This window comes from Micromonospora sp. NPDC047465, from assembly GCF_040643125.1.
In the GTDB taxonomy this organism is placed as follows: Bacteria; Actinomycetota; Actinomycetes; order Mycobacteriales; family Micromonosporaceae; genus Micromonospora.
In genome coordinates, this window is the sequence record NZ_JBEYTP010000006.1 from 168,770 (window position 1) to 221,320 (window position 52,551).

The 52,551-nt window shown below is 75.6% G+C and carries 42 protein-coding genes, 3 pseudogenes and 1 riboswitch (1 of these 46 running past the window's edge); of the genes and pseudogenes, 15 read left to right on the forward strand and 30 right to left on the reverse strand.

Translation table 11 applies throughout. From position 1 onward, the window contains the following. From ABZ793_RS08970 to ABZ793_RS08980, 3 genes are all read right to left on the reverse strand, one after another. On the reverse strand, window positions 1-236 hold the start of the coding sequence (locus ABZ793_RS08970) for a Na(+)/H(+) antiporter subunit C (RefSeq protein WP_350705066.1). 244 nt of this gene lie to the left of the window's left edge; the window shows 236 of its 480 coding nt (coding positions 1-236); it begins with the start codon at window positions 234-236; the stop codon falls past the left edge of the window. Then, window positions 233-3,067, reverse strand: a complete 2,835-nt coding sequence (locus tag ABZ793_RS08975; RefSeq protein WP_357454151.1) for a Na+/H+ antiporter subunit A — start codon at window positions 3,065-3,067, stop codon at window positions 233-235. Before ABZ793_RS08975 ends, ABZ793_RS08970 begins: the two co-directional genes overlap by 4 nt. 176 nt (window positions 3,068-3,243) lie before the next feature. Then, window positions 3,244-3,630, reverse strand: coding sequence for a hypothetical protein (locus ABZ793_RS08980; protein WP_357454154.1), 387 nt, complete (start codon window positions 3,628-3,630; stop codon window positions 3,244-3,246). A 150-nt stretch (window positions 3,631-3,780) separates the two neighbouring features. Here ABZ793_RS08980 and ABZ793_RS08985 point away from each other — a divergent pair, with 150 nt between their 5' ends. Beyond that, complete coding sequence (locus ABZ793_RS08985; RefSeq protein ID WP_357454280.1) at window positions 3,781-8,562, forward strand: DEAD/DEAH box helicase; 4,782 nt, start codon at window positions 3,781-3,783, stop codon at window positions 8,560-8,562. Between the two features lie 307 nt (window positions 8,563-8,869). Here the strand turns inward: ABZ793_RS08985 and ABZ793_RS08990 are convergent, their stop codons facing one another. Next, complete coding sequence (locus ABZ793_RS08990; RefSeq protein WP_357454156.1) at window positions 8,870-9,454, reverse strand: hypothetical protein; 585 nt, start codon at window positions 9,452-9,454, stop codon at window positions 8,870-8,872. Between the two features lie 156 nt (window positions 9,455-9,610). Here ABZ793_RS08990 and ABZ793_RS08995 point away from each other — a divergent pair, with 156 nt between their 5' ends. The 4 genes from ABZ793_RS08995 to ABZ793_RS09010 all read left to right on the forward strand — a co-directional run bounded on the left by ABZ793_RS08995 (window position 9,611) and on the right by ABZ793_RS09010 (window position 15,743). Further along, window positions 9,611-10,108, forward strand: coding sequence for a GNAT family N-acetyltransferase (locus ABZ793_RS08995; RefSeq protein WP_357454159.1), 498 nt, complete (start codon window positions 9,611-9,613; stop codon window positions 10,106-10,108). Window positions 10,109-10,118: 10 nt separating this feature from the next. Then, window positions 10,119-10,925, forward strand: coding sequence for an SAM-dependent chlorinase/fluorinase (locus ABZ793_RS09000; RefSeq protein WP_357454162.1), 807 nt, complete (start codon window positions 10,119-10,121; stop codon window positions 10,923-10,925). Between the two features lie 40 nt (window positions 10,926-10,965). Next, a complete protein-coding gene (locus ABZ793_RS09005; protein ID WP_357454165.1) occupies window positions 10,966-11,847 on the forward strand; it encodes a zinc finger domain-containing protein in 882 nt (293 codons plus the stop codon). A 251-nt stretch (window positions 11,848-12,098) separates the two neighbouring features. Next, window positions 12,099-15,743 (forward strand): hypothetical protein, encoded by a 3,645-nt coding sequence (locus tag ABZ793_RS09010; RefSeq protein WP_357454168.1) that lies wholly within the window; start codon window positions 12,099-12,101, stop codon window positions 15,741-15,743. Here the strand turns inward: ABZ793_RS09010 and ABZ793_RS09015 are convergent, their stop codons facing one another. From ABZ793_RS09015 to ABZ793_RS09045, 7 genes are all read right to left on the reverse strand, one after another. Continuing rightward, entirely contained in the window at window positions 15,744-16,523 is a 780-nt protein-coding gene (locus tag ABZ793_RS09015) for a hypothetical protein (RefSeq protein ID WP_357454171.1), read from the reverse strand. A 28-nt stretch (window positions 16,524-16,551) separates the two neighbouring features. Continuing rightward, a complete protein-coding gene (locus ABZ793_RS09020) occupies window positions 16,552-17,424 on the reverse strand; it encodes a PspA/IM30 family protein (RefSeq protein WP_357454173.1) in 873 nt (290 codons plus the stop codon). A gap of 216 nt (window positions 17,425-17,640) precedes the next feature. After that, window positions 17,641-18,084, reverse strand: coding sequence for a helix-turn-helix transcriptional regulator (locus ABZ793_RS09025; RefSeq protein ID WP_357454176.1), 444 nt, complete (start codon window positions 18,082-18,084; stop codon window positions 17,641-17,643). A gap of 238 nt (window positions 18,085-18,322) precedes the next feature. Next, window positions 18,323-18,880, reverse strand: a complete 558-nt coding sequence (locus tag ABZ793_RS09030) for a CinA family protein (RefSeq protein WP_357454179.1) — start codon at window positions 18,878-18,880, stop codon at window positions 18,323-18,325. A gap of 104 nt (window positions 18,881-18,984) precedes the next feature. Next, window positions 18,985-19,578 carry a CDP-diacylglycerol--glycerol-3-phosphate 3-phosphatidyltransferase gene (pgsA, locus tag ABZ793_RS09035; protein ID WP_357454182.1) on the reverse strand — a complete coding sequence of 198 codons (594 nt, stop codon included), beginning with the start codon at window positions 19,576-19,578 and terminating at the stop codon, window positions 18,985-18,987. Between the two features lie 77 nt (window positions 19,579-19,655). After that, window positions 19,656-21,158 (reverse strand): 30S ribosomal protein S12 methylthiotransferase RimO, encoded by a 1,503-nt coding sequence (rimO, locus tag ABZ793_RS09040; RefSeq protein ID WP_357454185.1) that lies wholly within the window; start codon window positions 21,156-21,158, stop codon window positions 19,656-19,658. Between the two features lie 132 nt (window positions 21,159-21,290). Beyond that, window positions 21,291-22,214, reverse strand: coding sequence for an ornithine cyclodeaminase family protein (locus tag ABZ793_RS09045; RefSeq protein WP_357454188.1), 924 nt, complete (start codon window positions 22,212-22,214; stop codon window positions 21,291-21,293). A 97-nt stretch (window positions 22,215-22,311) separates the two neighbouring features. After that, a riboswitch (guanidine-III (ykkC-III) riboswitch) is annotated at window positions 22,312-22,376 on the forward strand. 62 nt (window positions 22,377-22,438) lie between these two features. Between ABZ793_RS09045 and ABZ793_RS09050 the strand changes: the two genes are divergently transcribed. Together ABZ793_RS09050 and ABZ793_RS09055 are read left to right on the forward strand one after the other, a co-directional pair. Beyond that, window positions 22,439-22,753, forward strand: a complete 315-nt coding sequence (locus ABZ793_RS09050; protein ID WP_357454191.1) for a multidrug efflux SMR transporter — start codon at window positions 22,439-22,441, stop codon at window positions 22,751-22,753. A 140-nt stretch (window positions 22,754-22,893) separates the two neighbouring features. Further along, entirely contained in the window at window positions 22,894-23,139 is a 246-nt protein-coding gene (locus ABZ793_RS09055; RefSeq protein ID WP_357454194.1) for a hypothetical protein, read from the forward strand. A gap of 112 nt (window positions 23,140-23,251) precedes the next feature. Here the strand turns inward: ABZ793_RS09055 and ABZ793_RS09060 are convergent, their stop codons facing one another. Then, entirely contained in the window at window positions 23,252-25,708 is a 2,457-nt protein-coding gene (locus ABZ793_RS09060) for a DNA translocase FtsK 4TM domain-containing protein (RefSeq protein WP_357454198.1), read from the reverse strand. A 113-nt stretch (window positions 25,709-25,821) separates the two neighbouring features. Between ABZ793_RS09060 and ABZ793_RS09065 the strand changes: the two genes are divergently transcribed. From ABZ793_RS09065 to ABZ793_RS09080, 4 genes and pseudogenes are all read left to right on the forward strand, one after another. Beyond that, window positions 25,822-26,301 (forward strand): YbjN domain-containing protein, encoded by a 480-nt coding sequence (locus ABZ793_RS09065; RefSeq protein ID WP_350705031.1) that lies wholly within the window; start codon window positions 25,822-25,824, stop codon window positions 26,299-26,301. Window positions 26,302-26,402: 101 nt separating this feature from the next. After that, window positions 26,403-28,127 (forward strand): annotated as a pseudogene (locus ABZ793_RS09070) (YbjN domain-containing protein); the annotation flags it as partial. A gap of 73 nt (window positions 28,128-28,200) precedes the next feature. After that, complete coding sequence (locus ABZ793_RS09075; protein WP_357454201.1) at window positions 28,201-29,031, forward strand: isocitrate lyase/phosphoenolpyruvate mutase family protein; 831 nt, start codon at window positions 28,201-28,203, stop codon at window positions 29,029-29,031. Between the two features lie 181 nt (window positions 29,032-29,212). Beyond that, window positions 29,213-30,244, forward strand: a complete 1,032-nt coding sequence (locus tag ABZ793_RS09080; protein WP_357454205.1) for an LPXTG cell wall anchor domain-containing protein — start codon at window positions 29,213-29,215, stop codon at window positions 30,242-30,244. A gap of 310 nt (window positions 30,245-30,554) precedes the next feature. Here ABZ793_RS09080 and ABZ793_RS09085 read toward each other — a convergent pair whose 3' ends face one another. The 5 genes from ABZ793_RS09085 to ABZ793_RS09105 all read right to left on the reverse strand — a co-directional run bounded on the left by ABZ793_RS09085 (window position 30,555) and on the right by ABZ793_RS09105 (window position 36,279). Then, a complete protein-coding gene (locus ABZ793_RS09085; protein ID WP_357454209.1) occupies window positions 30,555-32,243 on the reverse strand; it encodes a ribonuclease J in 1,689 nt (562 codons plus the stop codon). Between the two features lie 52 nt (window positions 32,244-32,295). Further along, entirely contained in the window at window positions 32,296-33,222 is a 927-nt protein-coding gene (gene dapA, locus ABZ793_RS09090; protein ID WP_357454212.1) for a 4-hydroxy-tetrahydrodipicolinate synthase, read from the reverse strand. Window positions 33,223-33,268: 46 nt separating this feature from the next. Then, window positions 33,269-34,012 (reverse strand): FAD-dependent thymidylate synthase, encoded by a 744-nt coding sequence (gene thyX / locus ABZ793_RS09095; RefSeq protein WP_357454283.1) that lies wholly within the window; start codon window positions 34,010-34,012, stop codon window positions 33,269-33,271. A 387-nt stretch (window positions 34,013-34,399) separates the two neighbouring features. Next, complete coding sequence (locus tag ABZ793_RS09100) at window positions 34,400-35,053, reverse strand: DUF2752 domain-containing protein (protein WP_357454215.1); 654 nt, start codon at window positions 35,051-35,053, stop codon at window positions 34,400-34,402. Continuing rightward, window positions 35,050-36,279: a crosslink repair DNA glycosylase YcaQ family protein gene (locus tag ABZ793_RS09105; RefSeq protein WP_357454218.1), complete on the reverse strand. Its 1,230-nt coding sequence runs from the start codon at window positions 36,277-36,279 to the stop codon at window positions 35,050-35,052. Before ABZ793_RS09105 ends, ABZ793_RS09100 begins: the two co-directional genes overlap by 4 nt. A 78-nt stretch (window positions 36,280-36,357) precedes the next feature. Here ABZ793_RS09105 and ABZ793_RS09110 point away from each other — a divergent pair, with 78 nt between their 5' ends. Further along, window positions 36,358-36,909, forward strand: a complete 552-nt coding sequence (locus ABZ793_RS09110) for a GNAT family N-acetyltransferase (protein WP_357454221.1) — start codon at window positions 36,358-36,360, stop codon at window positions 36,907-36,909. On the opposite strand, the gene ABZ793_RS09115 is transcribed toward ABZ793_RS09110, so the two are convergent. Further along, on the reverse strand, window positions 36,808-38,115 hold the full coding sequence (locus tag ABZ793_RS09115; protein ID WP_357454224.1) for a glycosyltransferase family 87 protein: 1,308 nt from the start codon (window positions 38,113-38,115) through the stop codon (window positions 36,808-36,810). The two genes, ABZ793_RS09110 and ABZ793_RS09115, sit on opposite strands and share 102 nt — an antisense overlap. Before the next feature lie 35 nt (window positions 38,116-38,150). Between ABZ793_RS09115 and ABZ793_RS09120 the strand changes: the two are divergent. Beyond that, window positions 38,151-38,714: pseudogene (locus tag ABZ793_RS09120) on the forward strand (GNAT family N-acetyltransferase); the annotation flags it as partial. Window positions 38,715-38,871: 157 nt separating this feature from the next. Continuing rightward, window positions 38,872-39,903 carry a sigma-70 family RNA polymerase sigma factor gene (locus tag ABZ793_RS09125; protein ID WP_357454227.1) on the forward strand — a complete coding sequence of 344 codons (1,032 nt, stop codon included), beginning with the start codon at window positions 38,872-38,874 and terminating at the stop codon, window positions 39,901-39,903. Window positions 39,904-40,121: 218 nt separating this feature from the next. On the opposite strand, the gene ABZ793_RS09130 is transcribed toward ABZ793_RS09125, so the two are convergent. From ABZ793_RS09130 to truB, 7 genes are all read right to left on the reverse strand, one after another. Then, window positions 40,122-40,604, reverse strand: coding sequence for a GNAT family N-acetyltransferase (locus ABZ793_RS09130; RefSeq protein WP_357454230.1), 483 nt, complete (start codon window positions 40,602-40,604; stop codon window positions 40,122-40,124). A 108-nt stretch (window positions 40,605-40,712) separates the two neighbouring features. After that, window positions 40,713-41,486, reverse strand: a complete 774-nt coding sequence (gene dapB, locus ABZ793_RS09135) for a 4-hydroxy-tetrahydrodipicolinate reductase (protein ID WP_350705012.1) — start codon at window positions 41,484-41,486, stop codon at window positions 40,713-40,715. A gap of 102 nt (window positions 41,487-41,588) precedes the next feature. Further along, a complete protein-coding gene (locus ABZ793_RS09140) occupies window positions 41,589-43,013 on the reverse strand; it encodes a pitrilysin family protein (RefSeq protein WP_357454233.1) in 1,425 nt (474 codons plus the stop codon). 52 nt (window positions 43,014-43,065) lie between these two features. Then, the gene (locus tag ABZ793_RS09145) at window positions 43,066-45,450 is read right to left on the reverse strand and encodes a polyribonucleotide nucleotidyltransferase (protein ID WP_357454236.1); all 2,385 of its coding nucleotides are present in this window, start codon (window positions 45,448-45,450) and stop codon (window positions 43,066-43,068) included. Window positions 45,451-45,676: 226 nt separating this feature from the next. After that, window positions 45,677-45,946: a 30S ribosomal protein S15 gene (rpsO, locus tag ABZ793_RS09150; protein WP_043962418.1), complete on the reverse strand. Its 270-nt coding sequence runs from the start codon at window positions 45,944-45,946 to the stop codon at window positions 45,677-45,679. Window positions 45,947-46,127: 181 nt separating this feature from the next. Further along, window positions 46,128-47,057, reverse strand: coding sequence for a bifunctional riboflavin kinase/FAD synthetase (locus ABZ793_RS09155; protein ID WP_357454239.1), 930 nt, complete (start codon window positions 47,055-47,057; stop codon window positions 46,128-46,130). 58 nt (window positions 47,058-47,115) lie between these two features. Then, entirely contained in the window at window positions 47,116-48,000 is an 885-nt protein-coding gene (truB, locus tag ABZ793_RS09160; protein ID WP_357454242.1) for a tRNA pseudouridine(55) synthase TruB, read from the reverse strand. Window positions 48,001-48,184: 184 nt separating this feature from the next. On the opposite strand from truB, the gene ABZ793_RS09165 reads away from it, so the two are divergent. Beyond that, window positions 48,185-49,210: a hypothetical protein gene (locus ABZ793_RS09165; protein WP_357454245.1), complete on the forward strand. Its 1,026-nt coding sequence runs from the start codon at window positions 48,185-48,187 to the stop codon at window positions 49,208-49,210. Between the two features lie 27 nt (window positions 49,211-49,237). Here the strand turns inward: ABZ793_RS09165 and ABZ793_RS09170 are convergent, their stop codons facing one another. From ABZ793_RS09170 to ABZ793_RS09190, 5 genes and pseudogenes are all read right to left on the reverse strand, one after another. Next, on the reverse strand, window positions 49,238-50,563 hold the full coding sequence (locus tag ABZ793_RS09170; RefSeq protein ID WP_357454248.1) for an MATE family efflux transporter: 1,326 nt from the start codon (window positions 50,561-50,563) through the stop codon (window positions 49,238-49,240). A gap of 47 nt (window positions 50,564-50,610) precedes the next feature. Next, window positions 50,611-50,823, reverse strand: coding sequence for an EamA family transporter (locus ABZ793_RS09175; RefSeq protein ID WP_357454251.1), 213 nt, complete (start codon window positions 50,821-50,823; stop codon window positions 50,611-50,613). Window positions 50,824-50,918: 95 nt separating this feature from the next. Then, window positions 50,919-50,975 (reverse strand): annotated as a pseudogene (locus tag ABZ793_RS09180) (hypothetical protein); the annotation flags it as partial. Next, window positions 50,972-51,508, reverse strand: coding sequence for an EamA family transporter (locus tag ABZ793_RS09185; protein ID WP_357454254.1), 537 nt, complete (start codon window positions 51,506-51,508; stop codon window positions 50,972-50,974). The pseudogene ABZ793_RS09180 and the gene ABZ793_RS09185, both read right to left, overlap by 4 nt. Window positions 51,509-51,815: 307 nt before the next feature. After that, window positions 51,816-52,379, reverse strand: a complete 564-nt coding sequence (locus ABZ793_RS09190; RefSeq protein ID WP_357454257.1) for an adenylate kinase — start codon at window positions 52,377-52,379, stop codon at window positions 51,816-51,818. Window positions 52,380-52,551 lie beyond the last annotated feature (172 nt).

Consider the following 52,551-nt stretch of genomic DNA (forward strand, 5'->3'; position numbering starts at 1 on the left):
ATCATGGCCTGCGGCAGCGCGTCACTCAGCCGGCCGGCGGGCGCGGCGCCGACCACCGGGGCGGCACCGGCCCGCCCACCCATCAGGATGAGCGCGTTGACCCCGTTGCTGAGCAGGATGACGCCGAGCAGGATCCGGGTCAGGCTGCGCTCCAGCAGCAGGGTGACCCCGCAACCGACCAGCACGCCGACGGCGACGACCAGTACCAGGGTCGGCCCCTCCACCCCCGGCCTCACGTCCGCTCCCCGCCCCGGTCGACGCGCAGCCCGCCGCCGGAACCGCTGGCCGCCTCGATGTGCCGGTCCACCTCGGCGCCGAGACTGCGCAGGATGTCCAGCACCAGCCCGACCACGACGAGGTAGACCCCGACGTCGAAGAAGAGGGACGTGACCAGGTAGAAGTCGCCGATCAGCGGCAGCCACAGGTCGATCCGGGCGCTCTCGAGCACCGATCCGCCCGCGAGCAGCGCGATCACCCCGGTGCCGATCGAGACGAGGAGGCCGGCGCCGAGCACCGTGCCGGCGCCGACCGGCGCGGCCTCGGCCAGTTCGTCGCGGCCGCCGGCCAGGTAGCGCACGGCCAGCGCCAGGCTCGCCACCAGGCCGCCGGCGAACCCGCCGCCCGGGGCGTTGTGGCCGGAGAAGAGCAGGAACAGGGAGAAGACCACCACGGTGTGGAAGATCAGCCGGGTGACCACCTCCAGCACGATGGAGCGCTGCCGCTCGTGCAGGGTCGCGCCGCCGCGCAGCCAGACCGGGCGGCCCGGCCGGCGCGCCGGCCCGGACGGCTCGGGGCGGCGGGGACGCGGCCCCGTCCGGGACCGCTGGAAGATCAGGCTGGCCACGCCGGTCGCGGCCACCACCAGCACCGCCAGCTCCCCCATCGTGTCCCAGGCCCGGATGTCGACGAGGGTCACGTTGACCACGTTGCGGCCGTACCCCTGGCTGACGGCGAGGTCGGGGAAGGCGTCGGAGATGGTGGGCGCGTTCCGGGCCGCCGCGGCGGTCAGCGCCAGGCCGGCCGCCACCACGCCGGCCGCCAGGCCGATCGTCCGGCGCGCCCAGCGGCGCCGGCGCGGGCGGGCCGAGAACCGCTCGGGCAGCCGGCGCAGCACCAGCACGAACACCGCGATGGTCGCGGTCTCGACGAGGAACTGCGTCAGCGCCAGGTCCGGCGCGCCGTATAGCACGAAGAGCATCGCGCTGCCGTAGCCCGTCATCCCCACCAGCAGCATCGCCGTCAGCCGCCGCCGGGCGCCCACCCCGAGCACCGCCGCCACGGTCACCACGGCCACCACCACGACCTGCAACGGGCTGTCCCAGAGGTCGATCCGGTCCCGCCACGGCCGGGTGGCCAGCATCGCCCCACCGGGCAGCACCGTGAGGGCGAGCAGGATGATCCCGAGGTACTGCGGCAGCGAACCCCGCTGGGTGACGCTGGTGACCTCGATGGCCAGCCGGTCGAATCGGCCGATGACCCACTCGTACCCCTGGTTGCCGCTGACCGGGACGTGCAGCCGGGCCAGCGCCGGGGCGAGGGGGCCGCGCAGCGCGTGCAGCGCCGCGCCGCCGGCCACGGCGAGGGCGGAGAAGCCGAGCGCGGGGCTGAGGCCGTGCCACAGCGCCAGGTGCCCGCCGACCGTGCCGAAGAGTTCGGCGTACGGGGCGAGCAGGCCGTCGAGGATCCCGGCGGCCGGGCCGGCGACCAGCCCGAGGACGGCCAGCAGGGCCGGCGGGGCGAGCATCGGCACGGCGATCCGCCCCGGGTCGGAGGGCTCCACGCCGGGCCGGGTGGCGAACGCGCCCCAGACGAACCGGGCGCTGTAGGCGACGGTGAGCGCGGTGCCGGCCACCAGCACGGCGAGCACCACCGGCCGGTCGGTGAAGGCGGCCAGCACGGCCTCCTTGGCGACGAAGCCGACCAGCGGCGGCAGGCCGGCCATCGACGCGGCGGCGAGCACCGCGACGGTGGCCAGCAGCGGCGCCCGCCGGCCCAGGCCGGACAGTTCCCGCAGGTCGCGGGTGCCGGCGCCGTGGTCGACGATGCCGACGACGAGGAACAGCGCCGCCTTGAACAGGGCGTGGGCCAGCAGCATGGCCACGCCGGCCAGCGCGGCGTCCGGGGTGCCCGCCCCGACGACCACGGCGAGCAGGCCGAGCTGGCTGACCGTGCCGTACGCCAGCAGCAGCTTCAGGTCGGTCTGCCGCAGCGCCGCCCAGCCGCCCGCCAGCATGGTCGCCAGGCCGGCGACCACCACGACCGGCCGCCACGGGCCGACGCCCGCCAGCACCGGGGCGAGCAGCCCGATCAGGTAGACGCCGGCCTTCACCATCGCGGCGGCGTGCAGGTACGCGCTGACCGGCGTGGGGGCCGCCATCGCCACCGGCAGCCAGGAGCTGAACGGCAGCACCGCCGACTTGGCCAGCGCGCCGGCCAGGATCAGCAGCACCGCCGTGACCAGGTACGTCCCGCCGGGCAGCGGACCGGTGGCGATCTCGGACCACCGGTAGCTGCCGGCGTGCTGGCCGAGCATGATGAACCCGACCAGCATGGCCAGCCCGCCGAGGGTGGTCACGGTCAGCGCCTGAGCGGCCGCCCAGCGGCTGGCACGCCGCTCCGTGCTGTGCCCGATCAGCAGGTACGAGAAGATCGTGGTCAGCTCCCAGCAGACGTAGAGCAGCAGCAGGTCGTCGGCGAGGACGAGCCCGAGCATCGCCCCGGCGAAGGCCACCAGCACGGCCGCGAACCGGGCCATCCCGACCGACCCGGGGCCGAAGTAGCGGGCGCTGTAGACGAGGACCAGCGCGCCGACGCCGCCGACGAGCAGGGTCATCAGCCAGGACAGGGTGGTCAGCCGCAGCGCCAGGTCGAGCCCGAGCTGCCGGATCCACGGGTACGTCTCCACCACCGCCCCGCCGTCGCGGACGGCCGGCGTGCGGGCCAGCGCCCAGCCGAAGGCGGCGGCCGGCGCCAGCGCCAGCGCGTAGCAGGCACGCGGACCCCACCGCCGGACCAGCAGCGGCGCCAGGAGGGCCGCCACGAGGTGGAGGATCAGCAGTACGAGCACCCGCACTCCCGGTCGAGGTGGCAGCGGCGCGCGCCGGAGGTGGGCCGGCACCTAGGTGCGATCAGACGCCAGATGACCGCCCGCCGGGCCGTTTTGCGGGAATTCGTCCCTTGGCTGACCTTGCCGTCTTCCCGTGGATTGCCCGGCCCAGGGCCGATGGGCGTGGTGCGGCGAGGTCAGCCGACGGTGATGTCGGCGGCGGGGACGGCGGGCTCCCGGGCGGGGCGCTCCCGGCGGGTCTCCACCAGCAGGTCGGGGCGGTCGAGCTGGAGCACCACCTTGTTGACCACCCGCTGAGCGGCGGCGAGCGACCGCACCGACAGCAGCCGGCCCCGGCTCTCCCGGCGCAGCACGAAGTAGTGCACCGCGGCGCGCACCTGGCCCCGGTCGGCGGCGCTGGCCTGGGCGGTGGAGACGACCAGCTCCCGCAGCGCCGCGGCCAGCCGCTCGGCCAACTCCAACTCCGGGCCGGCGAGACCGGCGCGGACGGCGGCGAGGTGACTGTCGACCTTGCGGATGAGCACGTCGGTGCCGGGCTCGAAGCTCCGCTGCTCGACGGTCATCCGATCCCCTCCACCCCCGGCCGGCTCCGAGTGAAGTTACTTTATGTTGCGCGCCGCAAGCAAGCAGTTAAGTAAGACTTAACGCGTTCAACGGCACAACCATCGCGTATGAGCCGGACCAGGACACAACCCGCGCCCGCCCGGGACCGGATGTCAGACGGCCGGGGCAGGATGGATGGCGTGACGGATGCGATGGCGGGTTTCGGCGCGGCCACCCGGGAATGGTTCACCGCCGCCTTCGCCGCGCCCACCGCCGCCCAGGCGGGCGCCTGGAGTTCCGTCGCCGCCGGCCGCAACGCGCTGGTGGTGGCGCCCACCGGCTCCGGCAAGACGCTCGCCGCGTTCCTCTGGTCGCTCGACCGGCTGGCCCGCGAGCCGGCCCCGGCCGACCGCCGACACCGGTGCCGGGTGCTCTACGTCAGCCCGCTCAAGGCGCTCGCGGTCGACGTCGAGCGCAACCTGCGCACGCCGCTGGCCGGGATCCGACAGGCCGCCACCCGGCTGGGCGTCGCCCCGCCGGAGATCACCGTGGGGATGCGCACCGGCGACACCCCGGCCGACGAGCGGCGCGCGTTCGCCCGCACCCCGCCGGACATCCTCATCACCACGCCGGAGTCGCTGTTCCTGCTGCTGACCTCCGCCGCCCGCGACTCCCTGCGCGGCGTCGAGACGGTCATCGTCGACGAGGTGCACGCGGTGGCCGGCACCAAGCGCGGGGCGCACCTCGCGCTCTCCCTGGAGCGCCTCGACGAGTTGCTGCCCGCGCCGGCGCAGCGGATCGGCCTGTCCGCCACGGTCCGGCCGGTCGACGCGTGCGCCCGCTTCCTCGGCGGCGCCCGGCCCGTCGACGTCGTCGCCCCGCCCACCGCCAAAACGATCGAGGTCAGCGTCCAGGTCCCGGTGGAGGACATGACCCGCCTCGACGAGCAGGAGCCGCCGGAGGACGACCTCGGCGGGCCCGGGCCGCGCCGGGCGTCGATCTGGCCGGCGGTCGAGGAGCGCGTCTTCTCCCTGATCCGGGCACACCGCTCGACCATCGTCTTCACCAACTCGCGGCGCTCCGCCGAGCGCCTCTGCGCGCGGCTCAACGAGCTGGCCGCCGACGAGTTGGCCGGCCCGCCCGCCGGGCCCGACGGGCGGGCCGACCGGGCCGTGCCGGCCCGCGAGGCCGACGCGTGGGACGGCCCCGCCGACCCGGACCGGGGCGCCGGCACGTGGGACGGCCCCGCCGACCCGGTCCGGGGCACCGGCACGTGGGACGGCCCGATCGGCACGGGCGCACGGGGCGGGCCCGCCGGCGCGGACCGGGGCACCGGCGCGCGGGGCGGCCCCATCGGCCCGGTTCGCCGCACTCCGGCCGAGATGATGGCCCAGGCCGGTGGGGCGGCCGGCGCGCCGACCGTGATCGCCCGCGCCCACCACGGCAGCGTCTCCCGGGAGGAGCGCAAGCACATCGAGGAGGCGCTCAAGTCCGGCCAGCTGCCCGCCGTGGTGGCCACCTCCAGCCTGGAGCTGGGCATCGACATGGGCGCGGTCGACCTGGTGGTGCAGATCGAGGCGCCGCCCAGCGTCGCCGCCGGCCTGCAGCGGGTGGGCCGGGCCGGGCACCAGGTCGGCGCGGTCTCCCGGGGCGTGGTCTTCCCCAAGCACCGGGGCGACCTGCTGTCCTGCACCGTGGTGGCCGAGCGGATGGGCGGCGGCGCCATCGAGGAGCTGCACTACCCGCGCAACCCGCTCGACGTGCTGGCCCAGCAGATCGTCGCCATGGTCGCGCTGGAGCCGTGGCACGTCGGTGACCTGGCCGTCCTGGTCCGCCGGGCGGCGCCCTTCGCCGAGCTGCCCGACTCGGCCCTGCACGCCGTGCTCGACATGCTCTCCGGCCGCTACCCGTCCACCGCGTTCGCCGAACTGCGGCCCCGGCTGGTCTGGGACCGCGCCACCGACACGCTCACCGGCCGGCCCGGCGCGCAGCGGCTCGCGGTGACCAGCGGCGGCACCATCCCCGACCGGGGGCTCTTCGGCGTCTTCCTGGCCGGCGCCGAACGGGCCGCCCGGGTCGGCGAGCTGGACGAGGAGATGGTCTACGAGTCGCGGGTCGGCGACGTGTTCCTGCTCGGCTCCTCGTCCTGGCGGATCGAGGAGATCACGCCCGACCGGGTGCTGGTCTCCCCAGCCCCCGGGCAGGCGGCGAAGATGCCCTTCTGGAAGGGCGACCAGCTCGGCCGGCCCGTCGAGCTGGGCCGCGCCATCGGCGCCCGGGTGCGCGCCCTGCTGCGGCAGGACGACAAGACCGCCGTCGCCGCGCTGCGGGCCGGCGGGCTCGACGACTGGGCCGCCGGCAACCTGATGGCCTACCTGCGCGAGCAGAAGGAGGCCACCCGGTCCCTGCCCGACGACCGCACGGTGGTGGTCGAGCGGTTCCGCGACGAGCTGGGCGACTGGCGGCTGGCCGTCCACAGCGTGCTCGGCGCCCGGGTCAACGGGCCGTGGGCGCTGGCGATCGGCCGCCGGCTCACCGAGCGCTACGGGGTGGACGCCCAGGTGATGCCGTCCGACGACGGCATCGTCGTCCGCCTGCCGGACACGGCCGACGAGCCGCCGGGCGCGGACGTGGTGGTCTTCGAGCCGGAGGAGATCGCACAGCTCGTCGAGGAGTCCGTCGGCACCTCCGCGCTCTTCGCGTCCCGGTTCCGGGAGTGCGCCGCCCGGTCGCTGCTGCTGCCCCGTCGCGACCCGCGCCGCCGCCAGCCGCTGTGGCAGCAGCGTCAGCGCGCCGCCCAACTGCTCGACGTCGCCCGCGAGTACGCCGACTTCCCCGTGACCCTCGAAGCCGCCCGGGAGTGCCTCCAGGACGTCTTCGACCAGCCCGCGCTGGCGGAGCTGATGCGCGACCTGGCAGCCCGCAAGGTGCGCCTGGTCGAGGTGGAGACCGCCCAGCCGTCGCCGTTCGCCCGGTCGCTGCTGTTCGGCTACGTCGGGGCCTTCCTCTACGAGGGCGACGCGCCCCTCGCGGAACGCCGGGCCGCCGCGCTGGCGCTCGACTCGGCCCTGCTCGGCGAGCTGCTCGGCCGCGTCGACCTGCGGGAGCTGCTCGACCCGGTGGTGCTGGCCGAGACCGAGCGGCAGCTGCGCTGGCTGACCGAGCAGCGCCGCCCGCGCGACGCGGAGGACGTGGTCGAGCTGCTCCGGGTGGTCGGCGACCTGTCCGAGGCCGAGCTGGCCGAGCGGGGCGCGCCCGTGGAATGGCTGACCGGGCTGGCGGCCGCCCGTCGGGTGCTGCGGGTGCGCATCGCCGGCGAGGAGCGCTGGGTGGGCGTCGAGGACGCCGCCCGGCTGCGCGACGCCCTCGGCGTGGCCCTGCCGGTCGGGGTCGCCGAGGCGTACCTCGCCCCGGTGGCCGACCCGCTGGGCGACCTGGTCGCCCGCTACGCGCGTACGCACGGCCCGTTCGCGGCCGCCACCTGCGCCGCCCGGTTCGGGCTCGGGGTGGCCGTGGTGGAGCAGGCGCTACGCCGGCTCGCCGCCACGGGGCGGGTCGTCTCCGGCGAGTTCACCCCGGACACGGCCGGCGCCCAGTGGTGCGACGCGGAGGTGCTGCGCCTGCTGCGCCGCCGGTCCCTCGCCGCGCTGCGCCGGGAGATCGAGCCGGTGCCGCCCCGCGCGCTGGCCGCGTTCCTGCCCCGGTGGCAGCAGGTCGGCTCGTCGGCGCGCGGCGTGGAGGCGCTGGCCGCGGCGGTCGAGCAGCTCCAGGGGGCGGCGGTGCCGGCGTCGGCCCTGGAACGCCTGGTGCTGCCCGGCCGGGTCGCCGACTACTCCCCCGCCCAGCTGGACGAGCTGTGCGCCAGCGGCGAGGTGCTCTGGGCCGGCTCGGGGGCGATCTCCGGCGGGGACGGCTGGGTCACCCTCGCGTACGCGGACGCCGCCCCGCTGCTGCTGCCCCCGCCCGACGAGGCGCTCACCCGCACCCCGCTGCACGACGCGGTGCTGGAGGCGCTCGGCGACGGGCAGGCGTTGTTCTTCCGGTCGCTGTCCGACCGGGTGGGCTCGACGGACGACGCCGCGTTGACCGCGGTCGTCTGGGATCTGGTCTGGGCCGGTCATCTCACCAACGACACCCTGGCCCCGCTGCGGGCGGTGCTCGGCGGCGGCGGGGCGCACCGGTCCCGCCCGACCGCGCCGCGCACCCGCTACCGCCGCCCCGGGCGGGTGGCCCTGCCGACCCGAGGCGGCCCGCCGACCGTCGCCGGGCGCTGGTCGCGCCTGCCGGAGCGCGACACCGACCCCACCCGCCGCGCCGCCGCCCTGGCCGACGTGCTGCTCGAACGGCACGGCGTGGTGACCCGGGGGGCGGTCGTGGCCGAGCAGGTGGCCGGCGGGTTCGCCGCGGTCTATCCGGTGCTCTCCGCCTTGGAGGAGCGCGGCGCGGCCCGGCGGGGCTACTTCGTGGAGGGGCTGGGTGCGGCACAGTTCGCGGTGCCGGGCGCGGTGGACCGGATCCGGGCGCTGGCGGAGCCGGCCGACGGCGGGCGGGGGCGCGGCGGGCCCACGCTGGTGCTCGCCGCGACGGACCCGGCCAACCCGTACGGGGCGGCGCTGCCCTGGCCGGAACGGGTGGTCGACTCGGGCGACGGAGCCGCCCCGGCGACCGGGCACCGGGCGGGGCGCAAGGCCGGTGCCCTGGTGGTGCTGGTCGCCGGCGACCTGGTGCTGTACGTCGAGCGCGGCGGGCGGACCATCCTCTCCTTCACCGACGACGCCGACACGCTGGCGGCGGCCGGCAAGGCGCTCGCCGACGCGGTCCACTCCGGCGCGCTGGGGGCGATGTCGGTCGAGCGGGCCGACGGTGAGGCGGTGCGCTCCTCGCCGCTGCGCGACGCGCTCACCGCCGCCGGCTTCCGGGCCACCCCGCGCGGCCTGCGCCTGCGCGGCTGAACCGCTCGCACCCCACCGCCGGCCCGGACACGGGCCGAGCGCGCGCACCACCGCCGGTGTCCGGGCCACCTCACGCGGCCCGCGCCTGCGGGGCCGAACCACGCGCCCCACCACTGGCCACCGCCGAGCCGAGCCGAGGCAGGCTCGGTGCGGGCGGTATCACAGAGGGGGCAGTTCGACAGGGCCACGGAAGGAACCCCGCCGGCACGCGTACCGCGCCAAGTCGGCCGACCCTGCACCAGGCAGGCACCCGACCCGAACGGCGGCCGGGGGGCCTGGCAGCCCGCAGGCGGGGTGGCCGGGTGGGTCAGCGCAGGCCGGTGAGGACCTTCTCGTACCTGGCGCGGTCGGCCGCGGGCGTCCTCGCCTCCAGGTAGTTGAGCACCACCGTGCCCCGCCGGAAGGACTGGCCGCCCCAGGTCTCGGCGAGGTCGCTGGCGCTCGACTCGTCGGGGAAGACGTAGACGGTGACGGCGTCGGTGGCGATCAGCTCGGAGCAGCCCAGGCCGAGGCCGTCCGGCCCGCAGTCGATCGAGCGGTCCCGCGGGTTGGGCACCTTCAGCCCGGCTGCCTTGAACGCGTCGACGACCTGCCGCGCGCCGGGCGTCCCGGTCGGCCGGACGGGCAACTCCACCGGGGGCGGGCTGGTGGGGCGACGCTCCGTGGTCCCGGTGCTCGGCCCGGCCGGACCCGCGCCGGCGGGCGGGGCGGCGGGCGTCGTGGGCGTCCCGGGCGCGGCCGTGGGGCCCGTCGGCACGTCGGCGGCCGGCGTCGACGCCGAGGCGGCCTGGGGCGCGGCGCGGGGCGGTTCCTCCGCGTCGTCTCCGCAGGCGGCGGTCAGGGCGGCGGCGATCACGAGCACCGCGACGGCGGGCAGGCTCCGGTTGGTCACCCCTGGCAGTCTGCCCAACCCGGTCCCGTCCCGGCAGTGGCCGGTCGGCCATCCGGCTGTCCCATATCCGCCAGCGCCCGGTCGACCCCGAATCCCGGGTGCCCGCCCGGACCGGCGACGGTAGGCTCCCGGCCCGGTCGAGGAGGGGAGCCGACGATGACCGGGGTGATCGTCCGACCGGCCCGGGCCGGGGACCGCGCGGCGGTCGACGCGCTGCACGAACGCGAGTGGGGCGGCCCGTACGTCGTCGCCCACGACACCCGCTACGACCTGCGTACGCTGCCCACCCTGGTGGCGGTGGACGGCGCCGGCGCGGTCGTCGGCGCGCTCGCCCACCACGGCGACGGCGACGCGCTGGAGGTGGTCAGCGTGGTTGCGGCGACGCCCGGCGGTGGCGTCGGCACGACGCTGCTGGCCGCCGCCGCGGACGTGGCCCGGGCGGCGGGCCGGGCCCGGATGTGGCTCGTCACCACGAACGACAACCTGCGGGCGCTGCGGTTCTACCAGCGGCGCGGGCTGCGGCTGGTGCGCGTCGACCGGGGCGCGGTGGACCGGGCCCGCAGGCTGAAGCCGGGCATCCCCGTCGTCGGCGAGGACGGCATCCCGCTGCACGACGAGCTGATCCTGGAACTACGGCTCACCGCCGGCGGCTAACCTGCCCGGCATGGACCGCACGCCCTGGATCTCGCTGACCACCGACTACGGTCTCGCCGACGGCTTCGTGGCCGCCTGCCACGGGGTCATCGCCCGGCTCGCGCCGGCCGCCCGGGTGATCGACGTGACCCATCTGGTGCCACCGGCCGACGTGCGCCGGGGCGCGGCGGTGCTGGCGCAGACCGTGCCCCACCTGCCCGAGGGCGTGCACGTGGCGGTCGTCGACCCCGGCGTCGGCACCGCCCGCCGGGGCGTCGCCCTGGCCACGCCGCACGGGCTGCTGGTGGGGCCGGACAACGGCCTGCTCGTCGACGCCGCCGAGGCGCTGGGCGGGGTCACGGCGGCCGTCGAGCTGACCGCGCCGGACTGGCTCGCGCCCGAGGTGTCCCGCACGTTCCACGGCCGGGACGTCTTCGCGCCCGTGGCCGCGCGGCTGGCGCTCGGCGCCCCGCTGTCCGGTGCCGGCCCGGCCGTCGACCCGGCGACCCTGGTCCGGCTGCCGGCGCCGGTCGTCCGGCCCGAGGCGGCGGGCTTCACCGCCGAGGTGCTGACCGTGGACCACTTCGGCAACGTGCAACTGGCCGCGCCGGCCGACCTGCTGGTGCCGCTGCCGGCCCGGGTGCGGGTGCGGCCGGACGTCGAGCCGGGGGCCGGGCGCGAGGCCGTGCACGGCCGCACCTTCGGGGACGCCCCGGCGGGCGGGCTGGTGGTGCACGCCGACTCGGCCGGCCTGGTCGCCGTGGCGGTCAACGGCGGCCGCGCGGTCGACCTGCTCACGGTGGCGCCGGGCGACCTGCTGCACGTCGCGGCCCGGTGACCGCCGCGCCGGGTCCCGGCCGGCGAGGGAGGATGGACGGGTGCCCGAAGGCGACACCGTCTGGAACACCGCCCGCGTCCTGCACCGCGCGCTGGCGGGCGCCCGCCTGACCGGCAGCGACTTCCGGGTGCCCCAGCTCGCCGCGACCGACCTCACCGGCTGGACGGTGCGGGAGTCTGCCAGCCGGGGCAAACACCTGCTGCTCCGCCTCGTCGCACCGGCAGGAAACGCACCGGCAGGAAACGCACCGGCAGGAAACGCACCGCCGGGAGACGCGCCGCCGGGAGGCGCCGCCACGGAAGGCGGCGGGGCGCGCTGGACGCTGCACTCCCACCTGCGGATGGAGGGCGCCTGGCGGGCGTACGCGCCGGGGGAACGGTGGACCGCCCGGCCGGCGCACCTGATCCGGGTGGTGCTGCGCGCCCCGCAGGCGGTCGCCGTCGGCTACCACCTGCACGAGCTGGCGCTGGTGCCGACGGCCGAGGAGGACTCGCTGGTCGGCCACCTCGGCCCCGACCTGCTCGGCACGGACTGGGACCCGGCCGAGGCGGTACGCCGGCTGGCCGCCCACCCGGACGTCACCATCGGTGAGGCCCTGCTGGACCAGCGCAACCTGGCCGGCGTCGGCAACCTCTACAAGTGCGAGATCCTGTTCCTGCGCGGCGTATCGCCGTGGACGCCGGTACGCGCCGTGCCGGATCTCGCCGGCACCGTGGCCCTGGCGCAGAAGCTGCTCGCGGCCAACCGGGGCCGCTGGACGCAGAGCACCACCGGATCGCTGCACCGGGGGCAGACCAGCTACGTCTACGGGCGGCGCGCCCAGCCCTGCCGCCGGTGCGGCACCGCGATCCGCAAGGAGGAGCTGGGCGAGCGGGTCACCTACTGGTGCCCCGTCTGCCAGCCCGAGCGCCCGGCCGGCTGACGGCCCCGGGGGCCACGTCGGCCCGCCCTCCGCCACCGGCCGACCGACGTGGGGCCGGCGTGTCGGGCGGGACACTCCGCCGGTGCGGCGGGAAAAGTCGCGTCCCCGCCACAGATACGGACGATTGGGTACTTCCTAACCCCCGCCGTCGCGTCGCATGCTGCGGTTGACTCCTCACGCATCGTCAGCGACGCGCGACCGGGCCGCCACGCCGCCGTGGCGGGCCCCGCGCCCGGACACCGGGGAGAGCCATGGACCTGTTCCGCAGACTCCGGATCCCATGGGAGCGGGCGGTGCCCCGCCCCGGGAACGGCGCCACCGCCGGGTCCCGGCCGGCGGGGCCGGTCCCGGCGGCCCGGCGCGTGGAGGAGCCGGTCGTGGTGCCGGCCAGCCTCGACCCGGCGGCCGTCCCGCGCTGCTTCGGCCCGGTGCCGAACTACGCCCGCAGCCCGCTGCCGGTCGTCGGGGCCGACGGCCGGGTGGTGCCCGGCACCGGCATCCGCAAGTTCGTCGACGCGCTGCCCGGCCTCGGCACGCTCGGCCGCACCCAGCTGGGCGGCCACCTCCCCGTGGCGGTGCCCGACACCATCAGCTACCCGGGCTGCGACTACTACGAGATCGTCCTGGAGCAGTACGCGCAGCGGCTGCACCGGGACCTGCCGGCGACCCGGCTGCGCGGCTACCGCCAGCTCAACCTCGGCACGGACGCCAACGGGCACAACACGGTCGTGCCGGCGGGGCGCCCCTGGCACCTCGGCCCGGTCATCCTGGCCCGCCGGGGCCGCCCGGTCCGGGTCAAGTTCATCAACCACCTCCCCACCGGCCGGGCCGGGGAGCTCTTCCTGCCGGTCGACCCGACGGTGGCGGGCGCGGGGACGGGCCCGCTCGACGGGCCCGCGCCCTACCCGCAGAACCGGGCGGTGCTGCGCCTCGCGGGCGCGCACACCGGGTGGATCAGCGCCGGCAACCCCTGGCAGTGGGTGACCCCGGCGGGCGAGATCACCCCGTACCCGAACGGGATCGGCCTGACCCACGTTCCCGACATGCCGCCGCCCGGCGCGGGCGCCACCACGCTGTACTACCCGAACGAGCAGAGCGGGCGGCTGTGCTGGTTCCACGACAACACCGTCGGCCTGGCCCGGCTGACCGTCTACTCCGGGCAGCTCGCGCTCTACCTGCTCACCGACCCGGCCGAGGAGGAACTCGTCGCCGACGGCGTGCTGCCCGCCGACCAGCTCCCGCTGGTGATCGAGGACAAGACGTTCGTGCCGGACGACACCCAGCTCGCCGGGGAGGACCCGACCTGGGACCGGGACCGCTGGGGCTCCCGGGGCAGCCTCTGGCACCCGCACGTCTACCAGCCCCGGCAGAACCCGTACCGGGCCGACGGGACGAACCCGACCGGCCGATGGGACTACGGCCCGTGGTCGCGTACGGCCGACGAGCCCGGGCCGCGGGAGCACCCCGGGACGCCCGACGCCGGCCCGGTGCCGAACCCGCACCACGACCCGGTCACGGACCCGGAGGAGCCGCCGCTGACGCCCGGCGTCCCGCACCCGTCGGCGGTGCCGGACGCGTTCGGCGACACCATGCTGGTCAACGGGATCGCGTACCCGTACCTGGAGGTCGCGCCGCGGACGTACCGCTTCCGGATCCTCAACGCCTGCCTGGACCGCGGCCTGAACCTCCAGCTCTACCGGGCCCGCTCCGACGGCCCGATGTGGGACCCGGAGGGCGACCTGGCCGACGCGGACGCCGGCGAGGTGCCGATGGTGGAGGCGGTCCGCGCGCCGGACCGTCCGGCGGGCTGGCCGACGGACGGGCGTGAGGGCGGGGTCCCCGACCCGCGCGCCGCCGGCCCGGCGCTGGTCCAGATCGGCAACGACGGCGGCCTGCTCCCCGCGCCGGTGGTCGTGCCCAACCAGCCGGTCGGCTACCGGTACGACCGCCGGGACCCGACCGTGCTCAACGTCGACTCGCACGCGCTGCTGCTCGCCCCGGGCGAGGTGGCCGACGTGCTGGTCGACTTCTCGACCGTGCCGCCGGGCGGCACGGTGATCCTCTACAACGACTGCCCCGCCCCGCTGCCCGGCTTCGACCCGCGCGCCGACCACCACACGGGCGCCCCGGACCGCACCGCCGAGGGCGGCCCGCCGCCGACCCGCCCCGGGTACGGCCCGAACACCCGCACGCTGCTCCAGTTCCGGGTCGCCGGCACCCCGGCGCCGCCGTACGACCTGGCCCGGCTGCGGGACCGCCTGCCCCGCGCGTACGCGGCCAGTCAGCGCCCGCCGATCGTGCCGCAGGCGGCGTACGACGCGGCGTTCGGCACCCGTACCGGCCGGGGGCCGGTCGTCCCGGTGCACGCCACCACGGTCAGCTTCGTGCCGACCGCCGGTGCCGCCCCGGTGCTCCTCCCGTTGCAGGTGAAGGCGGTGCAGCAGGTCTTCGAACCGGAGCACGGCCGGCTCGTCGGCCGGCTGGGCGTCGGGCACCCGCACGCCGGGCCGCTCGCCCCTGCCACCCTGCCGCTCGGCCCGACCGATCCGGCCACCGAGGTGCTGCACGTGAGCGATCCGGCGATCGGAGTGGGCGCGCCCGCCGACGGCACCCAGCTCTGGCGCATCCGCGGCAACAGCCGGCAGACCCAGCCGGTGCGGTTCGCCGGCTGCGACGTCCAACTGGTCAACCGGGTCGGCTGGGACGGCGCCACCCGCCCGCCGCACCCCGCCGAGCGGGGCTGGAAGCAGGTGGTCCGGGTCGACCCGCGGGAGGACGTGATCGTCGCCCTGCGACCCGTCGCGCCGCCCCTGCCGTTCAAGATCGGCGACAGCGTACGGCTGCTCGACCCGGCCCGCCCGGCCGGCGCCCGGACCGGCTCGACCCCGGTCAGCCCGGTCGACGGCCGGCCGTCGCTGGTGGTGAACCAGCTCGTCAACCTGGGCTGGGAGTACCACTGGCACAGCCAGCTCGCCGGGCACCGCGACCAGGGCATGACCCGGCCCCTGGTGCTGCGGGTCTCGCCCAGGGCGCCGACCGGGCTGACCGCGACGCCGGCCCCGGGCTCGGCGACCGCGCTGCCGGCGATCGCGCTGGCCTGGACGGGCAACGGCAGCCGCCCGACGGCCACCAGCCACCTGCTCCAGCGGGCCACCGACGCCACCTTCACGCAGGGGCTGACCGCGATCACCGTGGCGGCCACGGCGAGCCGCTACACCGACGCCACCGTCACCCCCGGGGTGACCTACCACTACCGGATCCGGGCGGAGAACGCGGTGAGCTGCTCCACCTGGTCCAACAGCGTGCCGGCGTCGGTGCAGCTCGCCGCGCCGGCGGGGCTGACCACGGCGATCCCGCCGGCCGCTCCGCTGCGGGTCGCGCTGCGCTGGGCCAACCGTTCCTTCGCCACCGGCATCGACGTGCAGCGGGCCACCAACCCGACCTTCAGCAGCGGGCCGGGCACCACCGCGATCGGGGTCGGCGATAACCATCTCGACGCGGCGGTCGCCCCGGACACCACGTACTACTACCGGGTGCGGACCACCTATCTCGGGGCGGCGTCACCCTGGTCGACGGTGGCCCGGGCCACCACGCCGCCGGCCCCGGGCCTGCCCACGGGGGTGACCGCCACCGCCACGGCGCCCGGGCCCGACACGGCGACGGTGATCCTCGGCTGGTCGTCGAGCACCCCCGCCGGACCGGGGGCCGGGTTCATCGTGCAGCGGGCGCTGGACCCGGCGTTCAGCCGGGAGGTGTCGACCTTCACCGTCACCGGCCGCGGCTTCACCAACACCGGCCTGGCGCGGGGCGTCACCTACCACTACCGCATCCGGTCGTTCAACGTCGTCGGCAGCTCCCCGTTCACCGGCCCGGTGCCGGTCACCACGCCGCCCTGATCAGGGGGTGCGCAGCGGCGCGCCCGCGCCGCGCAACTCGGCCAGCGCCGAGGCGACCCCGTGCAGCAGGTCGGTCGCCTCGGTCAGGCGCGAGGCGGCCGGGTGGTCGGCGTCGGGACGCGCGTCCTCGGCGACGTAGCCGGCGGCGGCCACGACCAGCCGCTCGTACGCCGCGACGCCCTGCTCCAGCTGGCCGGCCAACGCCCGGTGCGCCTCGGCCAGCGGCGGTCGGGCGTCGGCGGGGGCGAGCCGCAGCGCGCGTTCGACACTGGCCACCCGGCCGGCGAGGTCCCGCAGCGAGCGGTCGGCGTCGGCCGCCTCCGACACGGCGGGCCCGGCCAGCCCGGTCAGCCGGCCGGCCATCCCGGCGAGGGTGAGGGCGGCCCGGTCCAGCCGGGCCCACGGCTCGGCGGCGCTGGTGCCGCGCAGCGCCACCCGGGAGCGCACCCGGCGCACCTCGGCCAGCACGCCGGGGCCGGCGGGGAGCCGCTCCACGGCGGCGACAAGGCGGGCGCGTGACCGGGCGGCGGCCTCGGCCGGGTCGAGCGCGGGCGGCGCCGGCTGGGCGGCCAGCGCGCGCAGGTCGACCCAGCGCCAGGCGGCGAGCACCAGCGCCCCGCCCGCCCCGGCCGCCCAGGCCGCGTCGGGCAGCCCGAGCCCGGCGTACGGGGTCAGCACGGCGGCCGCGCCGCCGAGGCCCCCTGCCGTGACGCTCCACCGGCGGGCGGACCGCCGCAACCGACTCAGGCGCCGGAAGTACCGCGTGCGCTCGTCTGCCACCTCTGCTGCCTCCTCGACCTGACCGGCCTCAGCCGGCGGCGGTGGTGTCCCCGGTGCCGCGTTCCCGGCCCATGCTGGCCCGGATCTGGTCCAGCCGGGCGGCGGCGGCCGGGTCGGCGGCCGGCGCGGCGGGCTCCGTACGCGCGACGGGCGGCCGATCCTGCCTGCCGCCGAGCTGCTCACCGGCCATGCTCGACCGGATCTGCTCCAACCGGGCGGAGCCGGCCGAGTCGAGAGTCGCCTTCTGGATCTCCAGCATCCGGCCCTCGACGGAGTTGCCGGCCAGCTCGGCGCGGCCCATCGCGGTGGCGTACCGCTGCTCGATCCGGTCGCGCACCTCGTCGAGCGAGGGGGTGTTGGCGGGCGCGGTCAGCGCCGACATCGACTCCAGCGAGCGGGCCACGCTCTCCTGCATCTTGGCCTGCTCCAGCTGGCTGAGCAGCTTGGTGCGCTCGGCGAGCTTCTGCTGGAGGATCATCGAGTTGTTCTCGACCGCCCGGCGGGCCTGGGCGGCGGCGCCCAGCGCCTGGTCGTGCAGGGTCTTCAGGTCCTCGGTGGCCTGCTCGGCGGAGACCAGTTGGGTGGCCAGGGTCTGCGCGGAGTGCTCGTAGCGGTTGGCCTCGGCCTCGTCGCCCCTGGCGCGGGCCTGGTCGGCGAGGACGAGGGCCTGGCGCGCGTTGGCCTGGAGCCGCTCGACCTCCGACATCTGGCGGGACAGCTTCATCTCCAGCTGCCGCTGGTTGCCGATCACCGCGGCGGCCTGCTGGACGAGCGCCTGGTGCTGGCGCTGGGCCTCCTCGATGGCCTGCTGGATCTGCACCTTGGGATCGGCGTGCTCGTCGATCCTGGCGCCGAACAGCGCCATCAGGTACTTCCAACCCTTGACGAACGGGTTAGCCATCTCCGCGGTATCCCCTCAGTAGCGTCGCTCCGCCCTCGACCGGGCCGGGCGGGCCCGGCCGGCTGCGGCGCGGCAGTGGCTCCATCGTCCCAGCCGGACGCCACCCGGGCATCCGTACCGGCCAGCGAAGCGAGCGCCGACGCCGTCCGCGATCAACCCTACGCGGCGGTCGCCACCGCGACCATGGCACGCGGACGGGGGTGAGGGTGGGGTGGGTCAGGCGGCGCAGACCACGTCGCGGTCGCCCCCGCGGACGCGGGAGGTGCGCAGCGTGGCCTTCAGCGGCGAATCCTGGCGGACCTGGACGGCGACCTTGCCGTCGGAGCTGACCTGGTGCACGCCCCGGCCGGTGGCCTTGCGCACCGTGGTCACCGCGGTGGTGTCGACCGTCTCGTCCTGCACGGGCACGAGCACGCCCGGCATCTGCTCGGCGAGCGCGACCGTGTCGCTGACCTCGCGCAGCAGCTCGGACAGGCGCGCGCCCAGCGCGTCGCAGATCGCCGCCAGCAGCTCGCTGGACGGCTCCTTCTGGCCGCGCTCGATCTCGGAGAGGTAGCCCAGGCTGACGTTGGCGGCGGAGGAGACCTCGCGCAGGGTGCGATGCTGCCCCTGCCGGCGCGCCCGTAGTGCGTCACCGATAACCCGGCGTAGCAGGACCATTCGCACCTCCCCTGAGGGACACCACTGTTTCGCGCGGCCGTCCGGCACGTCGTGCCGGCTCCGACCGTCGGAGCCTTCTCGCAACCGTACCCGTTGCCGGCCCCGCCGACATCCCACCCCGCCTCTCGGATTGCGGAGTCTGCTCAGCCTGTGGGACGGCTCGGCGTGGGACGTGGGCCCGCGTCGCGGGGGTCGGCTCGGCTCGCGGGGCCCGGCCCGGCTCGGCCCGCGGGTCGGCTCAGCGCCGCCCGGCGGCGGCGGTGTCGGTCCGCCCGGCTCCGGCCTCGCCCGCGTCGGCGCGGTGGATCCGCTCGGCGAGCAGCCGCAGCGCCTCGACGACCGCCGCGGAGCGGATGTGGTCGCGGCCGCCGTCGAGGTCGAGCTCGCGGACGTCGGTGCCGTCGGGCCCGGCCACCGCCACGTAGACCAGCCCGACCGGCTTGCCGTCCTGCGGCTCCGGGCCGGCCACCCCGGTCGTGGCCAGGCTCCAGTCGGCTCCGCAGCGCCGCCGCCCGCCCTCCGCGAGGGCCACCGCCACGTCCGGGTCGACGGGCCCGCGGTCGGCCAGCAGATCCTCCGCTACGCCGGCGAGCTGCGACTTCAACTCGGTGGCGTAGACCACCAGCCCGCCCCGGAAGATGCCGCTCACCCCGGCGATCTCCACGATCGAGGCGGCCAGCAGCCCCCCGGTCAGCGACTCCACCGTGGCCAGGGTCTCGTGGCGCTCCGCCAGACTGTGCACCACGCCCGCCGCCGGGCTGCCCACCGGCCGCGCGCCGGCCGCGTCACTCTCCATGTCCCAGATCCTTCCCACGCCCCGCCGGGCCTACTCATCCTCCCCGAGCCGACAGGATCACAGGGAGGGCGGCATGATCCCCGGCCCGCGTCCGGGCGACCGGGTCAGGAGGCGGGCCGGCGCAGGCGCAGGGCCTGGGCGACGTAGTCGAAACCGGTGACCACCGTGACCCCGACCGCCGCGGCCATGATCCACGGGCCGACGGCGGCGAGGGCGGCCGGCATCGGCCACAGGTACCAGGTGATCGCGAGGATCTGGAGCGCTGTCTTGATCTTGCCGCCCCGGCTGGCCGCGATCACCCCGTGCCGGATCACCCAGAAGCGCAGCGCGGTGATGCCCAGCTCGCGGGCGAGGATCACCGTGGTCACCCACCAGGGCAGCCGGTCGTACCAGGAGAGCAGCAGCAGCGCGGCGCCGGTGAGCGCCTTGTCGGCGATCGGGTCGGCGACCTTGCCGACCGAGGTGACCAGGGCGAAGCGGCGGGCGATCCAGCCGTCGACCAGGTCGGTCACCGAGGCGACGGCGAAGATCAGGCAGGCGGCCATCTGCCAGCCGGCGTGGGTCATCCCCGAGATGACCAGGGACGCGCCGAAGATCGGCACCAGGACCAGCCGCAGCGCGGTGAGCGCGTTCGCCGCGTTCAGCACGGGCACCCGGGCCACCACCGGCGCCGGCGTGGAATCCGTCGCCCCGGTCACCGCCGCCCCCCGCTCCGGCCGCCGTGGCGCACCTGGCACCCCACCACGTGGCTCCCCCGCTCTGTCCGGGCCCGCCGTCACCGTGCCGCGCCGGGCGCAGCCGAGATCATCTCATCCGGGACCGCGACGAGGTCCACCCCTTCGGTGCCCGTCACCGTCGCCCGCACCAGGTCGCCCGGGCGCAGCGCGGCGAGGTCCACCCCGCCGCCGGACGGCGCGACGAGGGTGGTCGAGCCGTCGACCTCGGGGGCCTGGTGGGCCGCCCGCCCCTCGACCACGCCGTCGGCGACCGAGTCGACCAGCACCTCGACGGTGGAGCCGAGCCGCTCCTCGGCCCGCTGCGAGCAGAGCTCGTCGGCGAGCGCGGCGAGCCGGTCGTACCGGCGCTTGACGGTGGCGGCGGAGACCTTGCCGGGCAGCCCGGCGGCCTCGGTGCCGTCCTCGTCGCTGTAGTCGAACACGCCGATCGCGTCGAGCCGCGCCTCGGTCAGGAAGCGGACCAGCTCCTGGTAGTCGGCGCGGGTCTCGCCGGGGAAGCCGACGATGAAGTTGCTCCGCGCGCCCGCCTCCGGGGCCAGGGCGCGGGCGCTCGCCAGCAGCTCCAGGAACCGGTCGGTGGAGCCGAAGCGACGCATCCGGCGCAGCACCGGCTCGCTGGAGTGCTGGAACGACAGGTCGAAGTACGGGGCCACGCCGGGCGTGGTGGCGATCGCCTCGACCAGGCCGGGCCGGGTCTCGGCCGGCTGGAGGTAGCTCGCCCGCACCCGGACGATGCCGGCGATCGCGGCGAGCTGCGGCAGCAGCTTCTCCAGCGCCCGGGGATCACCCAGGTCCTTGCCGTACGAGGTCGAGTTCTCGCTGACCAGCACCAGCTCGCGGACGCCGGTCTTGGCCAGCCACTCCGCCTCGGCGAGCAGCTCGTCCGGCGTACGCGAGACGAAGGCGCCGCGGAAGGCGGGGATGGCGCAGAACGCGCAGCGCCGGTCGCAGCCGCTGGCGAGCTTCAGCGAGGCGACCGGACCGGTGTCGAGCCGGCGGCGCAGCACCTGGCGCAGGTGCGCCGGGGTGTGCTCGTCGGTCTCGGTGACGCCCCGGGCGGGGGTGCCGTGGCCGGGCAGCGACACCGCGCTGTCCCGGCGGGAGACCGGGGTCAGCGGGAGCAGCTCGCGGCGGTCGCGCGGGGTGTGCGCGTGGATCGCCTCGCCGGCGACCACGGCGTCCAGCCGGGCGGCGATGTCCGGGTAGTCGTCGAAGCTGAGCACGGCCTGCGCCTCGGGGAGGCTGTCGGCCAGCTCACGGCCGTACCGCTCGGCCATGCAGCCGGCCGCGACCACCTTCGCGCCGGTGTCGGCGGCGGCCAGCAGGGTCTGGATGGAGTCCTGCTTCGCCTTCTCCACGAAGCCGCAGGTGTTCACGACCACCACGTCGGCGCCCTCGCCGTCGGTGGTGACCTGCCAGCCCTCGGCGTGCAGCCGGGCGGCCAACTCCTCCGAGTCGACCTCGTTGCGGGCGCAGCCCAGCGTCAGCAGGGCGACGCGGCGGCCGTCGGAGTTGTCGGAAGGAGAGGTGGCAGACACCATCCGAGGGTACCGGGCCGTCCGCGATCCCCCACGCACGCCCGTCCCGCGAGAAAGGGCACCCGTTGACGCGCCCGGTGGGCAAGGACCCTTCCTGACACTCCTGGCGGTGCGGGGTGACGGACGCCACGCCGGTCAGACGGCCGCCGCGCCGACCCGGACCAGGCGGTCGAGCAGGAACACCTCGGTGCCGGCCAGGCCGGTCGAGCAGAAGACCGAGACCTGGTCCGCGCCGGTCCGGCCCGGCACCGCGCCGGCCAGCACCCCGCCCAGGTCGCGCAGCCGCCCGGCGTACGCCGGCAGCGCCGCGAGCATCGGCGGGTCGTACGCGGCGGCCTGCGCCGGCGAGTCGGTGACCAGCAGGTCGGCGGCGTCCAGCAGGTCGGGGCCGAACTCGTGCCGGTCGACCTGCTTGAAGCCGACCGTGTTGACGTGGGTGCCGGGAGCGAGGTCGGCGGCGTCGAGCACCGGGGTGACGCTGGTGGTGGCGAGCACCACGATGTCGCGGTCGGCCACGGCGGCCCGGGCCGACTCCACGGCGCGTGCCGGTACGCCCAGCTCGGCGCGCACCCGGGCGGCGAACGCCTCTCGCCGGACGGCGGAGCGGCTGTGCACCGTGACCTCGCGCAGCGGGCGGACTGCGGCCGCCGCCCAGACCTGCGTCCACGCCTGCCGGCCCGAGCCGACCACGCCCAGGGTGGCGGCGTCCGGACGGGCCAGGGCGTCCACGGCGGCCCCGCCGAGCCCGCCGGTGCGGCGGGAACCCAGCTCCTCCCCGACCGCCACCGCCCGGACCGCCCCCGTACGCCCGTCGTGCAGCACCACCACCTGCTCGCTCTCCGGGTGCCCGAACGTGTCGTACGAGCGGAAGCCGTACCACTCGCCGGTGAGGTGCCCGGCGGTGAGCACCATCCGCCCCCCACCCAGCGGCGCGGCGGCCCGGGGCGGGGCCACCAGGCGGCCGGCGTACGCGGCGAGCAGGGCGTCCCGCATGGCCGCCACCGTGGTGGGGGCGTCGAGCGCGGCGGTGACCTCGGCGTCGGAGAAGAGCAGCGGCATACGCCCATACTGCAAGTTGAAGTCAAGTTAAGGTCAACGAGGGGTGGCGGGGCTCACCACCCTCCTCCGGCACGTCCCGTTCGGTGCTAGCGTCGGCCCTGACGGCCACGGCCGTCCCGGACGAGTGGTGGGCGTACCCGGTCAGGCCAAGACGCCCGCGTGACGTGCAGACCCGACTCGTCCCGGCCCCGGAGGTCCGGGCGCAACCGCAGAGGTGATCTTCAATGGCCTGGATCGTACTGGTGATCTCTGGACTCCTCGAGACGGCGTGGGCGATCGCCCTCGACCGCAGCGCCGGCTTCAGCCGTCCCGTCCCGTCGGCGGTCTTCGTGGTGACGCTGGTGCTCAGCATGGCCGGGCTGGGGTACGCGCTGCGCGATATCCCGGTCGGCACCGGCTACGCCGTCTGGGTCGGCATCGGGACGGTCGGCACCGCCCTGGTCGGGATGCTCGCGCTGAACGAGCCGGCCAACCTGCCCCGGATCGCCTGCCTCCTGCTGGTGATCGCCGGCATCGTGGGCCTGAAGATCTTCCACTGAGGACCGCACGGCGCGGCCCGCGAACCGGGCGGGCGGCCCGGCGCGCACCGGGGGCGGCGGGTGGGTCCGAGGCGTGACGAACGGCCACAGTGGGTAGAGGTCGGCCTGGCAACGCAGGCTCTCACCCACCGGAGGCAGACATGGCCGACATGCACACCACCGCCCGCCCGCGCAGCGGCGCCGCCCGCATCTGCACCATCCTGGGCTTCGTCTTCGCGGTCATCGCGATCCTGTTCCTGCCGCCGCTGTTCGGCCTCGTCGGCCTGATCCTCGGGATCGTCGGCGCCGTGCTCGGCGACAAGCCGCTCGGCTGGTACGCCGCCGTCGCCAGCGTGGCCGGCGCGATCATCGGCATGGTCATCGGCACCGCCCTCTACAACTCCTGACCGCCGCTCCCCCACGGACGGGCCCGCCGGCTTCCGGCGGGCCCGTCCGTGTCCGCCCCGACCGACCAGGGCGAGACGAGGGAGCAGGCAACGTGCCGGCGCCCGGCCGGCGTCACTCCTCGCCGCCGCGCAGGCCGACCAGGACCTCCTCCAGCTCGTCGGGCTTGACCAGCACGTCGCGGGCCTTGGAGCCCTCCGACGGGCCGACCACGCCCCGGGTCTCCATCAGGTCCATCAGCCGGCCCGCCTTGGCGAAGCCGACCCGCAGCTTGCGCTGCAGCATGGAGGTCGAGCCGAACTGCGAGGTGACCACCAACTCGACGGCCTGCACCAGCAGGTCGAGGTCGTCGCCGATGTCCTCGTCGATCTTCTTCTTGCCGCTGTCGGGCGCGGCGAGCACGTCGGGGCGGAACTCCGGCTCGCGCTGGTCCTTGCAGAACTTCACCACGTCGGCGATCTCGCGCTCGGTCACCCAGGCGCCCTGGATCCGGATGGGCTTCGACGCGCCCATCGGCAGGAAGAGACCGTCACCGCGGCCGAGCAGCTTCTCCGCGCCCGGCTGGTCGAGGATGACCCGCGAGTCGGCCAGGGAGGAGGTGGCGAACGCCAGCCGGGACGGCACGTTCGCCTTGATCAGGCCGGTGACCACGTCGACCGAGGGGCGCTGGGTGGCCAGCACCAGGTGGATGCCGGCGGCCCGGGCGAGCTGGGTGATCCGGACGACCGAGTCCTCCACGTCGCGCGGGGCGACCATCATCAGGTCGGCCAGCTCGTCCACGATCACCAGCAGGTACGGGTACGGGCGCATCTCCCGCTCGCTGCCCGGCGGGGCCTTGATCTCGCCGCTGCGCACCTTGCGGTTGAAGTCGTCGATGTGCCGGACCCCGTTGGCGGCGAGGTCGTCGTAGCGCATGTCCATCTCGCGGACGACCCACTCCAGCGAGTCGGCCGCCTTCTTGGCGTTGGTCACGATCGGCGTGACCAGGTGCGGGATGCCCTCGTAGCCGGTCATCTCGACCCGCTTCGGGTCGATCAGCAGCAGCCGCACCTCGTCCGGCGTGGCCCGGGTGAGAATGGACACCAGCAGCGAGTTCAGGCAGGACGACTTGCCCGCGCCGGTCGCGCCGGCGATCAGGATGTGCGGCATCTTGGCGAGGTTGGCCACCACGTAGCCGCCCTCGATGTCCTTGCCGAGCGCCACCACCATCGGGTGGTGGTCGCCGGTGGCGGCCCGCGAGCGCAGCACGTCGCCGAGCGCCACGTTCTCCGGGTCGGTGTTCGGGATCTCCACGCCGACCGCGCTCTTGCCCGGGATCGGGCTGAGGATCCGCACGTCCGGCGACTTCACCGCGTACGCGATGTTGCGGGAGAGCTGGGTGATCCGCTCGACCTTGACGCCCGGGCCCAGCTCCACCTCGTAGCGCGTGACCGTCGGCCCGCGGGTGAAGCCGGTGACGGCGGCGTCCACGTCGAACTGCTCGAAGACGCCGGTGAGCGCGGCGATCACCTCGTCGTTGGCCCTGCTCCGGCTCTTCGGGGCCGCGCCGCTGCTGAGCATGTTCGCCGGCGGCAGGGTGTAGTCGCCGGCCAACCCGGTCAGCGCGAGCTGCTCGGCCCGGGTCGGTGCGGGCGAGTGCTCCGGCGGCTCGACCGGCTTGCGGCTGGCCGGAACCTTGCCGGGACGCTTGCGGGGCAGCACGAGGGTTTCCTGGAGGTCCGCCCCGTCGAGTTCGTCGTCGAACTCCGCCGGGTCGACCGGCGGCGGCGCCGCCCGCTTCGTCGCGCGCTTGCGGGTGGGCTTCGCGGGCGCCTCGTCCGTCTCCTCCTCGGCCGACGGGGCGACCAGGGTGCCGGCGAGCAGGCCGAGCCGCTCCGGGATCTTGTTGATCGGCGTCGCGGTGACCACCAGCAGGCCGAAGACCAGCAGCAGGATCAGCAGCGGCACGGCGACCCAGGCGGTGACGGCCCGTTCCAGCAGGCTGCCCACGCCCGCGCCGACCAGGCCGCCGGCGAAGTCGCGCTGGACCGCGTCGACCGGGTTCTGCCCGATGTGCAGCATCGCGGCGGTGGCGACCAGCATCGAGCCCCAGCCGACCAGCCCCCGGCCGCGGTGCTCCGGGTCGCCGGGCTCGCGCATGAGGCGCCAGGCCCCGATCATCAGCAGCACCGGCACCACGATGGCGATCGCACCGAGGAAGAGCCGGACGGTGTCGGCCAGCTGCTCGCCGACCGGGCCGGCGCCGGAGAACCAGATGGCCACCGCGCTGAGCAGGGCGAGGCCGAAGACCAGCAGCCCCGCGCCGTCGCGGCGGTGCTCCGGGTCGAGTCCTCGGGCCGAGGCGGCCTGCCGGCCGGCGGCACGGAACGCCCAGCCGACGCCGTGCGCCAGCCCCATCCACAATGCGCCGACCGCGCGTCCGACGAGAAGCCCCGGGCTCGGCCGCGCCGCGGGCCGCCGCCGGGGGGCCGCCCGGGCGGTCTTCTTCGCCGGCTGGCGGGCACGGCTGTTCGTGGTGCCACGCGGCGACGCGCCGCGCCGCCGACTCGCCTGAGAGGTACGGCCCGCCATAGCATCAACTTAACGGCGTGACCCGGCAGATCGCCGCTTTTCCGGGTCGTGTCCGCGCGTCGCAGCGCGGACCGCGCCGCTTCACGTGATATCTGCCTCAGAAGGGATGCCCGATGGCGTCGCCGGGAATCGAGGACGGTCCGGACGGCCCCCTGGCCGGACACCCGGCGGCGCTGCGACCGCTGACCGGTGAGCTGATCGCCGCCGTGCTGCGCAGCCGGGGGTACGTGGTCCAGGCCGACGCGGACGGCGACCTGGTCGGCCGCTGGGCCGACAGCCTGATCTGGTTCCTGCGGCCGGGCGCCGCCGGTGAGCTGCTCCAGGTCCGCACCCTGGCCGCGCCGACGTTCCCGATCGAGTACGTGCCGGCCCTGCACGCCTTCTGCAACGCCTGGAACCACGACCGGCTCTGGCCGAAGGCGTTCGTGCACGTCGAGGACGACGGGCGGGCCCGGGTCTGCGGCGAGGTCATCACCGACCTGGAGCGCGGGGTCACCCCGCACCAGCTCGACCAGTTGCTCGACTGCGGCATCGCCACCGGCTGCCAGCTCGCCACCGAGGTCGCCCGGCTGCCCGGCGGGGTCGTGGCGTGACGGGCCGGGGCGGGGAGCCGGCCCCTCGCGGGCTGGACCCCTTCAAGCCGACCGGCCGGTGGGGCGGGCGGCGGCGCGGGGGCGGGCACCGGGACCCGGCGCTGGCCGAGGCGCTCGCCAACGCCCGTGACGCGCCCGACGGCGAGGCCCGCAGCGCGGAGCTGGAACGGATCGCCGCGCACGCCGACGCCACCGGCGACGACCGGTCCGCGGTGGAGGCCCGGTTCGCGCTGATCGAGGGCTATCTGCTGCACGGGGAGCGGTGGCGGCTGGTCGAGCCGGTGCGCCGCTGCCTCGCCGCCGTCGACCGTCGCCCCGACCTGCTGCCCGGCCCGGACGCCGCGCTGCTGCTGCGCTACCAGCGGTACGCCGTGGAGGCCCTGCTCGGCAGCCCCCGGGTCGGGCTGGACCAGGCCCGGGCCATGCTGGACGACCTCGCCGCCCGGGCCGCCGCCCGCTCCCCCGTCCCGCCGGACGCCGCCGACGCAGCCGATCCGGCGGGCGGGACAGCCTCCGGCGGTGCCGCCCCGGCGGGCGCCACGGGCCACGGCGACGCCCCCGCGGAGGCCACGGGCCACGGCGGCGCCCCGGCGGGCGCCACGGGTGACGGCCGCGCCGGCGGGTCGGGCGGGGACGCGGCGGTGGTCGCCGAGGTGCGCTGCCGGATCGCCGACCACCTCGGCGACGAGCCGGCCGCCCGGCGGTGGTTCGACCGCTGGTCGGCGGTCGAGGCAGGGCCGGCCGGCGGCTGCCCCGGCTGCGCGCCGGCCCGGCGGGCGGAACTGCTCGCCGGATGGGGCGACCACCGGGCCGCGCTGGACGCGCTGGCGGACGCGCCGGCCGGCACGGGCGGCTGCACCGAGCAACCCGAGCGGGCGCTGGCCGCCGGGCTGCTGCCCTGGCTGCGCGCCGGGGAGCCGGAGCGGGCGGCCGAGGCACACGTGCGGGCGTACCGGCGGCACCGGCGGGAGCAGGCCGCCTTCCCGTACCTGGCCGCGCACCTGCGGTGGTGCGCGCTGGGCGGGCACCCCGCCCGGGGGCTGGACGTCCTGGCCGAGCAGCTGCCCCGGCTGGACCGGCCGCACGACGACCTGTCCGCGATGGAGTTCGCCGCCGCCGGGGCGCTGGTCTGCGCGCTCGCCGTCGAGGCGGGGCTGGGGGGCCGGACGGTGCACCGACCCGGGTACGGCGACCGGCCGGCCGCCGACCTCGACGTGGCCACGCTCGGCACCACCCTGCTCGGGTTGGCCACCACGCTGGCCGGCAGCTTCGACGCCCGCAACGGCACCGGCCACCAGTCCGGCCGGATCGCGTCCTGGCTGGCCGAGCGGCCGCTCGCCGCACCGGTGCCGCTGCCGCCCGACGACGCGCCCGACGACGACCCGGGCGACCCGGCCGACGACGGCCCGCCGGCCGACGGGGAGCCCCGCCCGCTGAGCGTGGAGATGATCACGGCCGCCCTGGACCGGCGCGGGGACCACTACGCCGTGGACGCCGACGGCACCGTGGTCGGCCGGTGGGGCGAGGCGCTCATCCAGTTCCGCCGGGCCGGCGAGCAGGGCGAGATCCTCCGGGCGCGCGCGGTGGCGAGCCGCCGGCTGCCGGCCGACCGGCTCGCCGAGGCGTACGCGTTCTGCAACGCGTGGAACCACGACCGGCTGCTGCCGAAGGCGTACGTGCACGACCTCGGGGGCGAGCTGGTGCTGGCCGGCGACGTCAGCACCGACCTGGCGCACGGGGTGGCCCCGGCCCAGCTCACGGTCCTGCTCGACGCGGCCGTCGACACCGGCGTCGCGTACGCCGATGCGGTGGCCGAGCTGCCCTGACCGGCCGGGCGGGGCACGGGTGAGGTCCGAAACCCGCCGGACGATCTTCTCCCGCCCTGGTGGACTCGTGCCCATGACGACGCACCGACAGCGCACCGCCCTGCTCCTGCACTCCCTGCACCGGCCCGGCTCCCCGCTCGTGCTGCCCAACGCCTGGGACGCGGCCAGCGCGCGGATCGTGGCCGACTGCGGCGCGACCGCCGTCGCCACCACCAGCGCCGGCGTCTCCTGGAGCCTGGGCGCGCCGGACGGCGACGAGCTGGACCGGGACCGCGCCCTGGCGGTGGTCGCCCGCGTCGCCGCCGCCGTCACCGTCCCGGTCACCGCCGACATCGAGAGCGGGTACGCCGCCGACCCGGCCGGGGTCGCCCGCACGGTGACCGCGGTGCTCGCCGCCGGCGCGGTCGGCGTCAACATCGAGGACGCCCCGCCGGCCGGGACGTCCCCGCTGCGCCCGGTCGACGGGCAGTGCGCCCGCATCCGGGCGGCCCGGGAGGCCGCCGACGAGGCGGGGGTACGGCTCTTCGTCAACGCCCGCACCGACGTGTTCCTGCGGGCCGTCGGCGACCCGGCGGACCGGCTGGCGGAGACGCTGCGCCGGGCGGAGGCGTACCGGGCGGCGGGCGCGGACGGCATCTTCGTGCCGGGCGTGGTCGACGCGGAGACCATCGGGGCGCTGGTCGCCGGGATCGACGGGCCGGTCAACGTGCTCGCCGGGCCGGGGTCGCTCCCCGTGGCCGCCCTGGCCGGGCTGGGGGTGGCCCGGGTCAGCCTCGGCTCGGCGCTCGCCGAGGCCGCGTACGGGCTGGTCCGCCGCGCCGCCACGGAGGCGCTGCACTCCGGCTCGTACGACTCGCTGGCCGGCGCGATCAGCTACGGCGAGCTGAACGCGCTGCTGGCCTGAGCCGGACCGGTCCGGGCTCCGCCGCCGACGGGGCCCGGAACCCGCGACGGGCGGCCCCCGCCCGCGAGCCCGACGCCGGTTGCGGGGGCGGTCGCGTTGTCCGCCATTCGACACCGGCGCAACCCGGCACCCCGGTCAGGTGTGGTCTCTGCGTCACCCGCACCTATCCCGGGAGTAACCGATGACCCACCCGCTCCGCGCCGGCGCCGCCGTCGCCTTCGCCCTGCTGGCCCTGCCCGCCCTCACCCCGCCCGCGTCGGCGCACACCCCCGCGCCGAGCCCGGCCACCACGCCCGCGGCGGGAACGTCGACCGTCATCGCCCGGGCGGACCACGTGTTCCTCAACGGCGACCCGTGGCACCCGTCGGCTCCCCTGGAGGTCGCCGTCACCAACGAGGGCACGTCGCCGACGAAGGGCTTCTTCGTGCTGCGCCTGCCGACCGGGGTGGGCCTCACCTCGGGCGGAGACTGCCGCGCCGACGCCGGAGCGGCCCGCACGTGGGTCTGCGGCGGGACGGAACTGCCGGCCGGCGGCCGACGGACGTACCGGCTGAGGCTGACGTCGACGGCCGCCGAACCGGTTTTCGGTGTGCAGGCGTGGGGATCAGTGGCCGGCCGGGACGCCGCCGGTGTCACCGACCGGCCCACCGACTTCCGGGTCAACTGGCCGGACCGCACGTCCCTGCGGCTGCGGGCCACCGCCACGCCGGTCGTCGACGGGAAGGTGACGCTGACGGCCCGGGTGACCAACACCGGTGCCTTCTCCATCGGCGGCTACGCGCTGAACGTGGTCACCCCCGACGGCGTGCGGGTGACCGGGCCCACCTGCTCAGACAGCGGCCGGATGAACGGCGTGGGCTGCGAGATCCTGCGGCCCGACGCGCTCGAGGAGGACGCCACGGACACCGTGCGGGTGCGCCTGGCGGTGAGCGGCGACGCGCCGTCCGTCCGGCTGTACCTCGCCCCCACCAACCGCTACACCAACGAGGACACCACGGTCACCCTGCGGCTCGCGGCCGGCGGCGGAGGCGGCGCCACCACCTCCCCGTCGGCCGGCCCGTCCCGTACGGCCGCGCCGACGACGCCCGCCACCGGCGGGACCGAGCTGCCCCGCACCGGGCCGGCCGGCACCGCGTACGCCCTGGTCGGCACGGCCCTGCTGGCCCTCGGGGCCGGCCTGCTGCTGCTCCGCCGCCGTCTCGTCCGGGGCTGAGCGGGCGGCCGACCGCGACGGCCCTGGCCGGTCGCCGACGTGCACGGGGATGTCGGCGACCGGCCCGGGCGCGGTCTGGCGGATTCAGCCGGCGGAGAACGCCAGCGTGCAGTCGCCGGAGCCGCCGGAGGTGACGCCCTGCGCCTGGTCGCCGGACAGCCAGCCCCGCCCGAGTCGCCCGGCTCGGCGCAGACGACCCGAGCGGTTGAACGAGGGCCGGAAATCGGCCGGAACCTCCAGCGCGCCCGGCCCCGGACGCGGCGACGCCCGCCGGCACACGGGGTGCGGGCGGGCGTCGGTGGAGCGGGGGTCAGACCTCGACGACGGTGGGCACGATCATGGGCCGGCGCCGGTACGCGTCGTTCACCCACCGCCCCACGGTGCGCCGGACGATCTGCTGGAGCTGGTGCGGGTCGGTGATGCCGTCGGAGGCCGCCCGGTTCAGGGCCTCGGTGACCAGCGGGATCACCGGGTTGAACGCCTCCGGGTCCTCCGAGAAGCCCTTGGCGGAGAGGGTGGGACCGCCGACCACCTTGCCGGTCACGGAGTCGACGACCACGGTGGTGGCGATGAACCCGCCGTCGCCGAGGATCCGCCGCTCGGTCAGCAGCGACTCGCTGACGTCGCCGACGGCGAGGCCGTCGACGTAGACGTAGCGGCTCTTCACGTGCCCGACCAGGCTGGCGCGGCCCTCGACGAGGTCGACGACGTCGCCGTCCTCGCAGAGCACCACCCGGTCGGGGGCGACGCCGGACTCGATGCCGAGCCGGGCGTGCGCCCGCAGGTGCCGCCACTCGCCGTGCACCGGCATCAGGTTGCTGGGGCGGACCACGTTCAGCAGGTAGAGCAGCTCGCCGGCGGGGGCGTGGCCGGAGACGTGCACCTTGGCCACGTCCTTGTGCACCACCACCGCGCCGGCCCGCGCCAGCCGGTTGATCACCCGGTAGACCGAGGTTTCGTTGCCGGGCACCAGCGACGAGGCGAGCACCACCGTGTCGCCGGGGGCGATGGTGATGTGCCGGTGGTCGCCGCTGGCCATCCGGCCCAGGGCGCTCATCGGCTCACCCTGCGAGCCGGTGGACATCAGCACGATCTGCTCGGGCGGCATGGTGGTCGCCTCTTCCAGCCCGACGACCAGCCCGGCCGGGATGTTGAGCAGCCCGAGGTCGCGGGCGATGCCCATGTTGCGGACCATGGAGCGGCCGATCAGGGCGACCTTGCGGCCGTGCTCAGCGGCGGAATCGAAGACCTGCTGCACCCGGTGCACGTGCGAGGCGAACGAGGCGACGATGATCCGCCCGCGCGCCTTCGCGAAGATCGAGTCGAGCACCGGCCCGATCTCGCGCTCGGGGGTGACGAAGCCGGGGATCTCCGCGTTGGTGGAGTCCGACAGCAGCAGGTCCACGCCCTCGGCGCCGAGCCGGGCGAATCCGGCCAGGTCGGTGATCCGGCCGTCCAGCGGGAGCTGGTCCATCTTGAAGTCGCCGGTGTGCAGCACCAGGCCGGCCGGGGTGCGGATGGCCACCGCGAGCGCGTCCGGGATCGAGTGGTTGACCGCGAAGAACTCGCACTCGAACGGGCCGAGCCGCTCCCGGCCGCCCTCCCGCACGGTCAGCGTGTAGGGCTGGATCCGCCGCTCGGCGAGCTTCGCCTCGACCAGGGCCAGCGTGAACTGCGAACCGACCAGCGGGATGTCGGGCTTGTGCGCGAGCAGGTAGGGCACCGCGCCGATGTGGTCCTCGTGGCCGTGGGTGAGCACGATCGCCTGGACGTCGTCGAGCCGGTCGAGGATCGGGCCGAAGTCCGGCAGGATCAGGTCGACGCCGGGCTGCTCCACGTCCGGGAAGAGCACCCCGCAGTCGACGACGAGCAGCTTGCCGTCGTACTCGAAGACGGTCATGTTGCGACCGATGGCGCCGAGCCCGCCGAGCGGGATGATCCGCAGCCCACCCTCCGGCAGCGGCGGGGGCAGTTCCGCCTCGATGTGCGCCTCGGTCACGCGTCCACCTCATTCTGCGGCGCCGTCACCCGGCGCCCGTCGTGTCGTTCGGTCATTCGGGCAGTTCCAGGCCCGCCGCCGCGCAGTCCGCGCGGAGTTGGGCGATCTCGTCGTCGGTCGCGTCGACCAGCGGCGGACGCACCGGACCGGCGGGCATCCCGGCGGCGGCCAGGCCGGCCTTCACCAGGATCACGCCCTGGGTGCGGAAGATGCCGGTGTACAGCGGCAGCAGCCGCCGGTGCAGGTCCAGCGCGCCGGCGGTGTCCCCCGCGTCGTACGCCTCGATCATCCGCTTGGTGAGCGCGCCGGTGAAGTGGGTCGAGGTGCCGACCACGCCGACGGCGCCCACGGCCAGCGCGGGCAGGGTCAACGAGTCCTCGCCGCTGTAGAAGGCGAGGTTGGTGCGGGCGGTGACCCAGCCGGTCGCGGTCAGGTCGCCCTTGGCGTCCTTCACCGCGACGATCCGGCCGTGCTCGGCCAACCGCACCATCGTCTCGGTGGCGATCGGCACGCCGGAGCGGTGCGGGATGTCGTAGAGCATCACCGGCAGCCCGGTGGCGTCCGCGACGGCGGTGAAGTGCCGCAGCAGGCCGGCCTGCGGCGGCTTGTTGTAGTACGGGGTGACCACGAGCAGGCCGTGCGCGCCGGCCTTCTCCGCGCCGGCGGCCAGCTCGATGGTGTGCCGGGTGTCGTTGGTGCCGACCCCCGCCACGATCTTGGCGCGGTCGCCGACGGCCTCCACCACGGCCCGGATCAGGTGTTCCTTCTCCGCGTCCGTGGTGGTCGGCGACTCGCCGGTGGTGCCGTTGACCACCAGCGCGTCGTTGCCCTGCTCGTCCACCAGGTAGCTGGCGAGGCGCGCCGCGCCGTCGAGGTCGAGCGAGCCGTCGGCGGTGAACGGGGTCACCATGGCCGTGAGCACTCGCCCGAAGGGGCGGGACACCGCCCGGGCGGGGGTGTCAGGGTGGTCGTGCGTCATGCCACCAACCTAGCGGACGACCACCGGCACCCCGCCGGGGAAGGGCTCAGGACAACTCGGCGTGCGGGCTGGCGGCCACCTCGGTGCCGTCGGGCAGGGCCGAGATGACGAAGTCGGCGAAGACGTTCGGGGCGACCCGCTGGAGTTGCCGCAGGCACTCCACCGCCAGCTCACGGATCTCGACGTCGGCGTACTCCGTGGCGCGCATGGCGATGAAGTGCCGCCAGGCCCGGTAGTTGCCGGTGACCACGATCCGCGTCTCGGTGGCGTTGGGCAGGACGGCGCGGGCCGCCTGGCGGGCCTGCTTGCGCCGCAGCGTGGCGTTCTCCACGTCCGCGAAGCGCCGCTCCAGCCCCTCCAGCAGCTCGTTGTACGCGCGCACGCTCGCCTCGGCGGCCTCCACGAACTTCTTGTGCAGCTCCGGGTCCTCGGCGATCACCGTGGGCTCGACCATGGCGGCGTCCCGCTCCGGCACGTACCGCTGCGAGAGCTGGGAGTAGGAGAAGTGGCGGTGCCGGATCAGCTCGTGGGTGAACGAGCGGGACACGCCGCTGAAGTAGAAGCTGACCGAGCCGTGCTCCAGCACCGAGAGGTGCCCGACCTCCAGGATGTGCGCGAGGTAGCCGGCGTTGGTGGCCGTGGCCGGGTTGGGCTTCTTCCAGCTCTGGTAGCAGGCCCGGCCGGCGAACTCGGCGAGCGCCTGGCCGCCCTCGGCGTCGGTCGACCACGGCACGTCGTCCGGGGCCTCGAAGTGGGTCCACGCGATGAGCTTGACCTGGGGCTGCACCATGTCCGGCATTCCTGGCACTGTAGTGGCCCGGCGGTCGCGGGGGAAAGTTGGGCTCACGGGCCGAACGGGTCGTTGAGCTGCGAATGGTCGGACAGGTGCCGGTCCGCCTGACCGACACGTGGCCAAGATCTCGGCGCGCTCGGGCCGCCACTGGGTGGGATGCGCGACGACGCTGTCGAGCTGCCCCCACAGATGGGGCAGCCACCCGAGCGGTCGGGCCTCCGGCGACCACCACCGTTCGGCGGCGCGAACGACAGCGTTCACGACCGGCGGGCCGGCGACCGCCGCGCCCGACCCACCCGACCCGGCCGGGGAACCGGGAGGCGTGGGCCGCCTCGGGAGCGCGGCCCATGCCGCGGGAGACGCGGGTCGCGCCGGGAGGGAGGGTCAGACGTAGAGCGAGGTGAACGGCGCCCAGGGGAGGTTGCGTACCACCGAGAAGGCCAGCCAGGCGGCGAGGAAGCCGCCGATCACCTTCGAGCTGAGGTGCAGCTCGGGCAGGCGCCAGCCGAACGCCTGCTTCCCCGCCCAGGCGACGAAGAGGTAGGCCAGGAAGGGCAGCGCGAAGACGAAGAGGAAGTGGTGCCGGACGGCGGCCGGCAGATCGCCGTGCAGCACGTACCAGAGCGCGCGGGTGCCGCCACAGCCCGGGCAGTCCAGCCCCGTGGTCAGCTTGAGCAGGCAGGTCGGCGCGGCGTCCGGCGCGGCGTGGGTCGGGTTGCTGAGCAGCGTGTAGCCGATGCCGGCGGCGACGCAGCCGAGCGCGGCCAACGGCACGGCCCAGCGCGGCGAGCGGTCGTAGAGGCGGACGACGAAGCGGGTCAGCCGGTCCGGCTCGGGCACCGGGTAGGGCGGCACCGGGTAGGGCGACGCCTGGCCCGCGGGCCAGGCACCCGGCTCACCCGCCGGCCACGCACCCGGCCCGCCCGCCGGCCCCGGGTCGGGCTGCCCCGACTGAGACGCCTGGGGCGGGGCGTCGACCCCGGCGCTCTGCGGATGCGGCTGGGGGGCCGGCCCGTCAACGCTCGTCACGTGGCTCACCGTACACCGGCCACGCCCAGCAGCGCGGCGGCCAGCGGGGCGGCCAGGTCGCCGGCGGCGGGCGGCGCCACCGCGTCCAGGCCGAGCCAGCCGGCGAGGCGGTGCAGCTCGGCGGCGAGTGCCAGCGCGGTCTCGCCCGGGTCGGCGCCCGGCTCGACCCAGGCGGCCGGCACCAGCAGCACCCCGGCCTTGCGATCGGCCTTCAGGTCGACCCGGGCGGTGAACCGCTCCCCCTGCAGGAAGGGCAGCACGTAGTAGCCGTGGACCCGCTGCGGCGCCGGGACGTAGATCTCGATCCGGTAGCTGAAGTCGAAGAGCCGCTCGGTGCGGGCCCGCTCCCAGACCAGCGGGTCGAACGGGCTGACCAGGGTGTTCCCGCGCACCCAGCGGGGCAGCCGCGCCCCGGCGTGCAGCCAGGCGGGCTGCCGCCAGCCCTGCACGGCGACCGGCAGCAGCTCGCCCGCCTCGACCAGCTCCGCGATGGCCTGCCGGGCGCCGGTGAGGGGCAGCCGGAAGTAGTCGCGCAGCTCCGGCTCCGCGGCCACCCCGAGCGACCGCGCGGCGATGGCCACCAGCGTGCGGTACGCCTCGGCGTCGGTCGGCGTGGGGGCGTCCAGCACGGTGGCCGGCAGCACCCGCTCCGGCAGGTCGTAGCGGCGGGCGAACGAGGTGGTGCGGTCGGCGGCGGTCACCTCGCCCGCCCAGAAAAGGAACTCCAGCGCCCGCTTCACCGCCGACCAGTTCCACCCCCAGTTGCCGGTCTCCCGGGGCGCGTCGTGCTCGATCTCGGCGGCGGTGAGCGGCCCCCGGGCGGCCACCTCGTCACGGACCCAGGCGACCAGGCCGGGCTGCTCCTCGGCGATCCGGCGCATCCCGCCCCACGCCTCCGCGCGGGCCCGGGCCATCCGCCAGCGCAACGCCGGGTGCAACCCGACGGGGACCAGCGACGCCTCGTGGCCCCAGTATTCGAACAGCTCCCGGGGACGTCGGTAGGCGGCGGTGTCGAGCAGCGACGTCGGGTAGGGCCCGAGCCGGCTGTAGAGCGGCAGGTAGTGCGCGCGTTGCAGGACGTTGACCGAATCCATCTGGATCAGCCCGACCCGGGCGAGCACCCGGCGCAGGTGTCGGCGGGTGGGCACGCCGGTGGGCGCGGGGTCGGCGAAGCCCTGGGCGGCGAGCGCCACCCGGCGCGCCTGGGCGAGCGAGAGTGATTCCGGTGCGGCCATCGTCGGGCACCCTAATCCACGCGTACGACACCGGAGCGGACGCTGGACCGATCGCCCGCCGGGGCATAGAACGGACGCATGCTCACGATCCGGCGCGAGGAGCCCGAGGACGCCGAGGCGGTCGCCCGGGTGCACATCCACGGGTGGCAGGCCGGCTACGCGGGGATCATGCCCGAGGAGGTGCTGCGGCGCCTCAACGTCGCGGCCTGGGCACAGCGCCGCCGGGACCTCGGCACCGCCGATCCGGAGCACCCGTTCACCACCCTGCTCGCCGAGGCCGACGGGACGCTGGCCGGGTTCACCACGTTCGGGCCGTACCGGATCAACCAGGACCGGGGCGACCTCGACCTCGCGCACGGGGAGGTGGTGGCGATGTACGTCGAGCCGGCGCACTGGGGCGACGGCACGGCGGGGGCGCTGCTGGCCTCGGCCCGCGCCGGGCTGGCCGGGCGGGGCTGGTCCGACTACCGGCTCTGGGTGCTGGCCGACAACCACCGGGCCCGCCGGTTCTACGAGCGGGCGGGGCTGTCACCGGACGGTGAGCGGTCGACCTACCCGGTGCCGTTGGCCGGCGGGCGCCCGCCGGTCGGGCTCGTCGAGCTGCGGTACGCCGGACACCTCGACGGCTGACCCGGCCGGCGTCGCCCAGCGGCGGCTGGTCCGGCCGGCGCCGCCCACGCGACGGACCGGCAGGAACGCCAGCAGCGCCAGGCTGATCCAGACGTAGGTGTTGCTGCCGAGGAAGCCGTCGAACCCGGTGAAGTCCTTCTCCCAGGCCCAGACGATCCGGCTGATCAGGAAGCCGTACCCGACGATCGCGGCGCCCAGCAGGACGCGGCGCCGGCGGCCGGCGGCCGGTGCGGCCATGCCGTTGTCCACCAGCAGGATCAACGCGGGCAGCAACCAGACCAGGTGGTGCACCCAGGTGACCGGGCTGACCAGACACATCACCGCACCGGTCAGCGCCAGGCCGGTCGCCTCGTCGCCGGCGGCCACGGCGGCCCGGGAGCGCCACGCCCACAGCACCAGCGTGGCGAGCACCAGCGCCAGCCAGGCCAGGGTGCTCGGGTGTTCCGGGTTCAGCCGGGCGACCACCCCGCGCAGCGACTGGTTGGAGACGAACGCCAACTCGCCCACCCGGCCGGTGTTCCACAGCGCCTCGGTCCAGAACTCCCGCGACGCGTCGGGGAAGAGCGCGGCGGCCAGCAGGGTCGCGCCGGCCGCGGCCGCCATCGAGGCGACCGCGGCCCGCCAGCGCCGGGTGACCAGCAGGTAGACGATGAAGATGCCCGGGGTCAGCTTGATCGCCGTGGCCAGGCCGATGCCCACCCCGGCCCAGCGGTTGCCGGCCGGCAGCAGCCGGAGCAGGTCGACCGCGACCAGGAAGAGCAGCAGCATGTTGACCTGGCCGAAGTTGACCGTCTCGCGCATCGGCTCGTACGCGGCGGCCAGGCAGAGCGCCACGGCGAGGGCGAACCAGCGGGTCCAGCCGGCCCGGCGGGAGATCGGGTCGACCAGCCACCAGAACAGCACGGCGGTGACCACCACGCTGGCGGCCACGCTCACCACGATCGCCGCCGACCACGGCAGGTACGCCATCGGCAGCATGACCAGGGCGGCGAAGGGCGGATAGGTGAAGCCGTACTGCGTGCCGGGCTTGAGGAAGTCGTAGATCTCCCCGCCGTCGTGCACCCACCAGGTCAGCGCGCCGTAGTAGACCTTCAGGTCGAAGAAGCCGTGCCGGACGGCCGCCACGGACAGGAACGCGGCAACCGCGACGGCGAGCCCCACCACGCTCACGACCTGCTGGACCGTCCGTCGGGGACCCTGCGCCACCGTCGCCTCCCTCGCCCTGCGTAGGCTTCCGTCCCATGGCTCTCGGGTACGTCCGCCCGGCGCGTCCGGAAGACGCCGGCGAGATCGCACGCATCCAACTCGCGACCTGGCGGGTCGCCTATCGCCGGATTCTGCCCCGGCACGTGCTCGACAACCTGGACGAGGCGTGGCTCGCCCGGCGGTGGAGCGCGGCGGTGCAGGAGCCGCCCTCCGGCACGCATCGGGTGCTCGTCGCCGTCGAACAGGCCGAGCAATCGTATCTGGTGGGGTTCGCCGCCTCCGGTCCGGCCGATGCCGAGGCACTCGCCCCGGGCGAGCCGGCCGAGGCGCTCGGGCCGGGCGTGGCGGCGGTGACCGACCTGCTGGTCGAGCCGCGCTGGGGGCGGCGCGGGCACGGCAGCCGGCTGCTCGCCGCGACCGTCGACCTGTGGCGCGCCGACGGGTTCGCCCGGGCGGTGGCCTGGGCGTTCGACGGTGACGAGGCGACCCGGAAGTTCCTCACCAGCACCGGCTGGGAGCCCGACGGCGCGGCGCGCGCCCTGGACGTGGAGGACATGCTCGTCCCGCAGCTACGCCTGCACGTGGCGGTGCCGACGGAGGCGGACCCCGCGGACGCGACGCCCACGGAGGCGACGCTGCCGGACGCCCCGCCGGCCGGGTCGGTGCCGTCGCCGGCGCCCCCCGTGGACTGACGACACGCCTCCGCGCGGGTCCGGATCGGCGGGCACTGTCGGGGGCGTCGCCTACCGTGACCCCATGACCGCAGCGACGGCGACCAGCGGAGCGGGCGTGACCCACGGCGGCCCGACCGGTCGCGACCCCGCCGGTGCTGCCGGGCCGGCGTCGGGCCCGGCCGACGCGGCGTTCGAGGCGCACCGCGTCGGGCTGACCGGTTACTGCTACCGGATGCTCGGTTCGATCTTCGACGCCGAGGACGCGGTGCAGGAGACGCTGCTGCGCGCCTGGCGCGGGCACGACGGCTTCCAGGCCCGGTCCTCCACCCGCACGTGGCTCTACCGGATCGCCACCAACGTCTGCCTGGACCAGTTGCGGGGGCGGGCCCGGCGGGCCCTGCCGATGGAGTTCGGCGGGCCGGACGAGCCGGTCCTCGCCGCGCTGGGCGCGCCGGCGTCCGAGCGCTGGGTGGGCCCCGCGCCGGACGCGGCCGTGCTGCCGGCCGGTGACCCGGCGGCGGTGGCCGAGGCCCGCGAGTCGGTCCGGCTGGCGTTCGTCGCCGCTCTGCAACACCTGCCGCCCCGGCAGCGGGCCGTGCTGATCCTGCGCGACGTGCTGCGCTGGCGGGCCGACGAGACCGCCGAGCTGGCCGGCGCCTCGGTCGCGGCGGTGAACAGCGCCCTCCAGCGGGCCCGCGCCACCCTGGCCGCCCGCGACGGGCTGCCGACCGCCCCGCTCGACGGGCGGCAGCGCGACCTGCTCGACCGCTACGTCGCCAGCTTCGAGCGCTACGACATCGACTCGCTCGTCGCGCTGCTGCGGGAGGACGCGGTGCAGAGCATGCCGCCGTTCGCGCTGTGGCTGCGCGGCCCGGGGGACATCCGGCGGTGGATGCTCGGCCCGGGCGCCGAGTGCCGCGGCTCGCGGCTGGTGCCGGTGTCCGCCAACGGTGGCACCGCCTTCGCTCACTACCGCCCCGACCCGGCGGGCGGGCACCGGCCGTTCAGCGTCCACGTGCTCGAGTTCTCGGCGGGGCGGATCAGCCGGCTCACCCACTTCCTCACGCCGGAGCTGTTCGCGCGGTTCGGGCTGCCGCCCCGCCTCGACCCCTGAGCCGGGCCGCCGCGCCCGCCCCAACCCGCCGGGCGATGAGTGCCGCAGGCCCGGGCCGTCCACCCCTCGTACGCCACGACAAGGCCAGGGGCCGTCGATCGCCTGGTTCACCGACCCGGCCGGCAACATCCTCTCGGTGCTCCAGGAGGGCTGACGCGGTGACCCGGGCGTCGACCGCGCCGGCGTCCGCCGCGCCCCGCCCGTGAACCGGCGGGCGGTCAGGCGGAGGCGGCGGGACGCAGCTCGGCGACCAGTTCGTCGTCCTCCATCGCCCCGGTGGGCGTGAAGCCCAGGCTCGTGTAGAGCCGGGCGGCCGAGGCGTTGTCGGGGTGGTAGGAGAGCCGGACGGGGTGCCCACCGTCCTGGGCGGCGAGCCACGCGGCGAGGGTGCGCACGGTCGCCCGGCCGACTCCCCGGTCCTGCTCGGCCGCGTCGACGACCATGCCGCCGATCCAGCGCGAGCCGTCGTCGTCCACGCCCCACATGACGTGCCCGACCACCGTCTCGTCCGCGTACACGGCGAGCGAGTTCCAGACGTCGGAACGCATGGTCAGCAGCACGTAGCGGGCGGCCAGGGCCGCCACCCAGGCGCGCTGGTCGTCGCGGGGGGCGACGTCGGCCACCGCCCGCCAGTTGTCGTCGTCCACGGGGCGCAGGGTGACCCGGCGGCCCGCCCGGTCGAGAATGCCAGAATCGATCACCCGGGCAGCCTAGGAGCCGCCCGGCAGCCACGCGACGGGATTCCCCCGGCGGTGAGCTGCATCTCGCCCATCAGGTGGCTGGAGACGAAGACGGTCCGACCCTCGGCGTCAGTCGAGCAGGGCGTCCAGGCCGACGGTCAGCCCCGGCCGGTTGCGGACCGCGCGGACGGCCAGCAGCACGCCGGGCATGAACGACGCCCGGTCGTACGAGTCGTGCCGGATGGTCAGCGTCTCGCCGGTGGTGCCGAAGAGCACCTCCTGGTGGGCGACGAGGCCGGTGGCGCGCACGGCGTGCACGCGTACCCCCTCGATGTCGGCGCCCCGGGCGCCCGCCACCTCGTCCTTGGTCGCGTCGGGCACCGGGCCCAGCCCGGCCTCGGCGCGGGCGGCGGCGATCAGCCGCGCGGTGTGCGTGGCGGTGCCGCTGGGCGCGTCCAGCTTGCGGGGGTGGTGCTGCTCGACGATCTCGACCGACTCGAAGTGCCGGGCCGCGCGGGCGGCGAACTGCATCATCAGCACTGCGCCGATGCCGAAGTTGGGGGCGATCACCACGCCCACGCCGGGCTTGCGGGCCAGCCAGCCGCGCACCCGCTCCAGCCGCTGCTCGGTGAAGCCGGTGGTGCCGACGACCGCGTTGATGCCCTGGTCGATGCACCAGTGCAGGTTGTCCATGACGACGTCGGGAGTGGTGAAGTCGACGACCACCTCGGCCCCGGCGTCGGAGGCGTTGAACAGCCAGTCGCCCTGGTCGACCATGGCCACCAGTTCCATGTCGCCGGCGGCGTCCACGGCCTTGCACACCTCGACGCCCATCCGGCCCCGGGCGCCCAGCACGCCGACCCGGATCGGCTCGTCCGCGCTCTTCTCCTGCTCGTCAGTCACGGGGCACAACCTATCCCAATCGGGACGTCCGCATCCCGCCGGACCCGAGGCAGGGCCCGGCCACGGGCGCGGGCGGGTGGCGCGGGCGGGTGGCGCGGCCGGTCAGCGGGCGGAGAAGTCGCCCTCGCCGAACGGGCCGACCACGGCCAGCGACATCGGCCGGCTCAGCAGCTCGGCGGCGAGGGTGTTCACGTCGGCCACGGTGACCGCGTCGACCCGGCGGAGCAGCTCGTCGACCGGCATCAGGTCGCCGTAGAGCAGCTCGCCCTTGGCCAGCCGGCTCATCCGCGAGCCCGTGTCCTCCAGGCCCAGCACGAACGAGCCCTTGCTCATCCCCTTGCCGCGGGCCACCTCGGCCTCGGTCAGGCCGTCGGCGGCCACCCGGGCGAGTTCGGCCCGGGTCAGCTCCAGCACCTCGTCCACCTTGCCGGGCGCGCAGCCGGCGTAGACGGCGAAAATGCCGCTGTCGGCGTACTGGCTGGCGTAGGAGTAGACCGAGTAGGCCAGGCCACGCTGCTCGCGGATCTCCTGGAACAGCCGGCTCGACATGCCGCCGCCGAGGACGTTGTTGAGCACGCCGAGGGCGAAGCGGCGCTCGTCCAGCCGGTCGATGCCGGGGCAACCGAGGATGACGTGCGCCTGCTCGGTCTCCTTCGGCTCCACCAGGGTGGCGGCGGGCCTGGTACGTACCGCCGGGGTGGCCGACCGGTGCGGCGCCGGCACCGCCGGGTCGGTGTCCAGCGGGGTGCCGCGCAGCGCCTGGCGGACGAGCTTCACCACCGCGGTGTGGTCCAGGTTGCCGGCGGCGGCGATGACGATCTGCGGGGCGGTGTAGCGGCGGCGGTAGAAGCCCTGGATCTGCCGCCGGGTCATCGGGGTGACCGTCTCCTCGGTGCCGGAGATCAGCCGGCCCAGCGGGTGGTCGCCGTAGACCGCCCGGGCGAAGAGGTCGTGCACCTCGTCGCCGGGCTCGTCGTCGTGCATGGCGATCTCTTCGAGGATCACACCCCGCTCGGTCTCCACGTCGGCCGGCTTCAGCACCGAGTCGGCGACCAGGTCGCACATGACGTCGATGGCCAGCGGCAGGTCCTCGTCGAGCACCCGGGCGTAGTAGCAGGTGTATTCCTTCGTGGTGAAGGCGTTGGTCTCGCCGCCCACCGCCTCGATCTCGGAGGAGATGTCCAGGGCGCTGCGCTTGTTGGTGCCCTTGAACAGCAGGTGCTCCAGGAAGTGCGCCGCGCCGGCCTGCGGGCCGGTCTCGTCGCGGGAGCCGACCGCGACCCAGATGCCGAACGACACGCTGCGCATCGCCGGGATCGCCTCGGTGAGCACGCGCAGCCCGCTGGGCAGCACGGTACGGCGTACCGTGCCGCCCAGCGGGTCGTCACTGATCGTGCGTGTCACCGCCCGGGAGGCGCCGCCGGAGCGGGCCCCCCCGGTGCCCCGGAAGGAGGCCCCTGCGGGGCCCGGGAACGACGCCACCCCCCGTCGATCCGGCGGAAACGGCGCACGAACGGCCCGACTCACGTGTTGTTGCTCCCAGATCGACGAGGGGTGGGTGGTGCGGTGTGCTGGTGCGTCAGCTGTGCCGGGTCCGGCGACGCGGACGCTCGCCGCCCTCGCCACCCTCGCCGCCGCCCTGGCCGCGCTCGCCGCCGCCCGGACCACGGCCGCCCCGGTCGCCGCCGCGCTCGCGGTCGCCGCGGTCGCGCGGGCCCCGGTCGCCCCGGTCCCGGCCGGCCGGACGCTCGCCCTCGGCGGCCTCGCCGGCGGCCGGCGCCTCGGCGCCCTCCGGGCGGACCTTGTCCAGGTAGATCTTGCCGCGGGCGTCGATGTCCGCGATCTCGACCTCGACCTTGTCGCCGACGTTCAGGAAGTCCTCGACCTTCTCGACCCGCTTGCCGTCGCCCACCTTGGAGATGTGCAGCAGGCCGTCGCGGCCCGGCAGCAGCGAGACGAACGCGCCGAACGCGGCCGTCTTCACCACGGTGCCGAGGAACTTGTCGCCGACCTTCGGCAGCGTCGGGTTGGCGATCGCGTTGATCCGCTCGACCGCGGCCTGGGCCGACGGGCCGTTGGTCGCGCCGACGTAGATCGTGCCGTCGTCCTCGATGGAGATCTCGGCGCCGGTCTCGTCCTGGATGGCGTTGATGGTCTGACCCTTCGGGCCGATCACCATGCCGATCTTGTCCACCGGGATCTTGACGGTGGTGACCCGCGGCGCGTAGTCCGACATCTCGGCCGGGGCCTCGATGGCCCGCTGCATCACGTCGAGAATGGTCTGCCGGGCCTCGTGCGCCTGCTGGAGGGCGGCGGCCAGCACGTCCGACGGGATGCCGTCGAGCTTGGTGTCGAGCTGGAGCGCGGTGACGAAGTCCCGGGTGCCGGCGACCTTGAAGTCCATGTCGCCGAACGCGTCCTCGGCGCCGAGGATGTCGGTCAGCGTCACGTACTGGGTCTTGCCGTCGACCTCGTCGGAGATGAGGCCCATGGCGATGCCGGCGACCGGCGCCTTCAGCGGCACACCGGCGGACAGCAGGCCCAGCGTCGAGGCGCAGACCGAGCCCATCGAGGTGGAGCCGTTGGAGCCGAGCGCCTCGGAGACCTGCCGGATGGCGTACGGGAACTCCTCGCGCGACGGCAGCACCGGGATCAGCGCCCGCTCGGCGAGCGCGCCGTGGCCGATCTCGCGCCGCTTCGGCGAGCCGACCCGGCCGGTCTCACCGGTCGAGTACGGCGGGAAGTTGTAGTTGTGCATGTAGCGCTTGGACTTCTCCGGGGAGAGGGTGTCCAGCGACTGCTCCATGCGCAGCATGTTCAGCGTGGTGACGCCCAGGATCTGCGTCTCGCCGCGCTCGAACAGCGCCGAGCCGTGCACCCGCGGCAGCACGCCGACCTCGGCGGTCAGCGGGCGGATGTCGCGCGGGCTGCGGCCGTCGATGCGGACCTGCTCGCGCAGCACCCGGTTGCGGACCTCGGACTTGGTCAGCGACCGGAGGGCGGCGCTGAGCTCCTTCTCCCGGCCCTCGAAGCGCGGGCCGAGCTCGGCCAGCACGCGGGCCTTGATCGCGTCCAGGGCCTCCTCACGGACCGCCTTGCCGGCGATCTGCAGGGCCTCGGCGACGTCGGCGCGGGCCACGTCGGCCACCGCGTCGTACGCGTCGTCCTGGTAGTCCAGGAAGACCGGGAACTCGGCGACCGGCTTGGCGGCCACGTCGGCCAGCTCGCTCTGCGCCCGGCACAGCTCGCGGATGGCCGGCTTGGCGGCCTCCAGGCCGCTCGCCACGACCTCCTCGGTCGGGGCGGGGGCGCCGCCGGCGACCAGCGCCACGGTGTGCTCGGTGGCCTCGGCCTCGACCATCATGATCGCGACGTCGCCGTCGGCCAGGGCGCGGCCGGCCACCACCATGTCGAAGGTGGCCCGGGCCAGCTCCTCGTGGGTCGGGAAGGCGACCCACTGGCCGTCGACGTGCGCCATCCGGGTCGCCCCGATCGGGCCGGAGAACGGCAGGCCGGAGAGCTTGGTCGACATCGACGCGGCGTTGATCGCCACGACGTCGTAGGGGTGCTGCGGGTCGAGCGCGAGGACGGTCTCGACGACCTGGACCTCGTTGCGCAGGCCCTTGACGAACGACGGGCGCAGCGGCCGGTCGATCAGCCGGCAGGTGAGGATCGCGTCCTCGCTTGGGCGACCCTCACGGCGGAAGAACGAGCCGGGGATACGGCCCGCGGCGTACATTCGCTCCTCGACGTCGACGGTCAGCGGGAAGAAGTCGAACTGCTCCTTCGGCTGCTTGCCGGCGGTGGTGGCGGAGAGGACGACCGTCTCGCCGAGCTGGGCGATGACGGAGCCGGCAGCCTGGCGGGCCAGCCGGCCGGTGGAGAAGGTGATCTCACGGGTGCCGAAGGACCCGTTGTCGATCACGGCGGTGCGGGATTCGGTGCCGAGGTTGGTCTCGGTCATGGTGCTGTCGTGCTCCTTCGCATCGGGGGCCCACGACGCGGGAGCTGCTCAGACGGCCGGTCTTCGATCGAAGCGCCCGGGTGGCCGGCGAGATGCCGGGGTGCCCGGGGGCCACTACCGGAGACCGGTACGCTGACCCGCTCCCTTTCTCGAGTGGTCGCGCGGCCCTGTTCTCGGGTGGTGCCGGAGCGGGGGAGCGGCCCGGTCAGGCCACTCCCCCGTCACGTCACCGGCGCAGACCGAGCCGCTCGATGAGCGACCGGTAGCGGTTGATGTCCTTCTTCTGGACGTAGTTGAGCAGCCGACGGCGACGGCCGACCAGCAGCAGCAGCCCGCGGCGGCTGTGGTGGTCGTGCTTGTGCACCTTCAGGTGCTCGGTGAGCTCGGCGATCCGCTTGGTGAGGACCGCGACCTGCACCTCCGGCGAACCGGTGTCGCCCTCGGCGGTCGCGTACTCCGCGCGGATCTTGGCCTTGGCTTCCTGGTCGAGCGCCATGTTCTCCCTGTTTCGTGGGTTGTTCGATGATGTCCGTCGGATCGGTCGGTGGACCGGAAACGGACCGGTACCTCGCACCCGCGGCGTCGTGCAGGCACGCGAGGCCCCACGTCGGTCAGCCGACGTCCCCGCCAGACTACCAGTACGGCCGGGCGCCGGCCGGTCAAGGGCCGCGAGGCGGTCAGTCGAGGGCCCGGCGGGTGCGCTCGACGTCCTGCCCCATCTGGGCGATCAACGGCTCGATCGCGTCGTATCGGATCTGCCCACGCAGGTGTGCGACGAAGTCCAGCGCCAGCCGCTCGCCGTAGAGGTCGCCGGCGAAGTCCAGCACGTACGCCTCCACCCGCCGCTCCCGTCCGGAGAAGGTCGGATTGGTGCCGACCGACACCGCTGCCCCCAGCGGTTCGGCGTGGCCCCGGCGCACCAGCCGGGCGGCGTAGACGCCGTCGGCGGGCACCGCCGCGTACCGGTGACAGAGCAGGTTGGCGGTGGGGAAGCCCAGCTCGCGGCCGCGCTGGTCGCCGCGGACCACCACGCCCTCCAGCCGGTGCGGGCGGCCGAGCGCGGCGGCGGCCGCGCCCACGTCCCCCGCGTCGACGCAGGAGCGGATGTACGTGGACGAGAAGACGGTGCCCGCCTCGGCGACCAGCGGGGCCCCCTCGACGCCGAAGCCGAAGGTGCGGCCGAGCCGCTCCAGCAGCGCCACGTCGCCGGCGGCGCGGTGCCCGAAGCGGAAGTTCTCCCCCACCACCACCAGGGCGGCATGCAGGTGCTCGACCAGGATGTCGTGCACGAACGCCTCGGCGGGCAGCCGGGAGAACTCCGGGGTGAACGGCACCACGCACAGCACGTCCACGCCGAGCGCCTCGATCAGCTCGGCCTTGCGGGCGGGCTCGGTGAGCACCGCCGGGTGCGAGCCGGGGCGGACCACCTCGGCCGGGTGCGGGTCGAAGGTGACCACCACCGACTGCACGCCCAGCTCGCGGGCCCGGGCCACGGCGTGCCCGATGGTCGCCTGGTGCCCCTTGTGCACGCCGTCGAAGACGCCGATGGTGACGACCGACCGCCCCCAGCCACCGGGCGCCGCGTCGTACCCCCGCCACCGCTGCATTGCGCTCCTCCCTGCCTCCGCGGCGGCCCGCACGGGCCGCCGTTCCCCCGCCCCGCCGTCAGGCGGGGGCGAGCACGATCTCCGCGCGGGCCCGGCCGTCCCGCTCGCTGACGATAGCGATCAGCCCACCGTCGGGACCGAAGACCGCGTAGGGGCCGGGAATGCCGGCCGGGTCGAGCGGCCCGCCGTGGGAGAGCACCTTCGCCTCGTCGGCGCCGGCGTCGCGCCGCGGGAAGAACCGGTCGGCCGCCGCGGCCAGCGGCAGGTGGACCACCTCGGGCGCGCGCCGCTCCAGCTCGTCGAGGGTGGCGGCCTCCGCGAGCGTGAAGCCGCCGACGGCGGTACGCCGCAGCGCGGTCAGGTGACCGCCCACCCCGAGCGCCAGGCCCGCGTCCCGGGCGATGGCCCGGATGTACGTCCCGGAGGAGCAGGTCACGTCGATGTCGACGTCCACCACGTCGGGGGTGTCCCGGCGTACGGCCAGCAGGTCCAGCCGGGAGACGGTGACCCGGCGGGCGGGCAGCTCGACGCTCTCCCCCTCGCGCACCCGCTTGTACGCCCGCTGCCCGTCGACCTTGATCGCGCTGACCGCGCTCGGCACCTGGTCGATCTCGCCGGTCAGCGCGGCCAGGGCGGCCCGGATCGCCTCGTCGGTGACCCGCCCGGCCGCGGTGGTGGCGATCACGTCGCCCTCGGCGTCGTCGGTGACGGTGGCCTGGCCGAGCCGGACGGTGGCCGTGTAGCTCTTGTGCGCGCCGATCACATAGGTGAGCAGGCGGGTGGCCCGGCCAACCCCGATCACCAGCACGCCGGTGGCCATCGGGTCGAGGGTGCCGCCGTGCCCCACCCGGCGGGTCCGCGCCAACCGGCGGATCCGCGCCACCACGTCGTGCGACGTCATGCCGCCGGGCTTGTCGACCACGATCAGACCGTCTGCGCTCACGACACCCAAGCCTGCCAGACCGGCTCGGACGCCCTGTCGCCGCCGTACGCGGGTCGGGTGGACGGCCGGCGCGGCGTCCACCGGTCGGCCAGCGTTGCCCGACGGCGACCGAACGGGACCACGACGGCGCGCGGCGGGTGCGAAGATCATGCGCCCCCTCCACCCACCCCACCTGGACAGCCGAATGAGCACCGACCAGCGGCCGAGCGAGCCGACCGCGCCTTTCGACCCGTACGCCGACCAGCCCGTGGAGCCGGTCCGCGTCCCGACCTGGATGCGCGAGCCGGAGACGGAGCGCACGCTGACCCGCCCGGAGCGGTTGCGGCTGGGCTGGGCGAGGCACAGCGGGAAGCTGCTGGGCGGCGTCGCCGCCCTGGTGGCGCTCTCGTTCCTCGCGGTGGTGGGCACCATCGGACTCGGCGTCTACGAGCGGGTCCGCGACAACGAGCCCATCCTGCCCGACCGCCGGGCCGTGCCCGGCCAGGTCCGTCCCACCGACGCCGACGGCAACTCGGTGAGCCCGTGGGCGGCCACCCCGGCGGAGTCGTTCGCCGCCGGGAAGGACGCCATCGTCCTGCCGCCGGCGAAGGCGGCCGCGCCGTTCACCGCGAAGCAGGTCGCCGAGGGCCTGGCAAAGGTCCGGCAGGCGCTCGTCGAGGGCCGCGTCGACAGGTCGATGCTCGTGGTCAACGACCCGGAGCCCTTCCTCAGGCTGATCGCGGCGGACAACCGGGACGAGGTCCGGCGCGACCTGGCCGACGGCGCGGCGCTGAACTACGTGACCCGGGTTGACGACGAGGCCGACCCGCGGCTGGACAACGCCGACACGGTGCGCGCGCGGGGCACCGTCACCTACCGGACGACCACCGACCCCGACGGCATCCGGGTGCTGGAGATCACCACCAGCTTCATCTGGGTCTACCACTTCGACCTCTGGCGGGCGCAGGAGTACCCGCCGGGAGCCGAACTGGTCACCGTGCGCGACGAGGTGGTCTGGCAGGTCCCGCACCCCGACGACGTCCGGTCCTCGTCCCGTGGGCTGTGGGTACACGAGGCGGCGAGCACCCTCTACAACGCCGACTGCGCCGGGATCAAGCGGGGGTTCCTGGCCCTCGCCCCCGAGGAGCCGCTGCGCAGCCGGCCCTCCGCGCGGCCGACCGGCAACGTCTACGACCCGGGCTGGCGGCCCGGCGACGGCGAAAGCTGCTGAGCCGCGGGAGCGCCCGGACGGGTGTGGTCAGCGCACCGCGCCGACCACGGCCCAGCCGCCCGAGCGCAGCCGCAGCAGCAGGGCGACCAGCCGGATCACCACGAACAGCGTGAGCCCGGCCCAGATGCCGCCGAGCCCGAGGTCGAGCCCGTACGCCAGCCAGATGGCGGGCAGGAAGCCGCCGAGGGCGGCCACGATGGTCAGGTTGCGCAGGTAGCGGACGTCCCCGGCGCCGATCAGCACGCCGTCGAGGGCGAACACGACGCCGGCCAGCGGCTGCATCGCCACGAACCACGGCCAGGCCAGCATCGCCTGGTCGCGTACCTGCGGATCGGAGCTGAACCAGCCGGGGACGACGCCGGCGCCGGCGGCGATGACCACCGCGAACGCCACACCGCAGGCGCCGCCGAGCAGCCCGATCCGGCGGGCGAGGGCCCGGGCCCCGACGTCGTCGCCGCCGCCGAGCGCGGCGCCGACCAGCGACTGGGCGGCGATGGCGAGCGCGTCGAGCACCAGCGCGGTGAAGAACCAGAGTTGCAGGGCGATCTGGTGGGCGCCCACGGCGGCGGCCCCGAAGCGGGCGGCCACGGCGGTCGCGGAGAGGAAGCTCGCCTGGAAGGCGGCGCCCCGGATCAGCAGGTCCCGGCTGAGCACCAGTTGCTGCCCGATCAGCCGCGGCCGGGGCCGCAGCGGGATCCGCTCGGCGACCAGCGCCCCGGCGAAGAGCGCCCCGCCGATGGTCTGGGCGACCACGTTGGCGACCGCGGAGCCGACCAGGCCGAGGCCGAGCGGGTAGACCAGCAGGGGGCAGAGCACGGCGGAGAGCAGGTTCGGCCCGAGCACGAACGCCAGCGGCCGGCGGGTGTCCTGCACGCCGCGCAGCCAGCCGTTGCCGGCGGCGGCGAGCAGCAGGCCCGGGGCGCCGAGCGCCGCGACCCGCAGCCACTGCGCGGCGGCGTCGGCCACCTCGCCGGGGCCTCCGGCGAGCGTACGCGCCAACGCCCCGCCGCCGACCTGCATGCCGACCGCGACCAGGACGCCCACCCCGAGCGCCAGCCAGGAGGACTGCACGCCCTCGGCGACGGCGGCGGCCCGATCGCCGGCCCCGAAGCGCCGGGCCGACCGCCCGGTGGTGCCGTACGCGACCACGGTGCCGAGCCACGCGATGAGGGTCAGCACCGTGCCGCCGATGGCGAGCGCGGCGAGCGGCACCCGGCCGAGGTGCCCCACCACCGCCGTGTCCACGAGCACGTAGAGCGGTTCGGCGGCCAGCACCACCAGCGCCGGCAGGGCTAGCGCGGCGATCCGGCGGGGTGACGCGGCGGGGGCGGCGGCGACGGCTGGCTGACTCATCGCCGCCGATCCTGGCACGGGAGCGGTAAGGATCGCAAGCGACCGGATCACTTACCTGGAATCAGGTGGACGACGGTCACGGCACCGAGCAGGAGCGCTCCCCCGACGGCCACCGCCACGGGCAGTGTCTCGCCGACGAGCCACCCGGCGAGCAGCACCGCGGTGAGCGGCTCCGCCAGGGTCGACAGCGCGGCGGCGCTGCCCGTGGTGGTGCGCAGCCCGGCGTAGAACAGGGCGTACGCCACCGCCGTGGTGACCACCCCGAGATGGACCAGCAGGCCGACGGGCGCGAGCCGGGCCGGAACGGCGAACCCTCGGCCAGCGCGATCGGGGCCAGCGCCAACGCGCCCACCACGGCGGAGACGGTGGTGAGCGTCATCGGCGCGACGCGCCGCGCGGCGTGCCGGCTCAGTACGGTGCTGGCGGCGTAGCCGACGCCCGAGCCGAAGGCCGCGAGCAGGCCGAGCAGCGGACGCGGCGCGGCCGGCTGCCCGGCCGAGACCGTGACGAGCACGAGGCCGGCGACGCCGGCCACCAGGGCACCAGGGCACCAGGGCACCAGGGCACCAGGGCACCCAGCATGGTCCGCCCGGGCAGCCGCCGCGCGCGCAGGGACTCCCACCCGAAGACGAGGACGGGGGCGAGACCCAGGCTGACCACCGTGGCCACCCCGACACCGCCCGACGCGACGGCGAGGAAGTACAGGGCCTGATAGCCCCCCAGACCGACCCCGACCAGGACCAGGACCACCGGTTGCGACCGCAGCGCCGCCAGCACCGGTCGCGGCCGGTGCGCCACGAGGGCGAGCAGCACCACCGCGGCGATGGCAAGGCGGTAGAAGCCGATGCCGGTCGGGGTCAGCGCGGTGGACTCGCGGACCAGTTGCACGGCAACGCCGGTGGTGCCCCACAGCACGGCGGCGGCGGTGACGTACAGCAGGCCCACTCGGGCCCCGGCAGTGGGCCGACGGCGGGGGCGCGGGGCGGACGGAGACGTGGACGACAGGGAAGGCGACGGTCGGGACACGGATGCGCTCCATGGAGAGTCGAGCCGCGGACAGAGGCGACGTCTGTCGGAGCGCACACACGACGGACAGGCCGCGGGCGGCGGTGGCTCGGCCGGCTGCGGCGGGAGCCCGTCGTCCGGGCAGGTCGCACCGCGAAAGACCGATGGTCACCCTGGGCACGGGGACCACCGGAGGCGTGGCGCTCCGGTCAGGAGCGCGGTGGGGGCAGAACGCCGCGGAACGACCTCATGCCCCGGACCCTAACGCAGCGCCGTCCCCGCCGGCCCCGGATTTCCGCTCACGCCGGGGCAGCTCGGCGAGCCAGCGACGCACCTCGGCGCGGCTGCGCAGGCGCACGACCGGCAGCGCCGGCGCGTGCGTGGCGACCGCGGTGAGCAGCCGGGGGCGGGACCGGCGCGGATAGCGCCACACGTACCGGAGGAACTCGGCATCGATCTGCTCGGGGCAGCCGGGCGGGAGGTCGGGGCGGCTGGTGGCGCGGTACGCCCACCGGCGGCGCAACACCCGGCCGAGGCAGAGCAGCCGGCCCAGGTCGCAGAGGACCAGCAGGTCGGCGCGGGGCAGGCGAAGGTCGAGGGTGCCGCCGTAGTTGCCGTCCATCACCCAGGACGGCCGGGCGGCCAGTTCGGCGACCGTGGCCCGCCAGCGGGCGTCGTCGGGGGCCACCCAGCCGGGCTGCCAGAAGTGCCGGTCCAGGTGGATCAACGGAAGGTCGAGCCGGCGCGCGACCTCGCGGGAGAGCGTGCTCTTGCCGGCGCCCGAACTGCCGGCGACGAGGATCCGACGCATGCGGCGACGGTAGCGGCCCGCCGGGGACGCCCGCGACCGGCGACGGGTGTCGGGCGGGGGGGGGGGGCCCCCCGGGCCCGGTGGCGGGACAAAACAAAAAGGCCCGGGGGGGGGGGCCGGCCAGGGGAAAAGGGGGGGGTTTGGGATTAGTGTGTGAGGGAGTTGTTTTATA

Excerpts from the sequence above, each read along its gene's own strand:
- ABZ793_RS08995 (WP_357454159.1), top strand. The coding sequence starts at position 9,611 with ATGACCGGGGTGATCGTCCGACCGGCCCGGGCCGGGGACCGCGCGGCG.
- dapA (WP_357454212.1), bottom strand. The coding sequence starts at position 33,222 with ATGACGCACGACCACCCTGACACCCCCGCCCGGGCGGTGTCCCGCCCC.
- ABZ793_RS08985 (WP_357454280.1), top strand. The coding sequence starts at position 3,781 with ATGTCAGACGGCCGGGGCAGGATGGATGGCGTGACGGATGCGATGGCG.
- rpsO (WP_043962418.1), bottom strand. The coding sequence starts at position 45,946 with ATGGCGCTCGACCAGGAAGCCAAGGCCAAGATCCGCGCGGAGTACGCG.
- ABZ793_RS09145 (WP_357454236.1), bottom strand. The coding sequence starts at position 45,450 with ATGACCGAGACCAACCTCGGCACCGAATCCCGCACCGCCGTGATCGAC.
- rimO (WP_357454185.1), bottom strand. The coding sequence starts at position 21,158 with ATGGTGTCTGCCACCTCTCCTTCCGACAACTCCGACGGCCGCCGCGTC.
- ABZ793_RS09000 (WP_357454162.1), top strand. The coding sequence starts at position 10,119 with ATGGACCGCACGCCCTGGATCTCGCTGACCACCGACTACGGTCTCGCC.
- ABZ793_RS09105 (WP_357454218.1), bottom strand. The coding sequence starts at position 36,279 with ATGGCCGCACCGGAATCACTCTCGCTCGCCCAGGCGCGCCGGGTGGCG.
- ABZ793_RS09065 (WP_350705031.1), top strand. The coding sequence starts at position 25,822 with ATGGCGTCGCCGGGAATCGAGGACGGTCCGGACGGCCCCCTGGCCGGA.
- ABZ793_RS09010 (WP_357454168.1), top strand. The coding sequence starts at position 12,099 with ATGGACCTGTTCCGCAGACTCCGGATCCCATGGGAGCGGGCGGTGCCC.
- ABZ793_RS09020 (WP_357454173.1), bottom strand. The coding sequence starts at position 17,424 with ATGGCTAACCCGTTCGTCAAGGGTTGGAAGTACCTGATGGCGCTGTTC.
- ABZ793_RS09155 (WP_357454239.1), bottom strand. The coding sequence starts at position 47,057 with ATGCAGCGGTGGCGGGGGTACGACGCGGCGCCCGGTGGCTGGGGGCGG.
- ABZ793_RS09075 (WP_357454201.1), top strand. The coding sequence starts at position 28,201 with ATGACGACGCACCGACAGCGCACCGCCCTGCTCCTGCACTCCCTGCAC.
- ABZ793_RS09025 (WP_357454176.1), bottom strand. The coding sequence starts at position 18,084 with ATGGTCCTGCTACGCCGGGTTATCGGTGACGCACTACGGGCGCGCCGG.
- ABZ793_RS09165 (WP_357454245.1), top strand. The coding sequence starts at position 48,185 with ATGAGCACCGACCAGCGGCCGAGCGAGCCGACCGCGCCTTTCGACCCG.
- ABZ793_RS09030 (WP_357454179.1), bottom strand. The coding sequence starts at position 18,880 with ATGGAGAGTGACGCGGCCGGCGCGCGGCCGGTGGGCAGCCCGGCGGCG.
- ABZ793_RS09050 (WP_357454191.1), top strand. The coding sequence starts at position 22,439 with ATGGCCTGGATCGTACTGGTGATCTCTGGACTCCTCGAGACGGCGTGG.
- ABZ793_RS09110 (WP_357454221.1), top strand. The coding sequence starts at position 36,358 with ATGCTCACGATCCGGCGCGAGGAGCCCGAGGACGCCGAGGCGGTCGCC.
- ABZ793_RS09125 (WP_357454227.1), top strand. The coding sequence starts at position 38,872 with ATGACCGCAGCGACGGCGACCAGCGGAGCGGGCGTGACCCACGGCGGC.
- ABZ793_RS09045 (WP_357454188.1), bottom strand. The coding sequence starts at position 22,214 with ATGCCGCTGCTCTTCTCCGACGCCGAGGTCACCGCCGCGCTCGACGCC.
- ABZ793_RS09170 (WP_357454248.1), bottom strand. The coding sequence starts at position 50,563 with ATGAGTCAGCCAGCCGTCGCCGCCGCCCCCGCCGCGTCACCCCGCCGG.
- ABZ793_RS09060 (WP_357454198.1), bottom strand. The coding sequence starts at position 25,708 with ATGGCGGGCCGTACCTCTCAGGCGAGTCGGCGGCGCGGCGCGTCGCCG.
- thyX (WP_357454283.1), bottom strand. The coding sequence starts at position 34,012 with ATGGTGCAGCCCCAGGTCAAGCTCATCGCGTGGACCCACTTCGAGGCC.
- ABZ793_RS08980 (WP_357454154.1), bottom strand. The coding sequence starts at position 3,630 with ATGACCGTCGAGCAGCGGAGCTTCGAGCCCGGCACCGACGTGCTCATC.
- ABZ793_RS09190 (WP_357454257.1), bottom strand. The coding sequence starts at position 52,379 with ATGCGTCGGATCCTCGTCGCCGGCAGTTCGGGCGCCGGCAAGAGCACG.
- ABZ793_RS09055 (WP_357454194.1), top strand. The coding sequence starts at position 22,894 with ATGGCCGACATGCACACCACCGCCCGCCCGCGCAGCGGCGCCGCCCGC.
- ABZ793_RS09080 (WP_357454205.1), top strand. The coding sequence starts at position 29,213 with ATGACCCACCCGCTCCGCGCCGGCGCCGCCGTCGCCTTCGCCCTGCTG.